We start from the raw sequence: 57671 nt of genomic DNA, 5'->3' as shown, positions 1-57671 counted from the left end.
TTTTGGCGACATGCCTTGGGTCTTCAAACTATCTCCTAGCGTGTTAGGGATATATGTTAGCCATCTGCTTATCATAATTGTCATGATGAATGTCGCTGGATTTATCGGGCTGCAACACCTCGCGAAAGATGTGTTTATTTATCCTGCAACGATTGTTGCAACCATACTGCTTGTGAAAGCAATTGACACTTCACCGTTGAAAAAATGGCTCCTACGCTAAATGCATTCAGCTCTAGATATAGCTAGCTTTAACTCAAAAGGGTTAGAGCTAGCCAGTTAAAAATGAGATTTCTCTCTCACTGACCAATTTTTGACTTTCTAATCCTTCAGAATTTGCTTTCACTCACAAAAAACATTGTTCATTTCCTTTAAATTGGCTCGACTATTACAACATTGCTCATTAAACGGAGGCTGTATGTGGGCAGGTCAAGGACTCGTTCCTTTTTTAGAGATTAGTCACTGGTTAACTTACGGTTTATATGCCGCTGCGGTTTTATTCGGCGCAGCAAGCATTGCGTCACTCAGAAAATAGTGGCGCACACTATCATTTCCTAACTCCTACTGTTAATTCGAGCTCTCTCACAACTAACTCATTCATTTGTGGCTAATATTTCTCCAACCAGACAAAGGAGAAATGTCTATGCCAATCTATCCAATTGTGGCTTTCTGCTGTTTGTTGTTCTCTAGCGCCACCTTTGCTGCATCAACCAATGAACTGAATCTTGTTAATTCTGGTGTCGGTTACGCGGCTCTGATTATCTTTTCGATCGCTTACATACTGGTTATGTTGGAAGAGTATCTGAAAATGAGAAAATCCAAGCCAGTGCTGCTCGCTGCAGGATTAATTTGGATTCTGATTGGCTACACCTTTGCTCAACACAACCAGCCTGAAATCGCCAAATCCGCACTAGAACACAACTTGTTGGAATATGCCGAGTTGCTGCTGTTTTTGCTCGTGGCGATGACTTACATCAACGCAATGGAAGAACGCAAACTCTTCGATGCCTTACAGGCGTGGATGGTTGGTAAAGGTTTTGGATTCAAAAAGTTGTTCTGGCTGACGGGGTTTCTCGCTTTTGTCATTTCACCGATTGCCGATAACTTAACTACGGCCCTTTTGATGTGCGCTGTAGTGATGAAAGTCTCTGGTGATAATCCTAAGTTCGTCAATCTTGCTTGTATCAACATTGTTATCGCAGCCAACGCTGGCGGTGCATTCAGCCCATTTGGTGATATTACAACCCTGATGGTGTGGCAGGCCGGTCATGTCAGCTTTGCTGAGTTCATTCCGTTGTTTGTACCGTCATTGGTGAACTACTTGGTTCCCGCATTTTTGATGTCACTTTTTGTTCCAAACACAAAACCGAATACGATTCACCAACACGTTGAGCTAAAACGCGGGGCAAGGCGTATTGTCGCGTTGTTCATTCTGACGATTGCCACCGCAGTCTCTTTCCATGCTGTGCTGCACTTCCCACCCGTTATGGGCATGATGATGGGCTTGGCGTACTTACAGTTTTTCGGATATTTTTTGCGCCAAACTCTCAAACACTCACTCGCAAAAAAAGCAGCTATGGCAATTGCCAATGGCGATGATCAGGCATTGAAGCGCTTAGGCTCAGTGGTTCCGTTTGATGTGTTTCATCGTGTGTCTCGAGCCGAATGGGACACCTTGTTGTTCTTCTACGGTGTTGTAATGTGTGTTGGCGGTTTAAGTTTACTTGGCTACCTCGAACTGGTTTCAAACGTCATGTACACGCAATGGAACCCAGTCTGGGCAAACGTAATGGTTGGTGTCCTATCTGCAATCGTCGATAACATTCCGGTTATGTTTGCTGTACTGACCATGGAACCAAGCATGTCGATGGGCAACTGGCTACTGGTCACATTAACCGCAGGTGTCGGTGGCAGTTTGCTTTCCATTGGCTCCGCGGCAGGCGTCGCTTTAATGGGAGCCGCGCGTGGACAATACACCTTCTTTGGCCACCTAAAGTGGGCTCCCGTCATCGCCTTGGGTTATGCCGCCAGTATTGCGGTACACTTGTGGATGAATAGCGGTTTATTTACTTAAAAGCACCGACAATCAGGTGCTTAACTTGCAACACAACCTAGCGGTCGGATGGATGGTTAACGCCATCCATCACTTCAATCGCTCCCAACTCATATGGGTTGACGCCCTCTAAGCAGCCGACATTATAGCCATACTCACTCGGGTCAGAACGACGCTGATGGTGCGTATAAATACCGCACTCGCCACAGAAAAAGTGCTTCGCAGTGTGTGTATTAAATTGATACTGCTTCAAGACGTCTTCGCCTTGCATAATACGAATACCGTTCAAAGGTACAGATGCGACAATCGCGCCACGACGTCGACACATAGAACAGTCACACCGTCTCGGTTTCTCAATACCATTGGGTAACGCCAGTTCCAGCTCAACTTTTCCACAGTGGCAACTCAGTCGATGTAATGTGTTGATTTGGGTGTTGCCAACTTTCTTAATCATAACTTTTCCTTGTTGTTTTTCTATCTGTGTACATTATGTTAAACAGGTTAATATCATCATAATCTCGTCCAAAAACTCGACATCCATCACTTTTCGCGACATTTTATTGGCCGATTTGTTAGTTGCTATTTTGGCGACTGTCTATCGCGTCCGTGAGACGTGTTATCTCCGGCGCGGTTTTTAAACCAAGGAAATTAATTTATGGACAAAGATCATAGCCTAAGAGAGAACCTCTTGGCTCTGACGCTCGGCAGTGCGTTAGTGTCACTTGGGGTGATATTTTTTAGCAAAGTAGGATTGCTCACTGGCGGTACGGCTGGCTTGGCGATCTTCCTAACCAAAGTGAGTGACTTCAGTTTTGGTCAGATATTTTTCGCTCTTAACCTCCCTTTTTATATTTTATCTGTGATGCGCATGGGTTGGCGCTTCACTATCAATACCTTTATTGCGGTTTCGATTGTCTCTTTTGCGGTCGATCATCTGCATCATGTGATTGAGATTTCACGAATCGAACCTTTCTATGCGGCACTTTTGGGTGGTGGACTGATTGGAATCGGTATGTTGGTAATTTTCCGTCACAAAATGAGTTTGGGTGGCTTTAACATTCTAGCGTTGTACCTTCAGGAACGTTTTGGAGTTCGAGCGGGTAAAGTTCAAATGGCGTTAGATTGTGCCATCGTGGTGATGTCACTGTTCATTGTAGATGTGCACCTTATCGCTCTATCTGTTCTAGGTGCCATCGCAACGAACTTGATTTTGGCGATGAACCATAAACCAGGACGATACCAAGCAAAAGCGCAAGCAGCATAATCATCGCTGCATAGTCAACAACCCTAAAGCCCCCAGCCAGTCGCTCGGGGCTTTTTTCATTCAACGCTAAGATCACGTCAACGAGCTCGTTTTGCAGTGCTGCTGCATCTCTTCATCCAATTTAGCTTTATATTTCTGACTAAGATGGAAGTGTACTTGCATCAACAAGTCATGTGCGTGGAACAGCTCAAACGCGTCGCTACCATTTTGCTGACAAATAACCTCACAGCGCTCAGCATGCACTTTGGCTTCTTGCGGTTTATCTGCTTTAAGCAAGCTCATCGCTAAGCGATACTCTGCGCGCTCTTCTTGCATCCAACCCCCTGCCACTTTCCAATAGTCTAGCGCGAGTGTCGCTGCTTCTAGCATCTTCGATTTTTCCATGCACGTGCGCTCAGCCAGCGCTTCGTACTGACATGCTAAGTTGTTCGCAGTGATCGCGATAGCGCGCGCTAATGGCCCTTCTGCATCGTTCGGCGTCATTCCTAACGCTGCCTTCACCAACCATTGACTCGCCAGTTCAAGCTGAACAAGTGCAGAAAGTTCATTCGAAATCAAAGCGTAAACTCGGCGTTGTTCTTGCTCTTCCAATAATTCCATATTGTCAGTGCCATCTACGAAATAGCGCGCAACGGCAATACTGCGTTGAAATGCCAAACTCTCGGCAACCTTGCGTTCATCAAAGTGCTCTAAACAAGTAAGAAACTGTTCTGGGCACTGGAGATGCCCAATAGCGGTATGCAGCATCAATACGAATATTCGCTCGATTTGGGTAACGTCTTCCACCTCGCTCAGAGCCGTTTCTAGCTTAGCATAAACTTGTTCGGGATTTTCCTCGTGATGCTGCCAACACTCACTCATGAAGGCATCAAAATCCGTTTTGAAAGGCATGTCCTTATTGTCCTTCTTCTATTCGTATAACGATTATGAAACTCTACACTATCGTTACCCCTGTGTAGCACGCTTAATCCCAATACGAGAATCGCCTCACTTAAAGCGGTGTACCTTGCTCCAGCGCAAGCAAACGTTGCTTGCGCTCCACTCCACCTGCATACCCAGTCAGTTTTCCGCTTTTGCCAATAACGCGATGACAAGGTACCACGATAGAAATCGGATTCTTCCCGTTTGCTAACCCAACAGCACGCACAGCTTTAGGGTTACCTATCGCATTCGCGAGATCTTGATAGCTCCACGTTTCCCCATATGGAATGGTCGTTAGTGCCTGCCAAACTTGATTTTGAAAATCAGTGCCTGTCGCTGCAAGGGGCAAGTCGAATTCGTTGCGCAGACCAGCAAAGTATTCATCCAGTTGGGTGACAGCTTGGCGCAAGACCGGATGCTGCTCGTCTCGCACCCCCAGCTCACTCGGCTTAGTGGTGCATGTTTCAAACCAAATGCCAAGTAAGCCCTCAGCGTTCGATTGGATAGTCACCGTTCCTAGTGGACTCGGCATTTCGGTATAAAATGTTTTCATGATTGATTCCATAAGTGAAACGTCGCGTAGCTTCCCCAAGGGGTCGCAGTGTGCGTATTCAGTGATGGGTAACGCTGCATCGCCTTTTTCACCACTAAGTCTTTATCTAGAAAGCAATCGGGTTGAGATTGCCCTCGCAGTTGAGCATAACTGACGGTCCAAGGTCCAATGCCTTTCAAAGCTAGCCACTGCTGGGGGTCAGCTTCTGAGTTGTCCTGCATAAACTGGGCGAAGCGCACTAGCGTCTCTTTACGGCTTTGCGGCATGCGCAAAAAGCTCACGTCGGCGTTCGCAATATCACAGGGAGTCGGGAAAAAACGTTTTTCTGACTCACCACTAAGTGTGGCCACCAATAAGTTAAGTTGACCAATCGCAGCTTTAACCGACACTTGCTGGCCTAAAATAGCTCTAACCCCTGCTTCCCATGCATTCCATACACCTGGAATACGAATACCTTTACTCGACACGAGCCCAGGCGCGACATACTCCAAATGCTGCTCAACAGTACAAATATCAGCGTCAAGATCGAACATACGACGAATGTCAGACACCAAGTTTTGCAGCTTCGTTACGTCTTCAATTTCAAACGCCAGTTCTAAGTATCCTTCACCTTTTGTCGCTTTAAACCAGGCTTTGCTGTTATCCAAAAAAACGTTGCGCTGATAACTCTCATCCCTCACCAGCTCAACCCCCTCAACCGCTCGCAAACGATAGAAGTCCAACATGTGCGACCAATTCAACTCACCTCGATAAGGTAAGGCAATTCGATTGCAACCCGCACCATCAAACTCTTTACGGCGTACTTGAGAAGGCGTTAGTTTGAGAAACTTTTGAAAAGCATCGTTAAAGCGGCGCGTACTGTTAAAACCTGACGCAAACCCCACGTCGGTGACCGACATAGAGCTGGAGTGAAGCAACTGTTTGGCGAACATTAGTTGCTGATATTGCGCATACTGCTTGGGTGACATTCCTAGATACTGCTCAAATAACATACGTAAGTAACGGTCAGAAATCCCAACACGCTCAGCCAACTCAGACACCGAATGGTGATGCAACTCCCCTCTATCAATTAACGAAATCGCTCGTTGAAAGGTCGTCTCGACACCTTTCCATGCCCAAGATCCAGGAGCGCTATCAGGTCGACAGCGTAAACACGGACGGTACCCTGCTTGAAGGGCTTGCGTCTTATCAGCGAAATACTCAACATTTTCTTCTTTAGGCAAATTTGCCGGGCAAATCGGACGACAAAAGATTCCCGTTGTTTTTACCGCCACATAAAATCGCCCATCAAAACGACTGTCTCGCGCGACTCGCGCCTTGTGACACTGCTCAAAGGTCAGTGAGGTATGGGGGTGAATAAACATAGTGCTTTCCTTGCTCATGCCTTTTGTCATTTATTGTTCATAGGCATCGTTCAATATAGTGTTATTGTAGCTTGCTTAAGCGCCCATAATTAGCCATTTTCGGAACTCAATATTGAGATTTATTGGCATTAGCGCTTTTGTACACTAAAGTTAGATCCAGAACATCACAACAACGTCGGCTAAAGGGAATTGGCATGGACTTACATACTTGCGTAATTGTATTAAGAAACCAAAAGGTTATTACCAGTAAATCCGTAGATCATTCTATTGGAATTATCGAACGAGACTCAGATAACGAGATCTCAGAAATTCAGATTAATGCGACGGATGGACGTAATATTCGAACTTATCACTACAACAATGTAGAGGAGTCATTAGAGAGCTTAATGAACCTCTGACGGTTTTCTTTAACACACCTTTCTCCCTTGTTAAAAGCGAAAGCAATAGAGCACAGTACATGTGCTCTTTTTTTTTGTTTAACAGCAAAAATGTTTATCGAAAATAATGACAGACCTTGATTTAAAACAGACAATAATCGGCAAATAAACACCCGAATGTAAAAACCAAGAAATTGATTTAAATAAATAAAAACCAATCATTCAATTTTTTAGAACGAGTTTATCAAAATCCTCCCGTTATTTTTATGTTCGCCTCTACCTAAACTGTTCTCAACAGCACGGGAGCACACGCTTCCCACTCATTGAAAAGAGTCAGAGGACAGAATCATGAAAGCACTATTACAGAAAATTACCACATCAAACGCAGGTTACAGCGCACTATCACTTCGCGTTCCAATCGGCATTATCTTTATGGCGCACGGCGCACAAAAACTATTTGGCTGGTTTGGTGGCTACGGCCTAGAAGGCACAGGTCAGTGGATGGCATCTATCGGTTTAGGTCCTGGCGTACTCATGGCGTTACTTGCGGGCAGCGCAGAGTTCTTTGGCGGCTTGTTCATTTTACTTGGTCTGCTAACTCGACCAGCAGCGGTTGCTTTGGCGTTCACGATGGTGGTAGCGATATTCTCTGTCCACTTTGAGAATGGCCTGTTCATGGCAAACAACGGTTACGAGTTTGGCTTGGCATTACTGGCAGCGAGCGTTTCTCTGGCGTTCTCTGGCGCAGGTAAAGCAGCGTTAGATAACTTTTTAAACAAAAAGCTCTCTTAAGGAGGCCTTATGATTACGGTAAGACATGCAGCAGACCGAGGTCGAGCAAACTTTGGCTGGCTTGATAGCAAACATACGTTTTCTTTTGGTAGCTACTACGATCCTCAACATATGGGCTTTTCCGAGCTGAGAGTCATTAATGACGATGTAGTCAAGCCTGGCGCGGGTTTTGATACACATGGCCACCGTGATATGGAGATCATCAGCTATGTGTTGGAAGGTGTTATCGCACACAAAGACAGTGAAGGTAACGTCAAAACACTACCTGCAGGTGAATTCCAACTCATGTCGGCAGGGAAAGGGATTTACCACAGTGAGTACAATGCATCGAACCAAGATACGCTGCGGTTTCTACAGATTTGGATTCAACCGAACACATTTGGAACCAAACCAGGTTATCAGCAAAAAGATTTTGGTCGCAATCCTGGGTTAACGACTATAGCAACTCCAACTGGAGAAAACGGCACGCTACTTATTAAGCAAGATGCGACTTTGCATCAGTTAATTCTTGAGCCAAGTAGCGAACTAAACTTTGAGATTGAGTCGGGCCGAAATCTATTCATCCATCAAGTGACTGGGAGCCTTAGTGTCGACAATACCACTTTGACGGCTGGCGACGGCGCGAAGATTGAACACCAGAGTAAGGTTGTTTTGCGCAATACATCAAACGAAAGCACAACAGCCCTGTTGTTTGACTTACCATAACTATCGATTCATCGAGATAAAAACAAAGCCGCCTTGATTTCTCAAGGCGGCTTTTTCGTTTTTCTGACTTTTCATTCAACGCTATTCGTCGGAAGTGCCAGAACCAATTTGCTGAAAACTGTAAGCGGTCAGTGGATCGATCTCTTTGACAATTTCTTCCACTTGCTTAATCGCGTCTACAGACGAGCTAGCTTTACGATAGCTCAAATAGATAGGGCGACACCAATCTTCTACTCCAGACACCTTGTGAAGCTGCCCATTAGCGATAAATGGCTCCACGAGAGAGATTGGTAAGTACGCGGCTCCACCCTTCTCTAAAATAAAGTCCAATGCGATACGCGCTGTTGAAGTGCGTAAATATGGAGCCGGAATCTTAGGGTGACGCTCAGAATGCTCTGAGGAGAAACGCGTCCCCCAGTCAACGTACACATATTTGTTTTCGAAAACGGTGTCTAAAGAATCTTTCTCAGTTGATACCAGAACGAGAACAACATCCGCCACTTTTTTACAGTTAAGCTCATCAGCTTTGATCTGATCGAACGCAAATGCCATATCTAACGTGCGCTCTAGCAAGCTACGACTGAGCATCTCACGTCCCATCACTTCTGCCATGAAGCCATAACCACCAAACGAATCTGTGACGACACTTAAACAATTCTGTAAATAAGCGTCCCAAATGTTTGGCGTGCCACCTAACGTTAGTTGCAGCGCTTTGCCATCTTCAAGCGATAATTCTAGCTTCGCTTGTTGCAATGTAGTGACCATTACCTCGGCATAGCTGATTAAGCGCTCACCTGCAGAGGTCAACTTTATGTTATTTCGATCACGAATAAACAATTGCGTATCGAAGTAACTTTCCAATTGTTTGATACGTGCGCTCACAGCGGCTTGGGTAATATAAAGGTTCTCAGCAGCACGTCCGAAGTGACGAACTCTTGCCAGCTCTAAAAATGTTCGAAAGACTTTTACATCCATAAACCATCTCCTGGTTAATATAAAACCAGATTAACAACTAATTAAAATCATGACGACAAAAAAGTTTTGTTTTTCTTTTGTTAGATTTAAGCCTAATTTTCGCCGTAAGTTCACTACATTCATCAATAACGGTTACAGAGGCTGTTGACATGTCTGACACTGAATTCCGTCATGGCAAAAAACGTTTTTACGATAACGTAAAATTCCCACGCGGCTTTGCAAAGTCTGGCGATTTTACTCTTTCAGAAGAGGAAATCCTAACAATTTATGGGGATACAATGCTTGGCTTAGAGTCAGGCGAATTAACACCTGAAAACAGCGAAGAGAAACACTTCATCAAGGTGTTAGAAAACCCGGGCAAAGCAAAAACAAAACTTGAGCGTACGTGGCTAAAGTACACCCAACTTGCTCGTGGTCGCAAGCGCTTCCATACGCTAAATGGTCGTAACAAGCCTGACGCCACAGAAGAATACATTGAAGAGAGTTTGGTTGAAGACGATTAATAACCAATAACCTAGTTCTCGCCTTTTTCTAGCAGTAGGCGAAAGCTCGTTTGACTTTACTGAGCGAGCAAGACAAGCTCATTTCTTCTCCTAAAGCCCAAGGGGGCATTCTCCCAAGGGCTTTTTTAATATTTGGGTGATGACCGTTTACTTGGCGAGCGTCGCAATCTTTTTCAGAAAGCTCTCTTTCAAATGCTCTTGGTCATATTCCAAGTGATAGGTGTTGTGGAAGCCAATTTTTAGCTCAACACCATTCCCTCTCAAGAAAACGTTGTACCCATCGTAGTCAGAAAACGCTTCTACACCTTCATACATTTTACCAAATTCGGTTGGCGTACCGTTGTTCATCACACATTCGTAAGCCTGTAGTACTTTGCTCGGATCTAACTCATTTTTCATACCGAATTCCTCACTGGTTTACACATTTCAATTATGGTTAAAGAATGAGCGCCATGCCATATCTAACCCATAATATTTGAAGTTCGTGTGCGATTTCGCACTCTGTAGGTTGTTAAAAAACAAGGTTAAGTGCGAAGGCAGAACTTAATTTAGATCATAAATTTTATCTATTGATTCGTCAGTTTCATAATGCAATTTCTTTGTAAAAAATCGTCTTATAAAAGCATTTAGATATAAAAATCGTCGACAAAACCAACATTGGTTAAAGAAAAAGCAAAATTTTGACCTAAAACAATAGCAGTTCGCCATTACTTATTTTATAATGCGAATTAATGTTTCAGTACATCGTCAATTCCAATAACTAGGGGCACAAAATGAGACTTATCCCGTTAACTCGAGCAGCACAAGTAGGTAAGTGGGCAGCTGCGCATATCGCTAAGCGTATCAACGACTTTAAACCTACTGCTGAGCGTCCATTCGTTCTGGGTCTACCAACTGGTGGCACTCCTCTAGCAACCTACAAAGCCCTAATCGAGCTTTACCAAGCCGGCGAAGTCAGCTTCAAAAACGTCGTGACTTTTAACATGGATGAGTACATTGGCATCCCTGCGGATCACCCAGAATCTTACCGCTCGTTCATGTACAACAACTTCTTTAATCACATTGATATTCAAGAAGAAAACATCAACCTACTGAACGGTAACACAGACGATCACGACGCAGAATGTAAGCGTTACGAAGACAAAATTAAGTCTTACGGCAAGATCAACCTGTTCATGGGCGGCGTGGGTAACGACGGTCACATCGCGTTCAACGAGCCAGCGTCATCTCTTTCTTCTCGTACTCGCATCAAGACCCTCACTGAAGACACTCGCATTGCGAACTCTCGCTTCTTTGACGGCGATATCAACCAAGTGCCTAAATACGCGCTGACTATCGGTGTTGGTACGCTTCTAGACTCAGAAGAAGTGATGATCTTGGTCACTGGTCATAACAAAGCTCAGGCACTTGAAGCAGCCGTGGAAGGTTGTGTAAACCATCTATGGACAGTTTCTGCACTTCAGCTTCACCCTAAAGCGGTGATCGTATGCGACGAACCAGCTCAACAAGAACTGAAAGTGAAGACAGTGAAGTACTTCTCTGAGCTAGAAGCAGAAAACATCAAAGGCTTTTAACCCATAGGATGGCAGCCTAGAAACACACTAAAAATACAAAACCCGTGTTGAACACGGGTTTTTTCTTATCTGAACAGCGGGGCTTAAGTCGTTAATAAGCTTTAATACCAAACTGACGAAGACGCTTAGGAAGCACTTCATCCAACTTGTCTAGTTCACTCGGTTCGACTTCGATAAGGTTGAAATGATGCTGCTTATAAACAGTACGAATGGTCTCACGGTCGGCCTGAGCCATCTCCCCATCGTCACTTCCCCAAAATTGCAAATAGACTTTACCGCCTGGTAAGTAAAAATCGCTAGTGACATCTTGGTCAATCGGCAGCTGACGCTCATAAGCGTGCACTACACCAGCCAAGTACAGCCAGTTGTCAATGAGCAACTCACCCTTAGAGCGTACGTAATGCCCATCTAATGTTCGGTGCTTGGCTTCAAATTTTTGGCGAAAGCTTGAGTACGATTTATCCGTAGAATGTGACTCCGCGTCTTGCCCTAAAAACTCAATGACAGACTGCTTAAGACGCTTGTTACGCAGCACTACATCGTGCCATACGACAAAGGTATTTTGTGTTTCTTTATCGGTTCTTTGCTGCCCACCAGCGCGCACACCAGCTTCTGTGACACTCCATCCCTCTTCGGATTTGGTCAACCAACCCAGTTCACTCAAAAGCTGGTTCATGCGCTTCGCATTCAATTTCAGCTTTTCACCCAGTTGTGTCGCGCTCAATGTTTTCCCTGAGCTGGGAGTCAGCTCAATATGTAAGTTGGTCGGCCAGACGATGAACTGGCCAAATTTAGGGTGATCCACATACTCACCGCCAAACTTTGCCCCTTCTTCGGTCAAAATCCACTTTTCATCTTGGCGAACGATGTAGCCTGCACGTTTGAGATCGGCAAACAGCAGCTTAGCTTCTACCTTGCGCATTTTCGCTAATGCCGACGTCGATATTTTTTCAGACATGTGGGTACCTCATGCTGCTGCAAAATTGAACACTATGTCGTCATAGTAACGCATTGATTTCACGGCTTGAAGTCAGGCAAACAAGATTTCGTGTTACAAATAGCAAAGCCAGCGTATAGGTGCTGGCTTTGTTATTTCGGTAAAAAAGCGAATGTTATTTAATAAAAGCGATGCATCCTTGCAAAATCACTAAATTCACAATGTCGATGAAGAATGCACCGACAATTGGAACCACCATAAATGCTTGTGGTGATGGACCATATCGACTCACGATGGAGCCCATATTCATGACTGCAGTCGGTGTAGCACCTAACCCAAAACCGCAGTGTCCGCTAGCGATCACCGCCGCATCGTAGTTGCCTCCCATCATGCGGAATGTTACGTAGTAAGTGAACATCGCCAACACTGCCGACTGAATAGCAAGAATAATAAGGAATGGGATCGCAAGATCGAAAATATTCCACCATTTCAAACTCATCAAGGCCATGGCAAGAAATAGAGATAGTGCAACCGTGCCAAGAATATCAACGGTTTCTAAATCAACCTTGCGCGCCTTCGTCACTTCCATGATGTTAGTGATAACAACACCAATAAACAGCGCATAAACAAAATCGGGAATCATTAACCACTTGATGTCAAAACTGCTTACCCAACTCTCGAGATACTTCGCGCCTGTCACGCAAAGTAGAATGATGGACAAGCTTTCAACGACTCTTTTCGCTGTGACACGATCTTCCTCATGTTCGTTGTACGTCACCAGTTCAGGGAAACTCTGATGACTTTGATTGGTGCATCCGTATTCCGATTCCAAGTTGTGTTTGTTTAGTAGCTTTTGTGCAACAGGGCTGCCAATAATCCCTCCCATCACCAAGCCAAATGTAGCAGAAGCCATTGCCACCTCTAGAACATTATGCAAACCATACATTTCTTGAAAAGTTTGCGACCACGCAGCTCCAGTTCCATGTCCGCCAGAAAGCGTAATGGATCCGGCGATCAACCCCATGAGTGGATCTAACCCCAACGCTGTTGCTAAGGACACGCCGACCGCATTTTGGATAAGAATGTAGACCGATGCCACAACTAGGAAGATGAAAACCTTCGCACCGCCTTTAATCAGTTGGGTGTAATTTGCCGCTAAGCCAACGGTTGCAAAAAACATCAGCATAAAGACGTTTTGCAGTGGTAAATCAAAGGAAACATCCACACCGTTTAAGTGCATCGTCGTGATGACGCAAGCGACCACTAGACCACCAACAATTGGCTCTGGAATATTAAATTTTTTTAAGGTTGGTAACTTGGTATTGATGAACTGCCCTAAAAACAACACGCAAATTGCGACGAGGAACGACTCCTGTGGGCCGATAGATATTACCTGATTCATGAGACCTCTTTACTCTACTCTTTCTCATTCATTGAGCACGCGCTCAACGTGAGATAGGTGCCTAAGCCAGTCAGATTGCCTCTCGAAACTTTTGTTTTCTAGGCCTCTTTGACCATCAGTTCTCATCAAGTAAGAAATAGGCAGACCTAAAATTATGCTAATTATCATTCAGTGAGAATATTCATTTAGAACAGGTGATAAGTGTATTGATGGGAAGAGAAAAACAACACTTCTCAACTTATGAGAAGCAATTAATTTCCATATAAAACAAAACCTCAAAACAACGACCACATAGGTGGATATTTAGAGCGAATGAGACAGGCGGATACACTAGGTTTTAAATTATTACTTTCTCTCTAATGCACTAGGTGTTATACATATATATAACACCATCTCAACCAAGAGATTCACTCATGACTAATTGGCATGATCGCCAACCGATATTTCGACAGTTGGCAGACCAGATCACGCAGCAAATACTGCAAGGTGTCTGGCAAGAAGGCGATGCTCTGCCCTCCGTCCGTAGCATCTCTGCAGATATGAAAATTAACCACCTCACCGTTATGAAAGGCTATCAATTGCTTGTTGATGACGGGCTAGTGGAGAAAAAACGCGGTCAAGGTATGTTTGTCGCTTCAGGAGCAAAGCTCAAATTACTCGCAGACGAGAAGGCACGTTTTCTTCAGCAACAAATTCCGCAGATAGCCGACACAATACAGCGTCTGGATATGTCACTCGACGAATTCATTCAACAACTAAAACCACACTTGAAAGGTGACCAATGAGCGCATTAGTCAGTGTAAACAACGTCTCCAAGCAATATCAGCAACAAGGAGAAGCACTGCATGAAGTGAGTTTCGACCTACATGCAGGACAAGTACTTGGCTTACTCGGCCATAATGGCGCAGGTAAATCAACGCTTATTAATGCCCTACTCGGTGCACATGAATATCAGGGCACTATTCGTATCAACGGATTTGAACCTATTATGCAACGCGACAAGATAATGCAGAGCTTATCCTACATCTCGGATGTCAACGTTCTGCCAGATTGGATGACCGTTGCTCAACTGCTTAACTATACCGAGGGCGTGCATCCAGGGTTCAATCGCGCCCAAGCAGATACGCTACTTCGTCAAACGGACATCAAACCTCGTGCGCGTATCAAATCTTTATCCAAAGGGATGAAGGTGCAATTACACCTCGCGATTGTGATCGCGACCAACACCCAAATCCTCATATTGGATGAACCGACACTCGGGTTAGATCTCGTGTATCGCGAGACGTTTTATCGTCACTTATTGGAATGGTTTCACGACGGCGAGCGCGTGTTGATCATCGCCAGTCATGAAGTATCAGAGATTGAGCACTTGCTGACAGATGTTCTGATTCTTAAGCATGGTCGCCCCGTTCTGCAAACCTCGATGGACAGTATCAGTGAAGACTATTTCATTCTTGAAGCCAACGACGAGCACCGCACACAAATTGAAGCGATGAACCCACTCTCGTCACAAAAAGGCCTCGGTTCAACGAAATGGTTACTCAAAGCCCAGTATGCCCAACAAGCAGAAACAATGGGCTCCATCCATGGGGTGAAGTTAGCGGATTTATTTTTAGCATTGCAGAAGGAGGCAGCGTAATGCGTTCAGTTGTCGCGATGTTGCAAAAAGAGTGGTTAGAAAACCCTCTTGTTTTACGTATTCCACTGTTTGTGTTGGCGTGTGGAGTTATTCTCTTTGTGAGTTTAATGAGTAACGACACTCTACAACACAATATGTTTTTCCAAATGAGCTTTGGTGGCGATGTCAGTGACATTCACAAAGAGCTTGGTGATGATGTCAATACGTTGATAACCGGAGGAGCAGGGCTGCTGTCTATCTTGTTAGCCGTTCAGTACTTCCCAAGAACGCTACGCAAAGAACGGGCGGAAGGCAGCATTATGTTTTGGCGCAGTATGCCTGTCAGTGACATAAAAACCCATTTAGTGAAGCTAGGATTTGGCTTATTGGTGATTCCGCTCGTCTGCTCGGTGCTCGTACTCGCTGCAAATTTAATGTTGTGGTTGCTGAACATCTCTACTGATCACCAATTGGCTTTATTGTACCGCCAAGTCTCGTTAGGTTACGTGCTGCTGCATTGGGGAGAGTTTTTAATCAGAATGTTTTTCGCCGGTATTCTGCTGTTACCGCTGGCATTAACTGCGATGGCTATTTCACAAAAAGTGAACTCACCACTGGTCATTTTGTTTATCGCCATTTATGCGCTGCGTTGGATGCCTATCGCACTTTTTGGTTTCTACGGGCTAGATCAGTTTTTCTCCGAAGTGCTTTACCTTCCGCTGCACGCCATTATTACACCAAACCCATTCAATGCCATTCCTCAAGCGGGTTGGTTAAACGTTGGCATTTACGCCTTCATTGGTATTCTTGGTTGGACAGCTAGCCTCAAGTTCAGCCGAACTATCCAATAATGCTTCGTTCAATAAACGACCAAACCAAGTCATAAAAAAACGGTCACAACCAGTGTTGTGACCGTTTTTATTTCGCCTCTAGGAGCTCATCCACTTAACTTTAACCAAGGAATGAAATGTAGCCTTGCAAGATAATTAAGTTGACGATGTCGATAAAGAAAGCGCCCACAATTGGCACCACCATAAATGCTTGTGGCGACGGGCCAAATCGGTTAACGATTGAACCCATGTTCATTACGGCTGTTGGGGTTGCACCCAAGCCAAAACCGCAGTGCCCCCCTGCAATAACCGCAGCATCGTAGTTGCTTCCCATCACTTTGAACGTAACATAGTACGTAAAGATAGCTAAGACGACAGACTGCACAGCTAAAATAACCAAGAATGGAATCGCTAGATCAAAGATATTCCATAACTTCAAGCTCATCAGAGCCATCGCTAGGAACAGAGATAGCGATACCGTACCTAACATATCGACCGTTTCGGCATCTAACTTACGAATCTTGGTCACTTCCAAGAAATTCGTAATGATCACACCAATGAATAGCGCATATACGAAGTCTGGAATCATCAGCCATGAGATTTCATACGTGCTTACCCATTGCTCGACATACTTGGCCCCAGTAACACAGATCAGTAGGAAGAAGAGTTTCTCCACAACTTTTTTCGCCGTTACTTTATCTTCTTCGTATTCATTGTAAGTCACCAACTCCGGGAATTTCTCGTGAGTTTTGGCATCTCGACCACCACGACCATACTCAGACTCTATGCTGTTCTTTTCCACCAGACGCTGCGCTACAGGGCTACCAATGATACCGCCGATGATCAAACCAAAAGTCGCTGATGCCATTGCAATTTCTAAGACGTTATCCAATCCATACACGTCTTGAAAGGTTTGTGACCACGCAGCACCTGTACCATGACCACCTGACAGAGTAATCGAGCCAGCAATTAACCCCATCAAAGGATCTAAACCGAGCGCCGCCGCAAGTGAAACGCCAACGCCGTTTTGTATGATGATGTAAAACGATGCGACAGCTAAGAAGATAAAAACCTTCGCACCTCCTTTCATCAACTGAGTGTAATTTGCGGCCAAACCAACTGTCGCAAAAAACATTAACATAAACGTATTTTGTAATGGCAAGTCGAACTCTAAATCGATGCCGTTGAAATGAAGAGCAGTAATCATGCAGGCTACAATAAGACCACCTACAATCGGCTCAGGTATGTTGAATTTCTTTAAAATCGGTAGCTTAGCATTAATAAAATGCCCCAGGAAAAGCACACTGATTGCGACCAAGAAGGACTCCAGTGCACCTACAGATATTAAATGATTCATATCGCCTCTTATTATTGTTCTCTTCATTCTCCGTAATGAATGAGTGTTAGTTTAACCTTCGTTCAATAGCAAATTTTCTCGCTTTATTGTTTCGAAAATACTCAAAAAGTTGGTGTAGATGCGCCTTAGGCTAGTTTAAGGGGCGCTCCTTAAGCGATGTGTCAGTTTTTACGCTGTTAGCAAGCCCTTAAATGTGAAAGGAGCTGATACAGCTCCTTCAAATGGCCCCTCGCAATACCTGTGCGTTATCGCTTGGGGTGTTGTGTTGTGAGTAAATTCTGGGTGACACTTTCTGAACCACTTCGGGCTCCCTTACTTAAACAGAATGTGTCAATTACTATCAAACAAAGTTCCTTCCCGTTGTAACCGCTAAACGCCGAGAGCGCGTTCAAAACAATTGGGTTTGCCTGTTCCTGTCGTAGCTTTTCAACTCTGGCTCATGGTGTATAAACGAGCCGAATCCAAGGAAACTCTCAGGCTGCAACAAACGTTTTCGTCACAACGGAGCAGGATTATAACATATCGCTGATAATTTTCTTCAATTCAGTGACATTCACCAACCCCATGGTTAAACATTGCAATGATTAACTGCCTATTATCATTTTCACAGATAAAGATCGAAGCACAGTTACTCAGTAAGCTTCTTAGAAAACGATGCATAGCTAATAACTTCACCGCCGTTCTTATCCAAGAGGTCTTGATAAACGCCCTAGAGAACCAAGCAGCCGAAATATGCGATGTTATCATGATTGCTTTTCGAGACCGACGTCCCGACTTTGGCTATGAGTACAACCCCAACTATGCATCAGACAAAAACATGTATAATTTTTTATACAAGTTATTCAATAACAAGAGTCCCACATGAACATTCATTCGCTTTGCCCTGCGCTATTACTCAGCGTCGTCTCATCAGCTACAGCATCTGAAAACATTCGTATTCAATATTCTCCCATAGAAACAACTCATGAAAAAATCGCCCAACAATCGATTCAAAGCAGCGATGTAAACACCATCTTTGTTGAGCTGTCTCAGGCCTACTTTCCATTTGATAAAGCTCTCACGCTGGTTTACGGCGGAGAAGATGGTCCAATGTATGATCCTGATACACACACAATATACGTTCCTTACACTTTTTATTTGGAGTCGCTCAATTACTTCTCCAATAATCAGTATGAAGAACGCTTCGGAAAATCCCCAAAAACAGGGGCGCTAGATACGTTATTGCACACTTTACTTCATGAAGCTGGACATGCTTACATCGAAGATCAAAGCATCCCTGTTCTCGGAAAAGAAGAAGATGCGGTCGATAATTTTGCCACTATTTTAATGATTGACTTCCTAGAAGATGGCGCAGATATGGCCATTAGCGCCGCCGACATGTTCGCATTCGAATCCGACGACAGACCGGACTACTACGATTTTGGCGAGTACATTGACGAACACAGCTTTGATTTGCAGCGTTACTTTTCAACGTTATGTCTGGTGTACGGTAGTGATCCTGAGCAATACAAATCCTTACTCGATGAAGTAGAAAAAGACTACCTGCGTGATCGCAAAGAGTTCTGCCAATTCAATTACGGCAACATTCGCGACAATTGGCTGCATTACTTGCAAAACAATGAACCAAAAGAAAATTCGCCACGTAAAAGCGATTAGAAAATCTCAAATAAGAAAACCGCAATGACAAAACTCACCATATTTTATGACGGAACCTGCCCGCTTTGTGCCAAAGAGATGAAGGCGCTAAAACAACGCGATTCCAAGCAGCACATCAAAACCGTCGATATCTATAGTGATGCATTCGCAGATTATCCGCAGATCGATCCTGAACAAGCCAACACCATTTTGCACGCCCTCAACGAAAAGGGGGAGCTTCTGCTTGGGTTGGACGTGACTCATCGTGCGTGGCAATTAGTTGGTCGCGGTTGGCTCTACGCTCCACTGCGTTGGCGCCTCGTTAAACCTGTTGCTGACTGGCTTTACCTCAAATTCGCAAAGAATAGGTATCGCGTCTCATATTGGTTAACAGGGACTTCTCGTTGCAATAGTGGGTCGTGTTCACGTTAATTGTGATCCCGCTTAAAAATGCTACGACCTTCGTCTAGATTTACAAATTTCCAGTACTTCTGATTGAGTAACTCGGTTAATCTCTAAGCATTACAACAATAAGTATTAACACTTTTATCAGGCAAGCTTATTCAGCTTGTCACTTGTAACGCTGCGCCGAGAGAAGGACGTCTCTATGAATCTGACGATCAGAAAACGACTATATATCCTTTCAATAATTCCAATTCTAACTATGGCAATAGGCATGATGTGGTTCACCTACGTACAAACCACGGCCTACAACGAGCACGAGATTGAGCAAACTCGAAGTCGAATGATGGAGATGAAAAAAGCCGAACTCAAAAGCTACGTACAAATGGCGCGTTCCGCTGTCGAGCCGCTACTCGCACAAAATGCCCCACTGGAAGAGGCTCTGCCTATCTTGAAACAACTAGAGTTTGGTCAATCCGGCTACATCTTTGGTTATGATTCAAAAGGCGTTCGTGTCGTGGTGGGTAAAAACACCAAAGGCATCGGGGAAAACTTCTATAACTTGCAGGACAAGAAAGGCAATTACCTGATTCAGGATTTGATCAAAAATTCCAAAACTGGTGAGTTCACGACTTATTACTTCCCGAAACTCGGTCAGAACGAAGCACTACCGAAATTGAGCTACTCGGTCTTTATTCCTGAATGGGATTTAATGTTGGGTACAGGCTTCTACACTGATGATATCGACGCCATTGTGGCAAACATGGAAGAAGCCGCGCATCAGGCCCTCAACACCACACTGACGGCTATTGCTCTGTTCTGTGTTTCGATTGCAGCCATCGTAGCGGTCTTCGCGGTGTTTGTTAACCGCAGCATCATGAAGCCTATCGAGCAGTTTGATGCTTCAATTCACTCTTTCGCGCAAGGCGATGCAGACTTAACCGCGCGCATGGAAGAATCAAGCGTGCCGGAATTCACTCAGTTGAGCCGTAACTTCAATATCTTTGTTGAAAGCCTGCAAGGCATCATCAAGAGCGTGAGCCACGTAGGGCAAGAAGTGGTTTCAGAAACCAACGACATGTCACAGCGAGCATCGCAAGTGGACGAATTGGCTTCTGGTCAGCGTGAAGAGACCGAACAAGTCGCAGCGGCAATGACCGAGATGACAGCAACGGCGCACGAGATTTCCAGCAACGCTAACCAAGCGGCGCAATCCGCCAAAGACGCCGATGAAAATTCACAGCAAGCGAAACACATTGTTGATTCCGCAGCAAACTCTGTCGAAGCGCTCGCTCTAGAAGTATCGGAAGCCAGCACAGTGATTTCTCGTTTAGAGAGCGATGTACAAAACATCTCTTCTTCGCTAGAAGTGATTCAAGACATCGCCGAGCAAACCAACCTATTGGCACTAAACGCAGCCATTGAAGCAGCCCGTGCAGGCGAACAAGGTCGCGGCTTCGCAGTCGTTGCCGATGAGGTCCGTAAACTGGCGAGTCGCACTCAAGACAGCACAGGCGAAATTCACCAAATGATTGAGCAGTTGAAGTCTGGCTCGGATGCAGCAGTGAAAGCCATGGGTTCAAGCCAAGCGCGTGGTGAAGCAACCGTTGAGGAAGCACGAGCAGCCTCTGCCGCACTGCAAGAAATCCAAGCCGCGATTGCTAACATCATGGACATGAACACCCTGATCGCAACGGCAACTGAAGAGCAAAGCCAAGTTGGGCAAGAGATTTCACAACGCATCGAAGTCATCTCTCAACAAAGCAGCCAATCGGCGCACCTTGCCAACCAAAACCGAGCAGGCAGTGGCAACCTTAACCACAAAGCTAACGAGCTGTACGACTTGGTCGGCCGCTTTACGGTTTAAAGCTTTCCTCACCCATTCACCATGCAAACAGCGACGCCAAAACGTCGCTGTTTTTATTTCTGCTATCCTCATACGACTTAGCTATAATGCCGCCAACTTAGCACCTACAAGGGCAAAACCAGATGATTATTATGACCACCAATTTCGGTGACATCGAGATTGAACTGAACCTAGAACGAGCGCCAGTTAGCTCAAAGAACTTCAAAAAATACTGTGAAGATGGCTTCTACAACGGCACCATTTTCCACCGCGTTATCGATGGCTTTATGATTCAAGGTGGCGGTCACACCGAAGACATGGCAGAAAAGCCAACGCGCGCACCAATCGCGAACGAAGCAAACCGTGGTCTTAAGAACCTTGTTGGCACTATCGCAATGGCACGAACCGATGCACCGCACTCTGCAACAGCACAATTCTTCATTAACTTGGAAGACAATGATTTCCTAGACCACACCGCTACTACCAACCTAGGCTGGGGCTACGCCGTGTTTGGTAAAGTGACCGCGGGTATGGATGTCGTAAACCGCATCGCGAAAGTGAAAACGACCTCTAAACTTGGTCACGATGATGTGCCATGCGATCCAATCATTATTGAGAAAGTGACAGTCAGCGAATAAGCCCATTCGCCTCTTCGGAGAAACCGTCGCTATAAAACGAAGAAAGCGCCTAACGTCTGATGACTTAGGCGCTTTTTGTTTTTATGACTCAGCCGATTAGTTTGGCTTGTGCCAGAGTTATTGATAGAAAAGCTCGGCTTTTGCTCCGACTAAATCAAGCTCGGAGCCTTGAAAATCAGCCAGATATTCAACAACAAGGTTGTACCCAACCCAATACCCCATGTATTTCGGCCAGCGGCTTTCATCGCTGCCAAGAAAGTAAGCATCGAAGTTGTAATCTAGGCTGGTCAGCTTGTCTTTCATTTCAGCGTAGAAAGGGCGCCAATCTTGATCTTTGATTTGCTCAAACAAACTCGGAGTGACGCCGCCATTCACCTTACGTTCGAAGTGACAAGCTAACCCTTCCATAATTAGTACATCACCAAGTGCAACGCCACTTTCTCCCGCTCGCATACGGAACAGGTGATGCAACTCATGCGCTAACACCGCAGCTAGTTCTTTCTCAATAACGTTTTTAATATCAGTACGTTGAGTATCAAGCAGAATCTCTACACGATAGGCACTTAAGCAATAGCCACCAATCCCCGTCTGCGGTACGTCATTGCGATCAAACGGGCTAATGGTGAGGTCAATGTTACTCAAATCAAAGTAACTAGAAAGTTGTGAGCTCAGATCATCAAGTTTCTGATGCAAATACTCAGAGATTGGAGACAGTTCTCCCGTCGCATTTAACAGGGTTACGCGATAACTCATTTATCTTCCTTGATAATGTGGGTTAAGAGCAGCGAGTTTACAGTGTAAAGAGTGAGCAGTTCTAGCGATTACATCCCTTTGAACAAACTTTGAGATGCACGACTCACCGGAAGCTTAGTTTCTCCAACGTGAACAAACATTCTTCCAGCAAAGTCTTTGTTTACTTTGCTAATTTTGCACACTTGCACAACGCTTGAACGGTGTACTTGCCAGAACTGTTCTGGGTTAAGCTGCCCTATCAACTCTTTCAACGATGTGCGAATCAAATACTCCTGCACTTTGCCTTGTCCTTGTTGGGCATACACAGAAACGTATTTTTCTTCCGCTTTGAAATACAACACATCAGACGTGGCGATCAGATGAATGTCTTCCCCTTGCGTCGCTTTGATCCACTGAAGATATTGCGGCGTTTGTGGCGCGGATAATTGCTGCAACTGCTCTAACAGGCTGCTCATCTGCACATTACTGCTTTCTTGCTCTCGCTTAGCAAGGCGTGCTTTCACTCTTTCACACGTCGTCAGGAGGCGCTCATCCGAGATAGGCTTGAGCAAATAATCGGCGGCATTTTGCTCAAAAGCTTTGATGGCGTAATCATCGTACGCTGTGACAAACACAATCAAAGGTGGATTGGCGAGTTGATTGAGTTTTTGCGCTAATGTCATACCATCCAAAACTGGCATACGAATATCGAGAAACGCAATATCAGGTTGACTTTGCTCAATGGCTTGCAACGCTTGTTCACCATCGGCGACTTTGGCTATCACCTCTAGCTCTGGCCACACTTCAGCTAGGCTTTTATCAAGATGACGCCTCAATAACGGTTCATCATCAGCAATAATGGCAGTAAACCCTGTATTCATTCCTTTCTTCCTTGATTACGATTCCATTGGCCAGCGCAAGCGAACACAAACGCCACCCTGAGCAGACTCACTGATAGAAACCTCTCCTTGACCTGCGAACAAAGCTTCAACTCGCTGCTTGAGATTACTTAGACCCACGCCAGACCCCATGTGCCCACTCACGTGATTCAAGCCAACACCTGTGTCTCTGACTTCAATCTTCAAGTTCTGTTGTTCGCGCTTAATGAGTAAGCTGACTTCGCCACCTTCTCGCTTCGGTTCAATACCATGGATGATGGCGTTTTCGATTAAAGGTTGGAGCATCATCGGCGGTAACTCGGTTCTGCCTAGTCCCTCTTCAACCTCAATCTTGTAGCTGAGTCGGTCACCCAAACGGGTTTGTTGGATGCTTAAGTAAGCCTCAAGTAACGCCGTTTCATTGTCTATGGTGGTGTGTTCTTCGCGTGAGCTTTTTAGCGTTGCTCGCAGCAGCGCGGTCAACTGTTCTAGCATCAGCTTGGCTTTATCGACATCTTGCGACATGAGCGCGCTGATATTCGCCAAGGTATTGAATAGAAAATGCGGTTCAATCTGGCTTTGCATCTGCTTAAGCTGACTCAGCAAGAGCGCACGATCTTGCTCTGCTTTCTCGCGCTTGATGGCTTCCAACTCTCGTTGAGCAACCGCCTCTTTCTCACGCGAGTAAAAATAGAAATAACACATACCGCTAAACAGTAATCCCATTAAGCCAACAGGGATCATATCGGAGATACCAAAATACTCTCCGAGCCAAAATTGCGCATTAATCACCCCAAACAATAAACAGGCAACAAGCGAACACACCACTTCTATTATACGTGGGATGGTTGGAAATAAACGGTCAATCAACCATGAGAAGAAGATAGCCGAATAGCCAAATCCAAAGCTAACCGCCACATGAATGTAAAATGGACCGCCCCAAACCGAGAGCGTCATTGCTGCGATAAAGAGACAAAATGCCGTGGTCACTAATAAGCTACGCGGCCATCCACTTTTCACCACTGATTTTGCTGAACACATTTAGAATTTCCCTTTGATGTTAAATACAATCATATGCTTATCATTGATTTGTGCGTAAGCAGATTGGTCGTCTCCGGTTAAAAAGCGTGCGGCAACTTCCACTTCTACACTTTGATCACCATTATCAATCCATTGGTAGTTAAGCCACTGCGTGATAATCACACCACCATCTTGTGGCGACAACATCACATCCAACGTAGGGGTTACATCACTTAGCCAGCCCATATCCGCTTTACCGTTCCATGCAGCCCACGCTTCCACATCCCAACTCCAGTGCAGCATTACGTTATGCTGAACGATATTGGCATGCTGAAACCCTTGGGCATAGCTTGTCGCAAGTAGAGCGCTGCTAGCCAACAGAGAGTTGTTAGGTTCAGGGATCTGAGAGAGTAATTCGCCACGCTCTATTGCTTGTTGCCATTCGCTTTTCGACCATGCTCGGCTGTCGTACCAATATTCAGCAATCACGTTGTGTCCGGCTTGGTTTGCCCAGTTCACCCCAACTAAGGCTTGGAATGCGCAGCCCTGCTCCTCAACCGAAACAGGTTGGTAGAGATCATCCTGCTGAAACTGATAGCCGACACTTTGCTTTTGCCACAGCATTGCTCCGTGCATGGCGATGGATTCATCCCACACCGCAATGGCACTGGCGCCAAGCAAACCTCGGCGCACATCATCGTAATAACCAATCAGCTGATATTCTGTGTCACCCACCAGCGCATAACGACGAATACCAATACCTTGTTGCTCTGCGGCTTGATCAAGTGCACTTTGGTTTTGTTGCCCCCAGCTTGAATCGGTCGCAATGACGGTCCACTCGCCGGCCATATCATAGTGTGAAAGTGAAAACACACCCGCCCCCTCTTCTGCGACTAAGCCAACAGGGTTTTGTCGATAAGGCTTAAACAGACCCAAAGGTCGGTAGCCATAACCGACGCCCCAATCCACACGCAACTTACCTAAACTCACATCCAGAGTGGTATCACCGACTTGCCATTCCCCTAGCCAAGCCAGCTCTCTAATCAGCAACTGGTTATCAGCTTCACTCCACCAGTCACTCTCACCTTGTTGATTGAGGTACAAACCTTGGCTATACAGAGCGAACAAACCACTGAAGTTCTGATAATTCACCTGCACATCCAACAGTGCATTAAGTGAATCACGAGAACTGCTCTGCGCCTGCATAAATGCGCTATCACGCTGCTTGACCGTTTCGTAACTGACAGCCCAATCCCACTCAAAACTCAGTTCATCATTGGCAAAAGCAGGGGCTGACGCGCCCACACACAATGAGGCAGCAATCAACAAACTGGTGCTTTTGTTAAGGTTAGGCTGGTGCGATTTCATGTAACTTCCTTGCTCGTTTTCATGGTTCTATTTACGGAGTTCAGGCTAAAGCTGAGTCGTATTGGCTTTAGGCAGATAGCTTGGGTTGTAGAACTTGTTATCCAGTTGCCAAGGCACGATTTCTTGATACTCGATAACGGTCTTTTTGCTCGGCTGAATGCTATCGAGCAAGGTCATCTCACTGACGTAGTCTTCACCGTTGTCAGTTGCACGTCCGTATTGCGCTTGCTTGGCGAGTTTGCCAGAGCGCAAGTAAAGATCAGCTTTAATTGGAAACGCATCTTGCTCAGACAACCACAAGTCGATCTTCTGATAGCTCGCCCCTTTGGTTTTCGCGGTTAAAGCAAGGTGATAAGCCGCGACACTTTCCCCGTTTACCGAAACGGTTTCTGTCGCTTTCCATTCACCTTGATAATCTTGGCTCCACGTCAGCGTTGAGATGTCGCCGATAGACGCTTCACCAAGCAGCTTTTGCATTGGCGTAATGCGAATCGGACGGCGGCTCTTCGGCATTTGTAGCCAATAGTTGTCGCCCATCATCAACATCTTTTGCCCTGCTTCAACCGCCGATTTGAATACCACCAGCGATTCACGATTTGGACGCGTGTACACGTGGTAAAGGCGAGTTTTATCTAATTCTTGGTCTTGATATAAGCGCACCAGTGACACCACTTTGGAGGAATCATCTTGCAAGCGGTAGCTGTCGGCTTTTTCAATCAATTGCGCGACTTGCTGTGCATCTAACGCTGTTTCATTCGCACTGGCATTCATGCTTACAACGCCGCTTGCCGTCAGCAATGCAATTGGTAATAGTGATTTGAAATTAAACATAAATCAGTGCCTCCGTAATTGGCTTGTTCACCCCTTTGCGCGCCGAGAAAAACGCCGCAACCAAACAAATCATCAATACTGCGAATCCTGCGACAGCCACCAGCTCCCAAGAGAAGTAAATCGTTAATGGGTAACCTTCTGTGCGTCCTGGCGGTGGCGGCATTTGCACATCCACGACCATCAGTAAGACGGTAACTAACCCAGTAAACAAAGCGCCAATTAAGCTGCCAATAACCGCAAGCAACCCTGCTTCGCGCAAGAACCCAGCAATGATTTCGCGAGGGTAGCTACCAAGTGCTGACAAGGTGCCGATTTCACGGGTGCGTTCCGTGACCGACATGGTCATGGTGTTAAACAGCGCGACAAATACCACCAGTGCCATTACTGCGCCCATGATGCCGAAGATACGGTCGTACAAATCTTTCACTTTGAGATAGAAGAACGCACGTTCTTGCCAAGGCGTGATCTCAATATCTTGCTCGCCAAAGTTCTGCTTTTGCTTACTCAGAACCGAAGCCACTTGTTGCTCGACTTGGCTCGTTAAACTGGTGTCGAACAGGAAGACCGATAACGCGCTGACTTTGTCTGAGCCCAACAACGATTGTGCGCTGTTGATGTGCACGTAAAGCTGGCGTTTATCAAGCTCAGGCACGCCTGTTGAATAGATGCCACGAACTTTGAAGTCATACGCGTTCAATGCGCCGTCGGTAGTGGTCGCCAGCAAGGTAATCCAGTCGCCAACGTGCACGCTTAGGTTGTTCGCCAAATCAACACCGAGCATCACTTCTGGCTCCGCTGGGTCATAACGCGATGCATGAATGTTGGACAGCGTCTGCCCTTCGCGCACATCCAAAAACGGTCCTTTCATATCGAATTCACGTTCGTTCACGCCAATGCCAATAAAGATAGATGATTTGTTACCGTTGGAAATCAAACCACTGAACTCAACTCGTGGTTGCACACCTCGCACTTCATTCAACCCAATCAATTGCTTGGTAATGTCGTCTGCATGAGTTAAACCGTTACTCAGTGGCATCTCTTCTTCTTTGGCGAAGTAACCCGGTGTGGTTAACGTCAGATGCCCCGTGTCACGCGCTGTCGACTCTTTCAAACTGTCGTAGGTGTACAGACCAAAACCGCCCGCACTGGTTAACGCAAACACGGCAATGGCAATGATCAACATCGACAACAAACTGCGACGGCGATTGCGTTGCAGGTTCAACCAAGCAAGGCGAACCGAAACGGGAATTAGCTTGCCCATGAAACCTCCTCCACACTTGCGTGCGTTTGGGTGATTTTGCCATCCACCAACTCAATGGTTCGATCGCAGCGAGATGCCATACGAGGGTCGTGTGTGGCGACGATAAAAGTGGTGCCAAGCTCGTGTCCGAGCCCTTTCATGATATCGATGACCTTATTGGCAGTTTGGCTATCAAGGCTTGCAGTGGGTTCATCGGCAATCACCAACGCCGGTTTGTGTACTAACGCACGAGCAATTGCCACACGCTGCTGCTGACCTCCCGACAAGTTATCGGGCATGTGATGAATAAACTCGCCCAAGCCAACGTGTTCTAGCATTTGTGTGGCGAGCTCGGTTTGTTCTGCTTTTGAAAAGCCGTTGAGATGCAGCGGATACGCCACGTTCTCTAGCGCCGTCATCACGGGCACAAGATTGAATTTTTGGAACACAAAGCCAAGCTTTTCGCGGCGCATTTTCGCCGCTTGCATTTGTCCGGTTGGGTATGGGCTGCCTGCAAATGTCACCTGACCTTGGTATTGAGTATCCAGCATGCCAAGCACGTTAAGTAAGGTGCTTTTGCCTGAGCCAGACGGTCCGCATAATGCCACCATTTCGCCGGAAAACACTTCACCAGACACGTCTCGCAATGCACGTACCGTTTGGCTACCAAGGGCGTAATCACGGCTAAGTTGATTAAATACGATCATGGCGCCTCCCTAATATTTCGCTAACAACGCTTTTGCGGTTTGCGTTTCTAGATTGCTATCACCTAACTGCTCCATTTGCGCCAACCATGTTTTGGCTTGTTGAACATCTTCAGCTCTTAGTGCTGCTTCAATGGCGTAGCGATAAATCCAAGACGTTGCGGCGAAAGGTTGCTGACTAAAACTCGGTTCATCGAGCAGAGAAAGGTACAGCTCGTAGCCACGCTCAAAGTGATTGAACATGTCTGGCAGAGAGGTAAACGTAGTAGCTGCCATGGCGGTGGCTAATTGGTATTCCGGCAAGCCTTGTAAGCGCTGTTGCTCTTGCAGTGGAACTGGCTGATTCGCCATTAAATCCAAACCTTTTTGGATAGTGGCAAGACCGCGCTCGGTGAACTTCATCTTGTTCCAAGGCATAAACGCCTCACGACCTTGCAACGTCTCCGCACTGCCCAAGTAAACCAAGGTCACCGGCGTTGCGCCTTGCTCTTCGAGTTGTTTGGATAATTCGCCGTAAACGGTATCAACTAAGCCAGAGTCACCTTGCGCTGCTTGGTTGAATTGACTGAGTGTGCGCTCACTTGGATTAGCCAGAGCCAGATTGCTGCTAAGTGCAAATGCGGCGATAAACGTACTTGCCAGTTTAAGAGCTTTGATTGAGCGAGATTGAGAAACCATCATGTACTGTCCTTAGTTGAACGTGATTTGATGGTTTCAGATTAAGGGAGAAGGTCGCACGCTGCTTTTGCATGCGACCAATGGCAGTTATGCAGAGTGAATGGTATTGAGAGAGGATGAATGACATTCACTTAAACAGAAAATACAATTCCGCTCATTCGTAACGCTACATTTTTACGGCAGTCACAATAAAAACACTAGCTTAAAATCTGAGGCTAGTGTATTTATCCATCTCACAACTACCCATAACAGACAGTGTCGCACTCTCCTTTCTTACACACCTTTGCATGGTGTCTGTTGTTTCCGAATCGAGATTCTTAGCATCGGAATAGTTTGAACTCTTCGAGTTTTAGTTGTTTTCGCACTCAAAATAGGTGCGTTATTAGGTCGTTGAAAATGAATAAGCGTTATTTCCCAAGAGTTGATTTGCCACTGCTAATGGCGATCATTCCGATCATGCTGTTAAGTTCGCTCACTCTCTGGAGTGCCAGTAGCTTTAATGAGGCGATGCTCTTCAAACATTTGGCGCGCTGCGGACTGACATTAGTTTGTATCTTGGTCATGTCCTCGATTCCAGCGTCCAGCTATCAGCGCTCAGCTCCATATCTCTACATTATTGCGGTTGCTCTGCTACTTGCTGTCGCTTTATTTGGTGATAGCACCAATGGCTCTCAACGTTGGCTCGATATCGGCTTCTTCCGCTTTCAACCGTCTGAGCTAATCAAACTTTCCATTCCAATCATGATCGCCTGGATGCTGCATATTGAAGGAGGTCGACCAGACAGTCGGAAAATTGCGTTTTGCTTACTTATTACAATGATTCCTGCTGGGTTAATCGCGCTACAACCGGATTTAGACGGTGCAGTTTTTACCATCATTTATGCATTGTTCGTTTTGTTTTTGGCTGGCATGAGCTGGAAAATAATCTGCGGGTTTATTGCGAGCATTTTAACGTTAACACCTATTTTATGGTTCTTCGTTATGGAAACCTATCAAAAGAGCCGTGTAACACAGTTCTTGCACCCTGAGTCCGATCCACTGGGTTCGGGCTACCAAATCATCCAATCTTTGATTGCGATTGGCTCAGGCGGTATGAAAGGCAAAGGTTGGATGAATGCAACGCAGGGAACACTTGGCTTTATTCCAGAAAGTCATACGGACTTTATTTTTTCGACCTATGCGGAAGAATGGGGCTTTGTTGGCAGTTTAGTCTTACTCGCATTGTACTTGTTTATTACTGCACGCGTTATGTTGCTTGCATGTCAGTCTGACCACTTTTTTAGTCGGCTGGTAAGTGGCGCATTAGCGATGAGCTTTTTTCTGTATGCTTTTATCAATACGGGCATGGTGAGTGGCTTGTTGCCAGTAATGGGTAGCCCACTTCCCTTCTTTAGCTATGGCGGCACGGCGATGCTAACTCAAGGTATCTGTTTTGGTGTAATCATGTCGCTGTGTTATTCCAAATATCGTAACGCATAGCTCTGCTTGAGAAAAAGCGATCAAAAAAAGGCTTCCCTGAGGAAGCCTTTTTACAACGATATGAGCGAATTAATTACAGCTCTGCGTTGTGGTAAACCTGCTGAACATCATCACAGTCATCTAGAAGATCTAGGAATTTCTGGAACTTCTCAGCATCTTCACCCGATACAGGCGTATGAGTTTGCGGAACGAATGTGATTTCTTCAACATCGATCGTTAGATCTGGGAATGCACCGTTAAGCGCAGTTTTTGTTTTGAAGAATTCAGTGTGAGGTGCGAATACAGTGATAACACCGTCTTCTAGCTCAACGTCAGTAACGTCTACGTCTTCCATCATTAGCGTTTCTAGGATGATTTCATCATCGTCGCCTTTGAACTGGAATACCGCTTGGTGGTCGAACATGTGAGAAACCGAGCCCTCAACACCAATTTTCGCACCGACTTTCACAAAGCATTGGCGTACATCTTGGAAAGTACGGTTGCCGTTGTCTGTTAGACAGTCAACGATAACGCTAGTACCGCCAGGGCCGAAGCCTTCGTAACGTGCAGGAGTGTAGTCTTCACCACCGCCACCGTTCGCTTTGTCGATCGCTTTATCGATAACGTGCGCAGGAACTTGGTCTTTTTTCGCTTTTGCGATCAGGTGTTTCAAAGACAAGTTCATGTCTGGATCACCACCACCGTTTTTCGCGCACATGTAAATTTCTTTACCGTATTTGGAATAAACTTTAATTTTCGCGCCTGCAGTTTTCGCCATAGAGGCTTTGCGCACTTCAAAACTTCTTCCCATCGGGATGTCTCTCTAAATTCAAATTTAATGCGAAGGATTTTAGCAAAAAGCGAAACCTTTTCAATTTCGCTTAGCAAAGGAATAGGGAGGTTACCTCATTCGTCACATTGGATTGAACCATTGCCACGGTTCGCGTTAAGCGACACCCATTACTCGTTTGTACTTTTCGACCGATTGCTGAAAAAACGCCTTTTCATCAGCATCGTTAATCTTGGACAACTGTTCTTCTATTGCTTCAGGACCAGATTTGGCCTCTCTGAGCTTCCAAACCAAAAACGACGCCTGCTTATCCAGTTCGATTTTGTTTTTTTCGTCAGGCGGCAATAGGGATAGATTAAACGACATTCACAGCCTCAAGGTACTTTAAATACTAGCCGGGCACTATATCACACAGAGTTACAATTACAGAATAGAAACGCACTTAACTTGATCGATTTCAAGTTAACTATTTAGGCACAGCGCTGATTTTCAGTGCTTTTGGCAAATGCTGTTCGAATATTTGTTGTAATCGAGTCTTGGTAACGGGTTTAGCCACGAACTCGTTCATCCCAACATCGAAGCAATGTTGCTGATCCTCTTTAATGACATTGGCACTTAGCGCAATAATTGGAACGTGTTTCCCCCACTCTCCCATTTTTCGAATTCGCTCCGTAGCAATAAACCCATCCATCACAGGCATTTGGCAGTCCATAAAAATCAAATCGAAAGGCTGCTGATCACACAGCTGCAATGCTTCTTCGCCATGGTTGGCAACACTCACTCGCACACCCAGTTTTTCTAACATGATGCGAACTACCTTCTGATTGACGATGGTATCTTCAACAACCAATACCCAAGGTTTATCATTATCTTGAGGGCTGATTTCGTTGTCTTCCGCTTTCGGGAAATCTAATACATTAAGTTGGTCGGTATAGGTCGATTGCGCATTTATTACAGCAACAGGAATCGAAAATTCAAAACAGCTTCCCAGCCCAAGCTCACTTGTTAGTTGTATTTCCCCTCCCATCAAGTTAACCAACTGTGCAGCTATCGCCAAACCAAGCCCTGTCCCACCATACTTTCTGGTGGTACTACCATCAGCTTGTTGGAAGCGTTCGAAGATTGCTTGTTGGTGCTCTTTCGCAATACCAATACCAGAATCCACAACTCGAAACCGGATATGAGCGGTCTCTCCATCAAGTCGAGATAACGCTACAAGAAGCTTCACATGGCCGCGCTCGGTAAATTTAATCGCGTTGCTCAACAAATTGTTCAGAACTTGTTTCAATCGTGTGGCATCACCTTGCACTTCCATTGGCAAGTGAGGATCAATATCGCTGAGCAGCTGTAAGTTTTTCTGCTTGGCTTTGACACTATGTAAACTGATGACATCGTCAAGTAGCTCGCGAAGATCATAGCTCGTGTATTCCAGCTCTACTTTGCCAGCTTCAACTTTAGAGAAGTCCAAAATGTCGTCGATGATCGTCATTAGTGAGTGAGAAGAACTGTCAATGATCTCTACAAACTCTTTTTGCTGGGGATCGAGGTCGGTGTCATTGAGCAACGACGACACACCAATAATGCCATTCATCGGTGTGCGGATCTCATGACTCATAGTGGCGAGAAACTCACTTTTTTTACGATTAGCGACTTCTGCCCTATCGCGTTCAGCCTCTAACTCAGTCTGGTGCTCTTTCACTTTCTCAACACTTCGGTTGTATTTCTCTGCCAAAACACTCACTTCATCAAAGCACCATCGTTTAGGGAGAGTCACTTTACTCGGCACTGTACCGCCACGAAAATCGCTCACCGCACCAGACAGCAATTGTAACGGATTGACCAACAAGCGAAACGCCACCCAAAGAACACCAATGATGAGGACAAGAATTTTGATCGCTTCTGTCGTAAGTAGAAAAAAGAACTGCTGCCAAAGATCTTCATATATCGCGCTAAGATCCGATTGAACCGTTAATATCGCGAGATCATACGTTTTATCGCCGACCCGATACTGCATCGGCCAGCTTCTCTCGACAACATCCTCAGAAAGCGCCGAACCTAATTCAATGATAACTTCGTCTTCACTAGCAATACGCAAGTAGTCCACCGAGGGCATACGCATTGCACCTTGAGCTTGTGTCAGCAACAGCTCCCTATCCTCTACCCACAAACTCGCAGAAAAGCTCGATAAATAGCTAGACTCAACCTGCTTTAATTCAACATCTAAATGGGCTAAATCTTCGTGAAAAACTCGATATAAGCTCACTGTAGAAATGATGACCGTAAAGATTAAACTCAACGTTAATACCGCCAACATAAGTTGGTTGCCGATACTAAAACGACGTTGAGATCGCTCTTTTTCATCCATATGAAACCGCTCCGATAAACTTGCGCTACTCTAAATATAGCTACGCACAAATAATAATCGAGGATACGATGAAAAGACTTCTACTTAGATTGGCTTTTAGCTTAATTGTTGTAAGTTCTCATGTGACCGCAAATCAAGTGAACTATTACGTCATTGCTGAACAAGCTCGACCATTTCAAATTGAACAACAGGGACAAATGCACTCCGGAATTGTGACCGATATCGTCAGCGCTATCTTCGCGGAGTCGGATTACCAAGTGAATTATCATACTTATCCATTTAAACGTATGATTTCCATATTGGAAGAAGGCGCTGAGCCAAACTGGTTAACTTATGGCAGCCCGAACTGGGGCAAGGTGCAATCGGAAAATTTATCTGAGGAGCCCATTTACACTGTAAAACATGTACTGGTGTCGAGTAGCGAGAAGCCTTTAGAATTCAAAAATATGGATACCATGCATGGTCGTTCTATTGTATTACTGCTGGGGTTTGATTATCCAAATTTAACACCGTTCTTTGAAAATGGCAGTGTCAATGAAATGCGCGTGAAAGACTACAACGCCGCATACCGAGTGATAAGCCGAACCCCTGGAGATACAGCTTTTGTCGAGATGGAATCCCGAGTCCTTTACAACTTAAAGCGACTCAATTTGCAGTTAGAGAATTTTCAGATACAGCCTTTCAGCTCGGTTATTCCTGACTACTCAATCTACCTAGCTTTTTCACCTCAAATGCAACCAGAAACTCAAAATTACATCAATACACGACTCGTTGAATTAAAAGCCTCAGGGGAAATTGATGAAATCATTCAAAAGTATCAATGAATCAACTCATTAACAAAAACGCCAACGATGATACGTTGGCGTTTTTGTTTCTGGGAAATCTGTAGCACTTACTTAATGTGGTTAACAAACTTAGGATCAAACATGTGCCCCAATTTACTCGCCTTGGTTTTCAGGTAATGTTGATTACTTGGGTTATTCCCTTCTTGTAATGGCACTCGTTCAATGACGTTAATATCAACCGCTTTTAAGGCGGCGAGCTTGCGTGGGTTATTCGTCATTAGACGCACAGCGTCAATCCCCAAATGCTCTAGCATTCCTTTACAGAACGCGTAATCACGCATATCAGCGGCAAAACCTAAACGCTCATTTGCTTCCACGGTATCTGCGCCATCATCTTGTAAGTGATAGGCACGAATTTTATTAATCAAGCCGATTCCACGCCCTTCTTGACGTAAATAAAGCAGCACGCCACATCCCTCTTTGACGATGTTTTGTAGCGCTCTATTAAGCTGAAAACCACAGTCACAACGCGTGCTAAATAGAGCATCTCCGGTAAGACACTCCGAATGCAACCGAATAAGTGGTGCTGCACTTTTTGTTGGCTCGCCATAGACCAGAGCAAGATGCTCTTTATTTGTCGCGGCTTCAATAAAGCCGTACATCATAAATGTGCCCCACTGGGTGGGCAATTTGGCTTTATCGATAAACTTCACGAGATTGTAAGGCTCAACATGTCTCAGCTCTGCTCGAACATTCATCAGAATCTCTCCTAGATGATTTTCTCCTTTACCATCTCCCCCGTCTCCCCAAAAGGCATCTTTATGAGAATGCTCTGTTAGGCAAGCGTTACCCGTTCTCATTAATTGCTGCGCTAATGGTGGATTTTGTAGAAACTTTTCCCTAACGATGAAAGCCATAACAGCCAACTTTATATCGTCCCAATCGCTTCTGACAAAGTGTTCGTATTTGCGGCTTAAAGCAAACGCTTCGTCAGGAGTGCTTGCGTGCTGAATTTTACTTTGCAACTGAGCATCGAGAAACTTTTGTGCTTGGTAATAATGTTCGCTGGTGGGCCAAGTTTGGGAGGAGATATTGACTGGGGCATGGCAAAAATTTGAGAGAAAACCGTGGGGCTCATCGGGCTCATAAAAAAGGATTTGATCAACCATACTTGCGCTCCTTGCTTTGTGGTTGCGATAATCAACAAAAAGCATATCGCTACTGATATATCTAGTAACACAAGGTCAGATTGTCAAACTTCTTCGGGACGGGACGTGAGTGTGAAACTCGTGCTTTTGAGGCGCAAGACAGATAAATGGAGAGTTTGAATAAGAGAGTAATAGAGTGAAAAAATAAAAAGGGCAGTCCGTCGACTACCCTATGGGTTGCTAAACCAACCTGAGGCGATCAGTGTATCAAGCCAAGCTCCCTTGCTTCTTCAATGGTCAACCCACTTTCACGGATCTCACGTAACGCTTCAATGCGTCTTCTGGCTTCTGCTGATTTCACTGTTTTCTCTGGCTTCACAACGGTTTCCTCATCAGGTAATTCCCATTTGTGAGCGATGTTGGTCATCTCGTCATGGTCGATAGAATTAATGGACATATTTCCTCCGAACACACCATGTTTTCGATGCGTAATCTATAGCAAAACCGGAACAAGGTGGTAAGAAAAACTGTAGGGAAATGTGACCCCTCCCGCCCTTTCGTTAACTCCTTAATAGATTCATCATTTAAGTTTTGCCAAGGGACAAATTTACGATTAAATTTGAGTAGTTCCCCCTACGAAAAGTGTGCTGATCTAGCTCTCAATTCTGCTCTTCTTTAGTTTTATCAACGACGCATTACACCACTTCCTGTTTAACCTAACTTTCGAGTCACTTCACTGATTCATAGCTTGATACTTTCTAAAAACCGCCACACCTGATAATGATAATAATTATCTTTTAGATTAGTAAGGTGTTTATATGGATGGTATTAACTTAAGTCATGCATACCACAATGACCCGATCATCCAGATCCGAGATTTGTGCGTCGATTACATCACTGATAATGGTGATTTTAATGCGGTAAAGTCCGTCAGCTTTGATATCGGCAAAGGCGAAGTATTTGGTCTTGCCGGTGAATCTGGATGTGGTAAAAGCACAATCGCATTCTCAATAAATCGTCTTCATAAGCCGCCAGCGTTCATTTCTGGCGGTAAAATATGGTTTGATGGCAAAGATATCCTTAGTATCTCAGACTCTGAACTGACCGCTCTAAGGTGGAGTGAAATCGCCATGGTGTTCCAGAGCGCGATGAACTCACTCAACCCTGTCTTAACGATACAAGAGCAATTTGCAGATGTGTTACGACACCATCAAGGCCTCACTAACGCTCAAGCAAAAGATAGAGCAGAAAAGTTGTTGGACTTGGTCAATATTCCTCGAGAACGCTTAGCAGAATATCCTCATCAATTTTCAGGAGGAATGCGTCAGCGGTTGGTGATAGCCATTGCTTTGTCTCTAAATCCAAAACTGATCATTATGGATGAACCCACAACAGCATTAGATGTAGTGGTACAGAGAGAAATTTTACAGCAAATTTATCAGCTTAGAGATGAGTTCGGTTTTTCAGTCCTCTTTATCACTCATGACCTGGCACTCATGAGCCAACTATGTGATCGAATTGCAATCATGCGTCACGGAGAAATCGTCGAAGTCAATCGAGCATACTATATACGCAATCATCCTCAACACCCCTACACGCAAAAGCTTTGGGCTTCTTTCCCAAACATCCATGACGTCCACAAACAACCAGAGTTACAAGGAGCGTAACCATGAGCCAGCCTATCATCCAAATGAAAAATGTGATTAAAGAATTCAAAGTAGGCGGTGGTTTAGCGAAAGAGGAAACCTTTCGTGCGCTTAAAGGAGTGACTTTTGATCTGTACGCAGGAAAAACCTTGGCTTTGGTTGGAGAGTCAGGCTGCGGTAAGAGTACTTGCGCTCGTTTAATAACCAAAGTCTATCCTGCAACGGAAGGCGAGATCCTTTTCAATGGCACTGACATAAATGAGATCACGTCACGATCGGCTCTACAAGAATATCGCAGTAAAGTACAAATGGTGTTTCAAGATCCGTTTGGCTCTCTCAATCCAACTCATACCATTCGCCATCACCTAACACGTCCTTTAAAAATTCATAAACAAGTCAAAAACGAGCGCGACATCCCAGCCCGCTTGGAAGAGCTTCTAAAGCTGGTGGAACTACCTGAAGAGACATTGAATAAGTTCCCTCACGAACTCAGTGGTGGGCAACGTCAGCGAGTAAACTTAGCAAGGGCTTTAGCGGTAGGTTCGCAAATCATTCTTGCGGATGAGCCAACGTCTATGCTGGATGTTTCTATTCGCTTGGGAGTGTTGAATTTAATGCAACGAATGAAGCAAGAACTGGGAATTGGTTTTTTATACATCACACATGATCTGGCGACTGCGCACTACATCGCGGAAGAAACCGCAGTAATGTACAAAGGGCAAATCGTTGAATGGGGCGACACTCATTCAATACTTAAGAATCCGCAGCATCCTTATACTAAGCTGTTGATTTCTGCCGTTCCTGATCCTGACTTACCTTTTGGTAACTTAGTGAAAAATGAGCCAAACTATTCGATAGATGCCGATGAAATTCGTCAACGTAGCAGCATAATTGTCGACGAATTTGATCAAATAGGGCCAAATCACTATGTAAAACAATGGACTGAGGCAGCGTAATGGATTTGAGTACTTGGCAAGATCAAATCGCCATGTGGTACGAACAGCGGAAACATGATCAAGTAGAAAAATTGGAAACGATCTTATATCAGGTGCCTGATGACGTGTTTGGACCCGAATTGAGTGATCTTCAAAGTAAAGCGATTGCTTGCTGGTTGGATGGATGTTTACGCGTGTTTCAACATGCAAGCTACCAAGACCCTCAGAAAGCATATCAAACCTTGCTTTATACGAGTGCAAAGCTTGAACAAGCAGCATGCCAAGTCTCGACTGATATTCTGATCAAAGATTGGTGTTTGAGACGACTTCAGCATCTCACCGTTGTGGCGTTAGAGTTTTGTAATCAGCAGTGTGATCAAAACAAGTGGCAGGAACAAGCCCATAGCTTAATCGAATCACATGTTGCGTTGATGCGTTCATTACATTGGAATGAACCCAAGAAGCATGATCAAGGTTTACCTCATTAGTCCGGAAAAATGATCAAGGCTTAATTAGCGGAATTTTAGGCAAAAAAAAGCGAGTTTCCTGAGGAGAAACTCGCGAAGTCTATTCAGAATGAATGTAACAATATGAGCCAATCTATTAATCATCAGAAAGGACAAAAGGTTGTCTATTCGGGATAAATAGTAGTATTAGGCTTGGCTTCTAATGTCAGTGGTTTGTAAGAGTTAAGTCTGTTTTTTATCATCGAAAGACATTGTTACATTTCAAACCGATACATCACACCTATAGCTTGATACACATCAAGCGACACTTTTAAATCGCCATTTCATCCAAGGCACGAAATACCATTTCATCCATGTGACCATCGAAGATTTGACGACAAACTTTCCGACGCACCGCTAACCCCGCAATCAAGCGCTCGATGGTAAGATGCTTAACATCGTTCTGGGTGTTAAACAGCTCGACGGTTTTACTTAATGTCTCATAAGGAATCGGCTCATCCCCTACCCTTAGCCAATCGAGCTTCTCTATGTAATCTGAGCACTCTTCTTTGATTGAGGCGTACGAGTGCCCTGTCATCGCAGACAAAGCCGTTATACTGCGTTCTAGAGCCTCTGGTGAGGTATATTTAGATAGAGTAATGGTGATCTCATCAGCATTGATCTCTACCAAATGTTTTCTTTGCTTCACGCGTCGCCCTAAATTTCCTCTTGGAGACGGTGCTTTGCGTTGAATGGGCTCAAATTCGCCGTCTATGATGCCTGAGAGCTCCTCAAGCTGTTGTCGGGTTACCATCTCATTACGAAGTGGGTTTGGCAGCGTAGGCGCCATGTTACGCTTTCCTGCGTTGGTCGTTCGCGCTCGTGAATAACGTAAGACCTCTTCGACATCACATTTGATGTCGATCTGGTAGTCCATCACTTTGTCATTTTCGATCATGGTTTCGATCGTCAGGTGATAACCCCACAAATTAACGACGAATAGATCATCATTCCCTTTTCCATCAGACAAACGCTTTAGTTCTCGGATCAGATCCATGGAGAAACGTCGCCATTCAATGTTACGTGCAAGTTTCTGGTTTAACTCACTCAGTAGCATGCAATCCGTGTGACGACGAACCATGCGACTACGGAAGAAAGAGTACAGTTGAAACACCAAAGTATGTTGTTTCAAGATCTCTGGCGGAAACAAGAAGAAATAATCGCGCGTTAACAGCTCTTCATAAAACGAAGGTTCCCAAACTAAAATATATAAGTTTGGCTTGATACGAATTTCACCATCGCTTCCCTCCACAGGTGCCTCTTCAGAGGCCGTGATGGTTCGAGCAAGAAAACGAAAACGATCACTTTTGAAGCCCTCTGGCATGTTTTCACTTAGCCAACGTCCCGTAAGTTCATGGAGCTGAAAATCAGTGAATTCAATGCGATCAATGCTATCGCGAATGGAATCACGAGCTGGGCCACTGTCTTTTTTGCCTCTGAGCGACAAAATATCAGTGATGTATAGCGGCGTTTTGTTTGGTACGTGAGCCGCATCAAGCTGATACTGATCTTTGTGATGATCATGATACTGAACCGTTAACGTGAAGAGAGCGAACAGGGTCATGAGATCATCCACAGTCATGATATTTTTGGATGATCGCGTCTCAATAACGGCTTTAGTGCCAGAGATCGACACCATGGATTTCTGATAACTTTTTCGAGTTCTTGGTGGCGCAAGTGCTTGGTCAATGATCCCAGCCCAATTTGTTGGAGATACAACAAATTGATCGGCTTCATCTTTCATCGTGGGAGGTGTGTTTAACCCGTGCTCATTCAACAAACGTTTGTTTACTTGAGTCTGAGCCAATGCTTTCGAACGTTTTTGTTTTTCGTTCTGACGAACTTTGTCGGTAACGAGACTTGTTGCTCCCAACACAGATATAAGCTGATTGGGATTCACAAATTTATGTAGCATCGTTTTACCAGCAAGTCCCTCTTCAAAACGCACTGGAGTTTGAGTAAATAAACCAATATTTACTGCCGCGCGCAAACGTTGTTGCAGGGCTGCACGTGTGAGTTGCCCATCTGTTGCTTCCACAATCTCTGTGGTTGAAACCAAACCATCCTTGCTGCTGAAGCCTCGTAATGAGATCAGATTAAGCAACTCTAAGATGCTTTTGGTCACCCCTTTGAAATGTTGGTACTGCTCTACCCAATCCGCAGAGGATTCATGTACCTCAAAAAGATGGCCATCTTTGTGGCTTCTCGGTGCTTTAATCAGAATTTTTTCATCAGCCGTCATTTTAGATCCAGATCACACTAGCCGTAGTTGTGCTATGGTTCCGAAGAATAAAGAAAAACAGATCATAAATAAAGAAAAAAGATTGTTTTTAAATAACTGATCTTTTTGATTAATCTGATCTTAATTGATTATATGATCTAATGATCTGGCTTGAAATTTCTCGCTAAGCTTTTGTTCTATAAGACTATTATTTCCATGTGTTTCGGAACTATGATCATAAGAAGTCTGAAAGTATGATCAACAATAACCTGAAAGCATGATCATATTTATTCGTAAGCATGATCATTAAGGTTATGAAAAGATGATCAAAAGAGTCTTGAAACGATGATCATGATGTTTTTACAGGTTATCCACAGATGCAGTATTTAATAATGATCTTCACGATGATTATATTGTGCATTGGTGATGTTATTTATACTCGGATCGATGATCAAGAGCCAATATATCTATCGTTCTGGCGCCCATATTGATGAGATATCACTCATCTGATTAAAATACATTCAAGTCGCTCATATTTAGAAGTAAATCCTAGTCTCTGCTTATTTACAGGAAGCATGATCATGAGAGCGTGATTTATCATAGCAACTTGAGCAATTTCATTGTTCCGGCTTCTATAACGTCAATTTCTGCTCAATCCCCCGTTCTGTCTGCACTCAACCGTAAATCAGAGAAGAAAACTCATGCTTCCGAGAGATTCTAAGGCTTGATCATATTTCCGATTAATGGATCTTATTTTATTTGCGTGTTTACACCGTACTCTGCTCTATTTTTCCATGATCATGCTTTCGGATTTGCTTATTAACACGGAAGCATGATCATAAGCATGCCTTGATCATACTTCCATAGATGTTTCGCTGGAACTGCCCTATTTTGCTCGGAGACATGATCAAGGTGTTCAGGTCTTTATTGTTCCGATATTACTTACTATTTATCGTTTAAATTAGGTTGGTCTAACATAACCCGTAATTTAGCTTAAGATTATAATCGTTCCGGTAGAAAATTGATTTACATTGTAAATGAGTGACGCTGTAACACTTTTTATTTTTAAGTTTAGGTGTCCACTTATGAGAAGATTATTTGATTAAAAATAGTTATCTTTTTGACCATAAATCATAAAAGCGTCGATTTGGGTGTTTTTTTATGTGATGGTAATTCAAAATGTTCGTGCACCTTTTTGTTGTTTTTGGTCTTTACTGCTGTACAATTGCAATTATAAATCCTTCCAACGGAATTTGGCATGAAAAGAGAAAAAACGATTGAAAACCTTCTTGAGTTAGCGGAGCTGACTCAGCAGGTTCAAGCTGACCGTATTGAAATTGTTTTAGAAGAGCGAAGCGATAACTACTTCCCACCAATGTCGAAAGCGATGATGGAAACCCGTTCTGGTCTAACTCGCCGTAAGCTCGACGACGCGATTGGTAAAATGGAAGCCGCTGGGCATCAATTTACTAAAAACAACGCGAATCATTATTCAATTACGTTAGAAGAAGCACACATGCTCATGGATGCGGCTGAAGTGCCTAAATTTCATGAGCGTAAAAAGAATTCAGGTAACAAACCTTGGATTATTAATGTGCAGAACCAAAAGGGCGGTACAGGTAAATCAATGACCGCGGTTCATTTAGCGGCATGTTTAGCGCTAAATTTGGATAAACGATACCGTATTTGTTTAATCGACTTAGACCCACAAGGCTCGCTACGTTTATTCCTCAACCCGCAAATCAGCATGGCAGAGCATGATAATATCTATTCTGCGGTAGACATTATGTTGGGTAACGTGCCTGATGGTGTGGAAATTGACAGTGAATTTTTACGTAAAAACGTATTGCTGCCAACGCAATATCCGAACTTAAAGTCGATTTCAGCGTTTCCAGAAGACGCGATGTTTAATGCGGAAGCATGGCAAACGCTATCTGAAGACCCATCACTCGATATCGTCCGTCTGCTGAAAGAGCAACTGATTGATAAAATTGCTGATGACTTCGATATCATTATGATTGATACCGGTCCACACGTTGACCCATTAGTATGGAATGCTATGTATGCATCAAATGCCTTGCTAATTCCTTGTGCGGCTAAGCGTCTGGATTGGGCTTCAACAGTAAACTTCTTCCAGCATTTGCCTACGGTATATGAAATGTTCCCGGAGGACTGGAATGGTCTTGAGTTTGTTCGCTTGATGCCAACCATGTTTGAGGACGACAATAAGAAGCAAGTTTCTGTTTTAACTGAAATGAACTATCTTCTAGGTGACCAAGTTATGATGGCTACTATTCCTCGTAGCCGTGCGTTTGAAACCTGTGCCGATACCTACAGCACAGTATTTGATCTGACAGTAAGCGATTTTGAAGGCGGTAAGAAGACACTAGCTACCGCGCAAGACGCTGTTCATAAAAGCGCACTGGAATTAGAGCGTGTGCTGCACTCTAATTGGCCGTCATTGAATCAGGGGTAATAAGTAAATGGCTTTGAAAACGTCTGAATTAAACGCGAAATTATTTGGCAAAACGAATAAGCGTCGTGTTGTGACTCCGCAAGAGGCGCAAACTGCGGCAAAAGAGAAAGCTCAAACGATTGAACTAGCAGTTGCAGGTGAAAATATTGTTCAGTTTGAACTTGTGCGTATTCCTGCAAATAAAGTTGCGACAGAAACAACAGTATTTGTTGATAACGCTCGTGAGCAATCGTTCTTAAACGAACATGCTTTATCTGATGTTTTAGTCACACTCAAAGAGCGTGGCCAACAATATCCAGCTGTGGGTCGTAGAACTGAAGATGGCAAGATCGAAGTTTTAGATGGTAGCCGTCGTCGCATGTCTTGTATCCTCGCTGAACAAGACTTTTTGGTTTATGTTGCTGACAACATTAATACTGACCATGCTAAGTTTTTGTCTGATGTGGCAAATGCTCACAAGCCGCTCTCTTTATATGAAAAAGGGAAAGAGATGCAGGCTAAGCTTGATAGTGGTGAAGCTGAAGATCAGAAAGCATTGGCAAAAATGTTCCAGTGCAGTGAAGCGTTGGTAAGTGGCGCTTTAAAAGCCGCAGCATTACCGTTAGAACTGCTTCAAGCGTATCCGAATGTTGGCGATCTCGGTCGTCCAACTATCGTGAAACTGCACAAACAGTTTTCAACGCTGACGCCAGAGCAGCAGCAAGAGCTGTTAGATAAATGTCGCTCTAGCGAAGGGTTTTTATGGCAGCGAAGCACAGCTCAAGGCGTTGCTCGTCTGACAAAAGAAGTCACGGAAAGCATCGAAAATTGGATTACTGAACTTGCACCAGCAAAACCTGGTAAGAAGACGGAAAAAGTCGACTTAGTTAAAGGTCGAGCAAGCTATAGCCGAAAAGGTAGCAGCCTGGCGTTGAACTTGAAGAAAGTTGACGACAGCTTAATGGAAGAGATTCTTGCGTTTGTACAAACCAAACTGCAATAACAAATGATGATTGAATCAACCGCCTCTGGGCGGTTTTTTTATATCTGAGAAGCGTCAAATTAAAGATGTGATACCATTGCGTCAGTTCAACGTTGGATAGACAAAATGCAGACACAATCTGATTTCCTTTCATCACTTCAACATCAAGCTCACCAATCTTTCCAAAGGATTGGTATTGTCATTCAAGGCGAGGCTTCTTGGCAAAATGCGTTGATGTCAGAGTTCCATAAAACGCAGCGCCATCAACGTTGGTTTTCTGTTGGTGATTTTGGTTTGAAAAACGTATCCAGTGTTTCGTCTAAACAAGGGCACATGTTGCTAGGCAGAGAGTGTGACGTTCTATTGTTTGATGCTCGAAATGGCTTTGACGCCAATAGTTTTACCGCCGCGCTTGGCTCATTGGTTGGCGGCGGTTTTCTTATTGTCATTACTGAGCTGCGACAAAATGCGAATTTTGCTCAGCAATGGATGCACAAACAATGGGAGAAGCTCGTTGTTATTGAGCAAGACAAACCATTGCCAACGGCTCCAGACATCAAGCAAGCAGAAAAAGAAAGCCACTACACGGAACAAGAACATGCCATTTCTCTAATTGAAAAGGTGGTGACAGGACATCGAAAGCGACCGTTAGTTTTGACCGCAGATCGTGGGCGCGGAAAAACAAGTGCCCTCGGCATTGCGTGTGCGAGCTTATTACAGCAGAAGCCACTTAGAATCTTAATTACGGCACCATCTATAAAAGCCGTTGAGCCTGTTTACCAACATGCTTTGCGGCTACTTCCTAATGCGCAGCGTATTAGGAAGGACAGATTAGAATCAGGGCAGGGAGGCATTCAATTCATTGCTCCTGACGAACTTCTATCGAGCAGACCTGAATGTGATTTGTTACTTGTCGATGAAGCGGCTGCAATTCCAGTTCCTATGCTCAAAAGCATTACCGAACATTATCATCGACTCGTTTTTTCTACGACTGTTCATGGTTATGAAGGTTGTGGTCGGGGCTTTACGATTAAATTTGTTGATTGGCTTCAGAAACAGCGTTCGGGAATGAAAACATGGCACATGACACAGCCCATCCGCTGGAGCATGAATGATGCGCTCGAATCATGGCTCTATGACGCGTTTTTGTTGGATGCGGAGTTAACGCACCATCAACTTAACCAGGTCGACTCAATTTCCCTTTCTAAAGCCGATAAGAACAATTTGATATCGCAGCCTAGTTTGCTGCGTGAGTGCTTCGCTCTTTTGGTGAATGCTCATTATCAGACCTCGCCGAATGATTTGATTCACCTTTTGCAAGACGACAACAGTCAGCTCTATTTTGCTAAGCAAGATAATGCGGTTGTGGGGGTGATATTAGCGGTCGAAGAGGGGGGCCTTGACGATGAATTGATTGAAGAAATCCAGCTTGGTAAGCGTCGTCCTAAAGGACACTTAGCCCCAATTACGATTGCAAACCACCTAGGATTCCCGAATGTCGCGAATCTATCGACGCTGCGAGTCATGAGAATTGCGGTTCATCCAGCATTGCAAGGCAAAGGCATTGGTCAAAAAATTCTGCAGCAACTTGAGCAAATGGCTGCTAAACACATTGCCTACTTATCCACGAGTTTTGGTGCGACGGAAGAGTTGCTCTATTTCTGGCGACAATCGAACTTCCGTACAATTCGCTTAGGGTCAATGCGCGATGCTGCTAGCGGTTGTTATTCAGTCTTGATGGTCAAACCTTGTGATTCCCAACAGACGGCTTGGGTCGACCAATCTCAGGCGCTATTTGAAGAAATGTTGTCTAACAATGTGGCTGACGTCTATCCAAAATTAGAAGCCCCTATTTTTCGAGCTCTATTGCCGCAACCTTTGGGAATGAGTCCACTTCATCCCGCTAAGTTATTACTAATTGAATGTTATGCTGATGGTGGTAACAGTTATGAGTCTGTGTCTGTGTGGCTTCAACAGTGGTTACTTAATTTAGGTTTGAACTCTGTTTCCGACTTGATGATTAGTAAGCTTTTTCTTAACCGTAGTTGGACTGAATGTGCTCAGCAATTTGGTTTACCTGGAAGAAGGCAAGTTGAGCAGCAGTTAAGGGACGAAGTAAGACACATTTGGAGCGATTTACACTGTAAACAATAAAGGGAAATTTACACTGTAAATGAAATTATTGGGAGCTGATTTTACACTGTAAATCCAGCTCCTTTTTGTTTCAGCGTGTATTTTGATTGAGCTTTAGGTTAAATCGAGTTTTCTCTTAATATGCTGTTTAACCGTTATTGATGGATTACTTTCTTTAGTGACGTGAGCCCTATAATAAGAAATGCGAGGTTTGTTCAGAAAACGGATTTGGTTAGACTGAAAGTGTTGATGGGAAGCAAAGTGGTAAGGGTATGTGGAAGCTGTGTCTTGAGTTATCTGAAGATAAGACCAAGGTGATAGCCCGTCTTCCGGGAGAAGTGGACCTCGGTGGTGAGCTAAATCAAAATGAATTAAACGAGCAGCTCGTCGCAATGAACGCTGAAAGGATGTTTGTTGTTGAGGGGGAAGTCGTGAGATTCATTAACTGCGCCAAAGAACGTAAAGCCGAGGCCTACGAAGGCATCGTCATTGCGGAAAAACGCAACGCGCAAGTTGAGGTCGAATTATCGAATAATGACATGCTCGCCAGTATGAACGTTGTCGGTGCGTACGGAGGCCGAGGTTTACGTGGCCCCGAGATTGTTCAAGCCCTTGCTCAAGCGCGAGTTTCGAAAGGCATCAACAAACTGGCTTTGAAGAAAGTGTTGGTTGTCAGCACTCAGCTCAAACCCGGCGAAACTTTTTCTCAACCTGTAGCGGTTGGTAAGCAACCTATCAAAGGCAAAGACGCTCTTTTTACTCCTCTCGTTAAAGACATCACCAAACGCATCCTCAAACCCAAAGACGGCCAATCTGCTAGCGACAAAATTGATTTACGTAACCTCGGTGAAACTATCGCGGTTGACGTAGGCGATGAGGTGATGCGCCGCACGCCTGCGACCAAAGGTACGCCTGGTTTTACTGTTCAAGGGCGAGTGATTCCTCCACAAGTCGGAAAAGACAGCCCAATGAAGCCAGGCAAGGGCACCGAGATAAGCAAGCAAGACCCAAACCTATTGATTGCATCGGTATCCGGTACGCCTCTGATTAAAGACAAAACCATCGAAGTTGATAACGCACTCTGCCTTAATAGCGTTGGCGTGAATACAGGCCACGTGAAATTCAAAGGGAATGTGATTATCGGTGGCAACATTGAATCTGGCATGATTGTTAAAGCGACGGGTTCTATTACTGTAGGCGGCTTCATTGAATCGGCTGAAGTACAAGCGCAAGACGACATTCAAGTTGGTAAAGGGATCATTGGCCACACCGTGAGTGATGGCCAGCCAAAGAGTTGTCACGTCAAAGCCAAAGGTTCGATTCGTGCCAGCTACGCCCAATATTGTGATTTGCAAGCCGGCGAAGATATTGAGTTGGCGGTGCACAGTATGAATAACGATATTGTTTGTCGGCGCAATCTGACGGTGCTGGATGCGAACGGTAGGAACGGTACGCTCAGCGGCGGAGATGCAAAAGTCGGTGGCAAAGTGGTGTGCTTACAATTGGGCGTAGAAGGCGACACCGCCACAAAGGTAGAAGCGTTCGCGCGCTATTCTGCATTTAAGGAGCGATTAGCAGAGCTTAAAGATCAATACAAACGCGCTCAAGAAGGAACGATGGATGTGATTCGTAAAGAGCTCGAATTTAAGAAACGTCCTAAAGCCGCACGTACCGACGAAGAACAAGCTCAGATTGATGTGATGAAAACACAAAACAACGAGCAGCTTGAAGCGATAAAGCAAAAGCTAGAACAAACGGAACATGACTTTGAAGTCGCGTTAGAAGAAAATATTGTCGAAGCCAAAGAGCGTGTCTTCACTCGCGTGACGGTGCAGTTTGGCGACGAACAAGTAACGACAAAGCGTACTCATGGCGGTTGTTCGTTCCGTTTCAATCAATACGAAATTAAAGTCTCGGCGAACTTGGAAGAAGAGGACGTCGCTGCGGTTTAAGCTTTCTTACTCACTGAGCCCACACGTCGCAACAAGATGTGTGGGCTTTTGTTTATCTACAAATCGACAATGTGCTCTTGATAGTAGTCCGCAAGCGCACCGACTTGGCTGCTACACATTACTTTCATTGCTTGTTTAATGTGTTCTATTGGCCAGTTCCACCATTGGATATTGAGTAGAGTTTCAATCTCTTTATCGCTGAATCGTTGACGTACGACTTGGTTGTTTCCAACCACTACCGAATAAGGTTGCACGTCTTTCGTCACTACGGTGCGTGTTCCGATGACGGCTCCATCGCCGATGTTTACTCCGGGCATGATCATCGCCTCGCTGCCAATCCAAACATCGTTCCCCACCACCGTGTCTCCGGCACGCTCGAAACCGTCTTGTACGCCTTCTCCAAATTCTTCAGGAGAGAAGGGGAAGGTCGAAATCCAGTCAATGCGATGACCTTGGTTTCCTGCCATCATGAAGGTGGCTCCAGAAGCGATGGAACAAAACTTGCCAATGATTAATTTGTCGATGCTATTGGGTTCTCTACTTTGCCATTCTTGAAGTGTGACGGGGTCACCCAACAAGTAGCGTACTGCTTGCTCTTCGAAGCTTTTTTGATGATAGAAGCCCGAGTAATAGCTGTAATCGCCAACGATGATATTGGGATTAGTGATGTGATTTTTAATGACTTGACCTTTTAACCACGTGTCGAAAACACTCATAACTCATCCTTTCAAATTTAGGTTGTACAGAGTTTAGAGGCTTTCTATTATTTCCAGTAGTTTGATTTTAGAGATTCAGAATTACTGTATGGAAATAAAATGGCTCAGCTACGTACCACTTTACGTCGCTTTGTGCGAGGAGCGAAGTATTGCTGGCGCAGCAAAGCGCCTGAATTGTTCGAATGCGCATGTAAGTCGGCAACTTAAACAGCTTGAAGACATATTGTCGGTGCAGCTTATTCAGCGAACTACGCGCCAGTTTAATTTGACCTACGATGGTTTGCGGTTTTATCAGCAGGTAAAGCTACTGCTCGAAGGCGCTGAGCAGATCAATGAGCAAGTCATGGCAAACGAGATCGTATCGGGAAAATTGAGAATAGCGGCGTCCGCTTCTTTCGGAGCTGCGTTACTCAGCCAAACATTGATCGAGTTTCGATTGCAACATCCACAAGTGAGCGTCGAAGTGATCTTCACAGAGACACCTCTCGACTTGATTGAGGCTGGGTTTGATATCGCATTCTACTTTACCGATACTCCCCCAGAGGGATACGTCGGCCATCAGCTACGCACTTTACACTGTAAACCGATCGCTCATCGCTCGTATTTAGCTGATAAACCAAATGTAAGTACGCCAGAGGAGCTTGGTGACTTAGAGCACATCCTTTATAAAAGTCGCGACTTGGTGTTAGATAAGTGGACGTTTAGGCATAAGCAAACTCAACAGCAGTGCAGCATTGAGTTAGAAAGTATGCTGAGTTTTAATCTTGTCCAGTCCATGTTGGATGCTACTTTGGCTGGCTGTGGTGTAGCCATGTTAGATGAATTTGCATTGGCTAAACTCGAACCTGCACAAAAAGAACAACTCGTGAGTTTGCTTCCAGAATGGCAAACGGATGGGATTTTGCCGCTTTATCTGCTTTACCCAAAACGTGAGCACTTACCAAGAAGAACGCGAGCGTTCATTGATCACTTTAGGAACATATATTCTGTCGGCGAATAGCGACAACAAACTTAGCAACAATTGAGGAAGCAAAGGAATGCGAAAACACTGTATTGCGATTGGTGGTGGTGGCTGGATGATGGGAGAGAATCCGAGTCCGCTCGATCAATACATTTTGTCTTTGTCTGGTAAGGAGAATCCAAACATTTGTTTTCTACCTACAGCCACGGGAGATGCCGATGAAGTGATTGAACGTTTTTACGATGCGAAGCTTAGTGAAAACGTGACCCATTTTCCGCTGTTTAAGTTTGAAGCTGGTTGGAAAGAAACGCTATTTGAACAAGACATCATTTACGTCGGTGGCGGTAATACGCGTTCGATGTTGGCCATTTGGCGCGAATGGGGAATCGATAGAATACTCAAGCAGTGTTATGAACAAGGCATCATCATTTGTGGCATGAGCGCCGGTGCAATTTGTTGGTTTGAGTTTGCGGTGACAGACAGTGATCCCGAAGCATACCAAGTTATGCGTTGTCTTGGATTAATTGACGGTTTGGCTGCGGCGCATTTTTCCCATATTGGTGAGAAGTTTGAGGTTTTCCAAGCCTTTGCTCGTTCTCAACCGAGCATCACTTGTTATGGTATTCACGATTATGCGGCATTGCACTTTGTCGATGGAAAATTGTTAGCTACTGTCACCAGCTTCCCTGATGCAGGCGTGTTTGTTAAAACAGGTAACGAAGAAAACATATGGCGAGGGTGAGCTTCTTCAAATCAGCATTAAAGGCAATAACTACTGACCGGACACAGAAGAAGCTCATGGATTCAGCTAACTTACATTAAGTATCGTGCTTACAGCTCGTAACGTAGACCTAAGTGGTAGTAGCTTTCGTCTGCGTGCGCACCGCCAAACGAGACTTCTTGTCCATTGCTGTAGCCACGCGAGCCGTTACGATCAACGTAGTTTGTGTAGATAGAAGAACGAGGCGTCAGTTTGTATTGCACTTCTAGCGTTGTATCTTTCAGCTCTAGCTCATCGCCCTCACTGTTTTCTAAAGAACGATAACCAGCACGCAGTGCCCATTTGTCATTTACACTGTAAACCGCCGTCAATTCCATCACTTTGTCGGTGCTGGTTTGTGAGTAATAGCCCTCTAGTTCATCTTCCGAGTACAACGCACCCAACATCAAATCTCCTAGGTAGTAACGTGTACCTGCGCCCCAGAATGTGTAATCGGTGTTGTTGCTTTCACGTGCATCACCTTTATTTTTCTGCATCGCCACCACTGGTGCCAAGGTACCCAAATTCCCCATGTCTAGCGTATAACGCAGTGCAGCGTTGTAACCGTAGTCAAGCTCAGAAGTGTTGTTTCCTAAAATGTACGCGACAGAAAAGTCGAAATTACCTAGGCTGTTTTGGTATTGCAGCGTGCCATCTTGACGGAAAACTTGTGTCGCGGTTTTGTCTACTTTATTCGCTTGGCGCGCCATAGAAACATCGGAAGAGGCGAACACATCACCAATGTCGGTAAACATAATCAATCCAGATGCCACGCGACCACCAGTAATGCGACCATAATCTTTCGCATCAATCCCCGCCCATACATAACGTGCGGTCAGAGACGGTTTGTCGTTTACTTGGTTTGCGTATTCAGCTGCACCCACTTGGTATTGCGCTTGGCCGATGATCGACGCGTACTCGTTGATGGTTTGTGAACCGTTTAAACCAATACGGCCATCAAACTCGCCATTTGCATCGCCGTGCTCGTCATTTTTACTGGTGACATTGAAACCAAGACGAGAGTAAATATTTAAAACTGACCCATCTTCCGCTTGATACAGCTGCGCTGCCATTGCGTTTGATGCCATCAATGTAGGGAGAAGTAGAGTCAAAATGTGCTTTTTCATGATTAACGACCTTTCATTTCTATTGTTTTAGGTACGACAAAGCCCCTTCCGAGTAACGGAATAAGAAAAATTGTCGTGAAGTAGAGAGAGGGTGCGCCCTTGTTTGCCAAGGGCGCGAGCTAGTCCATTCCTATAGGGGAAGAATGATTTAGCTTAAATCGACGTCTTTGCAGCCAAAGAAGTAAGTCGCGAGGAAGCCGACGATGTAAGAGATAAGCAGGCCGGCAACAAACACCATCATGCCCGGGAAGATGCCATTTTCAGATGTCATGAGAGGAATAGCCACGATACCGGACGGGCCAAACACCGTATTAAGACCAACTGGTAAGCCAAGGTAAGAAACTAAACCGATAAAGAAGCCGCCCGCAGCACCACCAATACAAGCGGTAACGAATGGTTTTACGCGTGGTAATGTCACGCCGTAAATCAATGGTTCGCCAATGCCTAGAAGACCCGGAATAATAGCGCCTTTAACTTGCGTGCGCAGTAGAGCGTCTTTTTTGGCTTTGAAATACAGCGCCATTGACGCGCCAACCTGACCGCCACCAGCCATCGCCAGGATAGGGAATAGCGAGTTAAAGCCCTGTGTTTCCATCAATGCGAAGTACACGGGAACAAAACCCTGGTGGATGCCAAATACCACAGAAATTAAGAACAAACCTGCCAAGATTGCAGCGCCTAATGGGTTATCGTTCAAGTTGAGGAACAACCAAGACATCCCTTTAAACAACTCGCCGCCGATTGGCATGATGATCAAGAAGGTTACCGCACCCATGATCAACAGAGTGATAACGGACGTTAAGATCATGTCCAGATCATCTGGCATGTATTGACGAACCTTACGCTCGACTTGCGCACCGATGATCGCCGCCAAAAGTACGCCGATAATGTTGCCGCGCGGATCAATCGCAAAGCCGAAAAACTCGTTCATGCCAGAGTAAATACCGGATGTCGCCTCTGGGTTGTAACCCAGCACAAACAAAGAGGCGAGAATGGCACCATTAACACCAGAGCCGCCAAACGCTTGCTGCGCGTTGTAACCAATCAGAATACTTAGGAAAGCAAACAGACCCTTACCAAAGACTTTCATGTAGGCGATCAAATCCAACATAAACTGGCTTGGTGTCTGGTCGAGAACAAACATCTGTTCCAATAACGTCGCAAAACCTAGCAACAAACCAGCTGCAATAAAGCCAGGGATCAACGGCGTAAAGATGGTGGCAAACTTGCTTAAAAAACGCTGAACCGCACTGGTTTGTTTGCTCTTCATCTGTTTTTTCTGCTCGGCCGCGACGGCAGAAAGATCTTGTTGCGGCATATCTGGTTCTTCACTGTCACTAGAAGTTAAGCTGTCGATCAATTGATTCATCATCTCAGCCGCTTGTTGAGCTTTTCCGGGACCGAGAATGATCTGAAACTGCTCATCGCTTTCCACCACACCCATTACGCCGGGAATTTGCTTGATAACTGACTGATCAGCCAAGCCATTGTTGGCGAGCGATAAACGCAAACGCGTCATACAGTTACCACATTTGCTTACGTTGCTACTGCCACCCACTGCGGACAGCAACTGCGATACTGTGTTTGAAGTTATTTTTGCCATAGGGTCTATCCTTCAGAACTCGGATTATTTAGTTATTATTTAGTGCTGCGCGAATAAAGCCGTTGTGCGCGGCGAGGCGTGATTTGGCTTGTTCGGCATCCAAATCGGCCAAAATCATTAAGATGGCGGTTTTGCAGTGGCGACCGCAGGCATTTAATGCTCGCTCTGCTTCTTCTTTTGATGCGCCGGTTGCTTCCACAACAATGTTGGTTTGGCGTAGGATGAGCTTGGCGTTAGTGGCTTCTACATCCACCATTAAGTTGCCAAATACCTTACCGCTACGAATCATTGCGCCTGTCGTGAGCATGTTTAGCACCAGTTTTTGTGCGGTGCCGGCTTTCATGCGAGAAGATCCAGTGACAACCTCTGCGCCAACTATCGGCAGAATCGCGATGTCGGCCGCTTCTGCCATGGTACATTCTGGATTACAAGCGATAGATGCGGTCGTGGCTCCGATGGATTTAGCGTACTCCAAACCACCTAGCACATAAGGTGTACGGCCACTTGCAGCGATGCCTACAACCACATCATTCTTGGTGAGGTGAAGTGCTTTTAAGTCGTCTTGACCCATTTTCGCGTTGTCTTCTGCGTTTTCTACCGCTTTTAAAATCGCTTGATGCCCACCAGCAATTAAGCCAATCACCATATCTGGATGCGTGCCGTAGGTAGGAGGACACTCGCTTGCATCAAGAATGCCTAAGCGACCTGACGTACCAGCTCCCATGTAAATTAAACGGCCACCATTTGCAAAAGCTTGGGTAATTGCGTCAACTGTCTCTGCAATTTGTGGTAGCACCGCTTTTACCGCGAGCGGGACTTTTTGATCCTCTTCATTAATGACTTGCAGCATCTCGATTGTCGAAAGCGTATCGATCTCGGCACTGGCTGGGTTACGGCTTTCTGTCACCAATCTGCTTAAATCAATTTTCATGTTTTGCACTCTTTGTAATGTTCAATCTGAGGGCGATTTTATGGAATAAAATATTCAGGTTTGGTGACAAAAATCACACTTGAGGTTATTCTTTATGCAGGAGAAATTTGGAATAATGAGAGAAAATATACGTCTATTACATCCGGGATTAACTATCTTGGTTAGAATAATCAGTGGGTTAAATCAAACGCCTATTATTTCTGTTTTGGAATAATTTATTTAATATTTTTGAGGTTTTTGTTGTGTCAGTTATCAATAGGATAGTCGCGAGGCGTACTCAGCTTTCGCAAAGCGGTCGTTTGGTTGGCGATTGGATTGTTGAAAACGCAGAAAAGGCGGCGCTGCTCACCAGCCAAGAACTTGCGGCGCAAGTAAAAGTGAGTCAATCGAGCATTGTGAAATTTACTCAGCGTATCGGCTTTAAAGGTTACAGCGAGTTTAAGTTAGCTCTGAATGAAGAGATTGGCCGTAAGCATGCGACGCAGTCGACACCGCTGCACAGTGATATTTTGGCTGACGACCCCATTGCGGTTATTTCACAGAAACTGGTGAAAGCGAAAACCGACGCTATGTTTCAAACTACCAATACGCTGTCTTACGAAGCGTGTCACCAAGCGGTGAAATGGTTGAGTGAAGCGCGTCGAGTGCAAGTGGTCGGGATTGGGGGCTCTGCACTGACCGCGAAGGATTTAAGCTTTAAACTGCTTAAACTTGGTATTACGGCGCTTTCTGAACAAGACAGCCACGTGCAGATTGCTGTTGCCCGCACGCTCTCTCCAGAAGATGTTCAGATCGCAATCTCGTTTTCGGGTGAGCGCAAAGAAATTCTCGTCGCGGCAGAAGCGGCAAAAGAGCAGGGCGCGAAGGTGATTGCGTTATCTGCGCCTGGAAGAAGTCGCTTGCGCGGTATTGCCGATATTACGTTTGATACGATTGCCAATGAAACGGAACATCGCAGCTCATCCATTGCTTCGCGTACCGCGCAAAACGTGATCACCGATTTGCTGTTTATCATCTTGGTTCAACAAAGAGACGACAGTGCCCGTCAGTTGATCAGCGATATCAGTACCGACATCAAACAGATCCTCACATGATCGCTTGTTCAACAGTGGACTAAAGATCCGGATCGTGCCTCAGTAAAGCAATAAAAGCGGATAGATGCTTTTCAATGGTGAGATCGGCAGAAATTGCCGGTAACTCCAACGTGATGCAAGGTAAATCACGTTCACTACACCAAGTGCCGAATGAGCCGGGTGTTTCGTAGTCGACATCGTCCACGATTGGCAGTTGAAACTGCTCGCCGAGCCATTTGGCGAGGTTGGAATGTTTGGGATCATCCACAAACGCAAGCGGTTCATGAAACGACACCACAAACTTTGGCCTGCGCAGTTCAATCAAGTTAATTAATGCGCCAACTTCTGGCTCTAGCTGGTTTTTAGAGCCTGTTTTCACCTTTACGTCTCGAATGGGTATGTGAGAGCTCCATCGATACACGGTGCCATGCTCAGTCCAATTTTGGGTTGGAAACGCGCGATTGAGATCCACTTGGTTTGCATTTGCGCGTGTGCCTAGCTGGTTGCCGTCCGGATTCATTGACAGAATCACATCATGTCGTAAGTTTTCTGCAGGCAAGCTTCTTAGCGCGCAGGACAAACCTGCAATCGAGGCCGTCTCGTCCCCGTGAGTGCCTGCCAAAATCAAACCTCGCGAAGCACTTTCGACTTGAGCCGGAAAATACAATAATGGCGCACCAAGCACGGATTGACCGTATGATGTTGGCCGAATTAAAAATGCCGCTCTTTCCGTTCTTGGAATTAGACTCACCGTAATCTCCTGATTGATGAAGTAGTATCAATATCTAAGCTAATTACACCTAGCTAAACTGAACCGTTTAAACTCGTCAACGGTTGAAATGTTAATTGTGGCACTTGCTTCACAAGACGCGTTAGGAGAACGAAAAACGATATGGATTTTAAAAAACATTCAACGGCGTTGCTGATTTCCTCTTTATTCACCCCTTTTCTTGCTACATCAGTTGCTGCGGAGACCTTACCTAAAGGCATTCAACTTGCCGCAGAACAGCATTTAGTACGTGCGAATGACGCAGAGGCGGCGACGCTTGACCCAGCGAAAGCCGAAGGTCTGCCAGAAATGCATGTGATTCGTGACTTATTTGAAGGGCTTGTGATTCAAGATCGTGACGGAAACATTATTCCCGGTGTGGCAGAATCATGGGAAACCAACGACAACCAAACCTTTACTTTTCACTTGCGCAAAGACGCGAAATGGTCGAATGGCGAGCCTGTGACGGCGGATGATTTTGTCTATTCACTGCGCCGAGCGGTGGACCCGAAGACCGCTTCTCCAAATGTTTGGTATCTCAAACTCACCAAGATCAAAAACATCGCCGATGTAGCAGAGGGCAAAAAGCCTTTGGACGATCTCGGTATCAAGGCAGTGGATAAATACACCCTACGTTTTGAGTTGGACAGTCAAGTGCCGTACTTTGTTGCTATGACTGGGCACACGTCCATGATGCCAGTGCATCAAGCGACAGTGGAAAACCGCGACAAGCCGTGGAGCGATCCAGACCAATTTGTTAGCAACGGTGCATTCACATTGGATAAGTGGGTCGTGAATGAACGCATTGAACTGGTTAAGAGTCCAAGTTACTGGGACAGCGCAGATACGCATCTAAACAGAGTGACTTACATTCCGTTTGAAAACCAAAACGCGTCTATCAATCGCTTTGCGGCAGGAGAGCTGGATATCACGTCAGATGTGCCGACTCATATGGCGCAGAAGCTTAAACAAGATTACAAGCAGGCTTACACGGTGGTGCCATTATTGTGTACGTATTACTACGCGTTCAATACCACTCGTCCGCCATTTGATGATGTGCGAGTGCGTCAAGCGGTGTCGTACTCCATCATGCGCGATGTGATTACGAATGGTGTCACGCAAGTGGGCAACCTTCCTGCTTATACTTTTGCGCATCAGTAC

General features: G+C 45.1%; 56 protein-coding genes (2 of these 56 running past the window's edge). 28 read left to right on the top strand and 28 right to left on the bottom strand.

What is annotated here, in order from left to right; translation table 11 throughout:
• On the top strand, nt 1–220 hold the end of the coding sequence (locus R7035_RS04260) for an acyltransferase (protein ID WP_171344996.1). 806 nt of this gene lie to the left of the window's left edge; the window shows 220 of its 1026 coding nt (coding positions 807–1026); its start codon lies off the left edge, out of view; it ends in the stop codon at nt 218–220.
• A gap of 420 nt (nt 221–640) precedes the next feature.
• A complete protein-coding gene (gene nhaD, locus R7035_RS04255; protein ID WP_005374422.1) occupies nt 641–2071 on the top strand; it encodes a sodium:proton antiporter NhaD in 1431 nt (476 codons plus the stop codon).
• A gap of 37 nt (nt 2072–2108) precedes the next feature.
• Here nhaD and R7035_RS04250 read toward each other — a convergent pair whose 3' ends face one another.
• Entirely contained in the window at nt 2109–2504 is a 396-nt protein-coding gene (locus tag R7035_RS04250) for a GFA family protein (protein ID WP_053308033.1), read from the bottom strand.
• Nucleotides 2505–2705: 201 nt separating this feature from the next.
• Between R7035_RS04250 and R7035_RS04245 the strand changes: the two genes are divergently transcribed.
• Nucleotides 2706–3314 carry a YitT family protein gene (locus tag R7035_RS04245; RefSeq protein WP_005374427.1) on the top strand — a complete coding sequence of 203 codons (609 nt, stop codon included), beginning with the start codon at nt 2706–2708 and terminating at the stop codon, nt 3312–3314.
• Between the two features lie 72 nt (nt 3315–3386).
• Here the strand turns inward: R7035_RS04245 and R7035_RS04240 are convergent, their stop codons facing one another.
• The 3 genes from R7035_RS04240 to R7035_RS04230 form a co-directional block, all read right to left on the bottom strand.
• Nucleotides 3387–4205 (bottom strand): hypothetical protein, encoded by an 819-nt coding sequence (locus R7035_RS04240; protein WP_213869889.1) that lies wholly within the window; start codon nt 4203–4205, stop codon nt 3387–3389.
• Nucleotides 4206–4305: 100 nt separating this feature from the next.
• Complete coding sequence (locus tag R7035_RS04235; protein ID WP_005374431.1) at nt 4306–4788, bottom strand: methylated-DNA--[protein]-cysteine S-methyltransferase; 483 nt, start codon at nt 4786–4788, stop codon at nt 4306–4308.
• Entirely contained in the window at nt 4785–6152 is a 1368-nt protein-coding gene (locus R7035_RS04230) for an AlkA N-terminal domain-containing protein (protein ID WP_033907222.1), read from the bottom strand. Before R7035_RS04230 ends, R7035_RS04235 begins: the two co-directional genes overlap by 4 nt.
• A 194-nt stretch (nt 6153–6346) precedes the next feature.
• Here R7035_RS04230 and R7035_RS04225 point away from each other — a divergent pair, with 194 nt between their 5' ends.
• The 3 genes from R7035_RS04225 (at nt 6347) to R7035_RS04215 (ending at nt 8026) form a co-directional block, all read left to right on the top strand.
• Complete coding sequence (locus R7035_RS04225; RefSeq protein WP_017633816.1) at nt 6347–6550, top strand: hypothetical protein; 204 nt, start codon at nt 6347–6349, stop codon at nt 6548–6550.
• 327 nt (nt 6551–6877) lie between these two features.
• Nucleotides 6878–7321 (top strand): DoxX family protein, encoded by a 444-nt coding sequence (locus R7035_RS04220; protein WP_005374434.1) that lies wholly within the window; start codon nt 6878–6880, stop codon nt 7319–7321.
• 9 nt (nt 7322–7330) lie between these two features.
• Entirely contained in the window at nt 7331–8026 is a 696-nt protein-coding gene (locus R7035_RS04215) for a pirin family protein (RefSeq protein WP_005383228.1), read from the top strand.
• Nucleotides 8027–8107: 81 nt separating this feature from the next.
• On the opposite strand, the gene R7035_RS04210 is transcribed toward R7035_RS04215, so the two are convergent.
• Nucleotides 8108–9001 carry a LysR family transcriptional regulator gene (locus tag R7035_RS04210; RefSeq protein WP_005374436.1) on the bottom strand — a complete coding sequence of 298 codons (894 nt, stop codon included), beginning with the start codon at nt 8999–9001 and terminating at the stop codon, nt 8108–8110.
• Between the two features lie 149 nt (nt 9002–9150).
• Between R7035_RS04210 and R7035_RS04205 the strand changes: the two genes are divergently transcribed.
• Nucleotides 9151–9504 carry a DUF413 domain-containing protein gene (locus R7035_RS04205; RefSeq protein ID WP_005374439.1) on the top strand — a complete coding sequence of 118 codons (354 nt, stop codon included), beginning with the start codon at nt 9151–9153 and terminating at the stop codon, nt 9502–9504.
• A 147-nt stretch (nt 9505–9651) separates the two neighbouring features.
• Here the strand turns inward: R7035_RS04205 and R7035_RS04200 are convergent, their stop codons facing one another.
• A complete protein-coding gene (locus R7035_RS04200; RefSeq protein WP_005374440.1) occupies nt 9652–9903 on the bottom strand; it encodes a DUF3081 domain-containing protein in 252 nt (83 codons plus the stop codon).
• A gap of 374 nt (nt 9904–10277) precedes the next feature.
• Between R7035_RS04200 and nagB the strand changes: the two genes are divergently transcribed.
• The gene (nagB, locus tag R7035_RS04195) at nt 10278–11078 is read left to right on the top strand and encodes a glucosamine-6-phosphate deaminase (protein ID WP_005374441.1); all 801 of its coding nucleotides are present in this window, start codon (nt 10278–10280) and stop codon (nt 11076–11078) included.
• Between the two features lie 91 nt (nt 11079–11169).
• On the opposite strand, the gene R7035_RS04190 is transcribed toward nagB, so the two are convergent.
• Nucleotides 11170–12036 (bottom strand): hypothetical protein, encoded by an 867-nt coding sequence (locus tag R7035_RS04190; protein WP_025768733.1) that lies wholly within the window; start codon nt 12034–12036, stop codon nt 11170–11172.
• Nucleotides 12037–12190: 154 nt separating this feature from the next.
• Complete coding sequence (gltS, locus tag R7035_RS04185; RefSeq protein ID WP_318145980.1) at nt 12191–13417, bottom strand: sodium/glutamate symporter; 1227 nt, start codon at nt 13415–13417, stop codon at nt 12191–12193.
• A 413-nt stretch (nt 13418–13830) separates the two neighbouring features.
• Here gltS (R7035_RS04185) and R7035_RS04180 point away from each other — a divergent pair, with 413 nt between their 5' ends.
• Genes R7035_RS04180 through R7035_RS04170 form a run of 3 tightly spaced genes read left to right on the top strand, consistent with a single transcriptional unit; the run spans nt 13831 to nt 15886 of the window.
• Nucleotides 13831–14202: a GntR family transcriptional regulator gene (locus R7035_RS04180; RefSeq protein ID WP_005374444.1), complete on the top strand. Its 372-nt coding sequence runs from the start codon at nt 13831–13833 to the stop codon at nt 14200–14202.
• Nucleotides 14199–15056 (top strand): ABC transporter ATP-binding protein, encoded by an 858-nt coding sequence (locus R7035_RS04175; protein WP_005383221.1) that lies wholly within the window; start codon nt 14199–14201, stop codon nt 15054–15056. The genes R7035_RS04180 and R7035_RS04175 overlap by 4 nt, the downstream gene beginning before the upstream one ends.
• Nucleotides 15056–15886, top strand: coding sequence for a membrane protein (locus tag R7035_RS04170; RefSeq protein WP_047102488.1), 831 nt, complete (start codon nt 15056–15058; stop codon nt 15884–15886). The genes R7035_RS04175 and R7035_RS04170 overlap by 1 nt, the downstream gene beginning before the upstream one ends.
• Nucleotides 15887–15986: 100 nt before the next feature.
• Here the strand turns inward: R7035_RS04170 and gltS (R7035_RS04165) are convergent, their stop codons facing one another.
• A complete protein-coding gene (gene gltS / locus R7035_RS04165) occupies nt 15987–17222 on the bottom strand; it encodes a sodium/glutamate symporter (RefSeq protein ID WP_005374448.1) in 1236 nt (411 codons plus the stop codon).
• A gap of 861 nt (nt 17223–18083) precedes the next feature.
• Between gltS (R7035_RS04165) and R7035_RS04160 the strand changes: the two genes are divergently transcribed.
• From R7035_RS04160 to R7035_RS04145, 4 genes are all read left to right on the top strand, one after another.
• Nucleotides 18084–18878, top strand: coding sequence for a DUF4344 domain-containing metallopeptidase (locus tag R7035_RS04160; RefSeq protein ID WP_318145979.1), 795 nt, complete (start codon nt 18084–18086; stop codon nt 18876–18878).
• A gap of 24 nt (nt 18879–18902) precedes the next feature.
• Complete coding sequence (locus R7035_RS04155; protein ID WP_054576513.1) at nt 18903–19289, top strand: thiol-disulfide oxidoreductase DCC family protein; 387 nt, start codon at nt 18903–18905, stop codon at nt 19287–19289.
• Nucleotides 19290–19464: 175 nt separating this feature from the next.
• On the top strand, nt 19465–21126 hold the full coding sequence (locus tag R7035_RS04150; RefSeq protein ID WP_258490008.1) for a methyl-accepting chemotaxis protein: 1662 nt from the start codon (nt 19465–19467) through the stop codon (nt 21124–21126).
• Nucleotides 21127–21248: 122 nt separating this feature from the next.
• Nucleotides 21249–21743 (top strand): peptidylprolyl isomerase, encoded by a 495-nt coding sequence (locus R7035_RS04145; RefSeq protein ID WP_005448882.1) that lies wholly within the window; start codon nt 21249–21251, stop codon nt 21741–21743.
• Between the two features lie 117 nt (nt 21744–21860).
• Here the strand turns inward: R7035_RS04145 and R7035_RS04140 are convergent, their stop codons facing one another.
• The 8 genes from R7035_RS04140 to R7035_RS04105 form a co-directional block, all read right to left on the bottom strand.
• Nucleotides 21861–22496 (bottom strand): DUF2268 domain-containing putative Zn-dependent protease, encoded by a 636-nt coding sequence (locus tag R7035_RS04140; RefSeq protein WP_115386890.1) that lies wholly within the window; start codon nt 22494–22496, stop codon nt 21861–21863.
• 68 nt (nt 22497–22564) lie between these two features.
• Nucleotides 22565–23356 (bottom strand): LytR/AlgR family response regulator transcription factor, encoded by a 792-nt coding sequence (locus R7035_RS04135; protein WP_053303980.1) that lies wholly within the window; start codon nt 23354–23356, stop codon nt 22565–22567.
• 15 nt (nt 23357–23371) lie between these two features.
• The gene (locus R7035_RS04130; protein ID WP_258490009.1) at nt 23372–24394 is read right to left on the bottom strand and encodes a sensor histidine kinase; all 1023 of its coding nucleotides are present in this window, start codon (nt 24392–24394) and stop codon (nt 23372–23374) included.
• On the bottom strand, nt 24395–25741 hold the full coding sequence (locus R7035_RS04125; protein ID WP_318145978.1) for a hypothetical protein: 1347 nt from the start codon (nt 25739–25741) through the stop codon (nt 24395–24397). It abuts the gene before it with no gap.
• A gap of 45 nt (nt 25742–25786) precedes the next feature.
• Nucleotides 25787–26572, bottom strand: coding sequence for an outer membrane lipoprotein-sorting protein (locus R7035_RS04120; RefSeq protein ID WP_191116174.1), 786 nt, complete (start codon nt 26570–26572; stop codon nt 25787–25789).
• Nucleotides 26565–27833: an ABC transporter permease gene (locus R7035_RS04115; protein WP_258490011.1), complete on the bottom strand. Its 1269-nt coding sequence runs from the start codon at nt 27831–27833 to the stop codon at nt 26565–26567. The genes R7035_RS04120 and R7035_RS04115 overlap by 8 nt, the downstream gene beginning before the upstream one ends.
• The gene (locus R7035_RS04110) at nt 27821–28519 is read right to left on the bottom strand and encodes an ABC transporter ATP-binding protein (RefSeq protein ID WP_005383201.1); all 699 of its coding nucleotides are present in this window, start codon (nt 28517–28519) and stop codon (nt 27821–27823) included. Before R7035_RS04110 ends, R7035_RS04115 begins: the two co-directional genes overlap by 13 nt.
• A 9-nt stretch (nt 28520–28528) precedes the next feature.
• The gene (locus tag R7035_RS04105; protein WP_017189795.1) at nt 28529–29197 is read right to left on the bottom strand and encodes a hypothetical protein; all 669 of its coding nucleotides are present in this window, start codon (nt 29195–29197) and stop codon (nt 28529–28531) included.
• Nucleotides 29198–29590: 393 nt separating this feature from the next.
• Between R7035_RS04105 and rodA the strand changes: the two genes are divergently transcribed.
• Complete coding sequence (gene rodA, locus R7035_RS04100; RefSeq protein WP_186585557.1) at nt 29591–30673, top strand: rod shape-determining protein RodA; 1083 nt, start codon at nt 29591–29593, stop codon at nt 30671–30673.
• A 73-nt stretch (nt 30674–30746) separates the two neighbouring features.
• Here rodA and R7035_RS04095 read toward each other — a convergent pair whose 3' ends face one another.
• The 3 genes from R7035_RS04095 to R7035_RS04085 all read right to left on the bottom strand — a co-directional run bounded on the left by R7035_RS04095 (nt 30747) and on the right by R7035_RS04085 (nt 33807).
• Nucleotides 30747–31463 (bottom strand): YebC/PmpR family DNA-binding transcriptional regulator, encoded by a 717-nt coding sequence (locus R7035_RS04095; RefSeq protein WP_005374482.1) that lies wholly within the window; start codon nt 31461–31463, stop codon nt 30747–30749.
• Between the two features lie 135 nt (nt 31464–31598).
• Nucleotides 31599–31808: a DUF3283 family protein gene (locus R7035_RS04090; RefSeq protein WP_005374484.1), complete on the bottom strand. Its 210-nt coding sequence runs from the start codon at nt 31806–31808 to the stop codon at nt 31599–31601.
• 100 nt (nt 31809–31908) lie between these two features.
• Nucleotides 31909–33807, bottom strand: a complete 1899-nt coding sequence (locus tag R7035_RS04085) for an ATP-binding protein (RefSeq protein ID WP_017633805.1) — start codon at nt 33805–33807, stop codon at nt 31909–31911.
• A gap of 68 nt (nt 33808–33875) precedes the next feature.
• Between R7035_RS04085 and R7035_RS04080 the strand changes: the two genes are divergently transcribed.
• Nucleotides 33876–34631, top strand: coding sequence for a substrate-binding periplasmic protein (locus tag R7035_RS04080; protein ID WP_033907241.1), 756 nt, complete (start codon nt 33876–33878; stop codon nt 34629–34631).
• 68 nt (nt 34632–34699) lie between these two features.
• Here the strand turns inward: R7035_RS04080 and ribA are convergent, their stop codons facing one another.
• Both ribA and R7035_RS04070 read right to left on the bottom strand, forming a co-directional pair.
• On the bottom strand, nt 34700–35761 hold the full coding sequence (ribA, locus tag R7035_RS04075) for a GTP cyclohydrolase II (RefSeq protein WP_081107475.1): 1062 nt from the start codon (nt 35759–35761) through the stop codon (nt 34700–34702).
• A 238-nt stretch (nt 35762–35999) separates the two neighbouring features.
• Nucleotides 36000–36197, bottom strand: coding sequence for a PA3496 family putative envelope integrity protein (locus R7035_RS04070; RefSeq protein ID WP_005374493.1), 198 nt, complete (start codon nt 36195–36197; stop codon nt 36000–36002).
• 361 nt (nt 36198–36558) lie between these two features.
• Between R7035_RS04070 and R7035_RS04065 the strand changes: the two genes are divergently transcribed.
• The 3 genes from R7035_RS04065 to R7035_RS04055 are packed head-to-tail and all read left to right on the top strand — an operon-like array spanning nt 36559 to nt 38809.
• Nucleotides 36559–37407 (top strand): ABC transporter ATP-binding protein, encoded by an 849-nt coding sequence (locus tag R7035_RS04065; protein ID WP_318145977.1) that lies wholly within the window; start codon nt 36559–36561, stop codon nt 37405–37407.
• A gap of 2 nt (nt 37408–37409) precedes the next feature.
• A complete protein-coding gene (locus R7035_RS04060) occupies nt 37410–38342 on the top strand; it encodes an ATP-binding cassette domain-containing protein (RefSeq protein ID WP_065275568.1) in 933 nt (310 codons plus the stop codon).
• Nucleotides 38342–38809, top strand: a complete 468-nt coding sequence (locus R7035_RS04055; RefSeq protein ID WP_047102478.1) for a hypothetical protein — start codon at nt 38342–38344, stop codon at nt 38807–38809. The genes R7035_RS04060 and R7035_RS04055 overlap by 1 nt, the downstream gene beginning before the upstream one ends.
• 289 nt (nt 38810–39098) lie before the next feature.
• Here R7035_RS04055 and R7035_RS04050 read toward each other — a convergent pair whose 3' ends face one another.
• Complete coding sequence (locus tag R7035_RS04050; protein ID WP_017635223.1) at nt 39099–41069, bottom strand: replication initiator protein RctB domain-containing protein; 1971 nt, start codon at nt 41067–41069, stop codon at nt 39099–39101.
• A 1237-nt stretch (nt 41070–42306) separates the two neighbouring features.
• Here R7035_RS04050 and R7035_RS04045 point away from each other — a divergent pair.
• The 4 genes from R7035_RS04045 to R7035_RS04030 all read left to right on the top strand — a co-directional run bounded on the left by R7035_RS04045 (nt 42307) and on the right by R7035_RS04030 (nt 48570).
• Nucleotides 42307–43524, top strand: a complete 1218-nt coding sequence (locus tag R7035_RS04045; RefSeq protein WP_005374503.1) for an AAA family ATPase — start codon at nt 42307–42309, stop codon at nt 43522–43524.
• Nucleotides 43525–43531: 7 nt separating this feature from the next.
• Nucleotides 43532–44506: a ParB/RepB/Spo0J family partition protein gene (locus R7035_RS04040; RefSeq protein WP_005374504.1), complete on the top strand. Its 975-nt coding sequence runs from the start codon at nt 43532–43534 to the stop codon at nt 44504–44506.
• 105 nt (nt 44507–44611) lie between these two features.
• Nucleotides 44612–46639: a tRNA(Met) cytidine acetyltransferase TmcA gene (locus R7035_RS04035; protein WP_132936205.1), complete on the top strand. Its 2028-nt coding sequence runs from the start codon at nt 44612–44614 to the stop codon at nt 46637–46639.
• A gap of 251 nt (nt 46640–46890) precedes the next feature.
• On the top strand, nt 46891–48570 hold the full coding sequence (locus R7035_RS04030; protein WP_318145976.1) for a FapA family protein: 1680 nt from the start codon (nt 46891–46893) through the stop codon (nt 48568–48570).
• A 56-nt stretch (nt 48571–48626) separates the two neighbouring features.
• On the opposite strand, the gene catC is transcribed toward R7035_RS04030, so the two are convergent.
• Nucleotides 48627–49286, bottom strand: a complete 660-nt coding sequence (gene catC / locus R7035_RS04025; protein ID WP_213917285.1) for a type C chloramphenicol O-acetyltransferase — start codon at nt 49284–49286, stop codon at nt 48627–48629.
• 88 nt (nt 49287–49374) lie between these two features.
• On the opposite strand from catC, the gene R7035_RS04020 reads away from it, so the two are divergent.
• Both R7035_RS04020 and R7035_RS04015 read left to right on the top strand, forming a co-directional pair.
• Nucleotides 49375–50286 (top strand): LysR family transcriptional regulator, encoded by a 912-nt coding sequence (locus R7035_RS04020; protein ID WP_318145975.1) that lies wholly within the window; start codon nt 49375–49377, stop codon nt 50284–50286.
• Nucleotides 50287–50323: 37 nt separating this feature from the next.
• Nucleotides 50324–50989, top strand: a complete 666-nt coding sequence (locus R7035_RS04015; RefSeq protein WP_132936209.1) for a peptidase E — start codon at nt 50324–50326, stop codon at nt 50987–50989.
• Nucleotides 50990–51078: 89 nt separating this feature from the next.
• Here R7035_RS04015 and R7035_RS04010 read toward each other — a convergent pair whose 3' ends face one another.
• The 3 genes from R7035_RS04010 to murQ all read right to left on the bottom strand — a co-directional run bounded on the left by R7035_RS04010 (nt 51079) and on the right by murQ (nt 54668).
• Nucleotides 51079–52134: a porin gene (locus tag R7035_RS04010; protein WP_132936210.1), complete on the bottom strand. Its 1056-nt coding sequence runs from the start codon at nt 52132–52134 to the stop codon at nt 51079–51081.
• 148 nt (nt 52135–52282) lie between these two features.
• Nucleotides 52283–53737, bottom strand: a complete 1455-nt coding sequence (gene murP / locus R7035_RS04005) for a PTS N-acetylmuramic acid transporter subunit IIBC (RefSeq protein ID WP_132936211.1) — start codon at nt 53735–53737, stop codon at nt 52283–52285.
• Between the two features lie 28 nt (nt 53738–53765).
• Nucleotides 53766–54668: an N-acetylmuramic acid 6-phosphate etherase gene (murQ, locus tag R7035_RS04000; protein WP_046875644.1), complete on the bottom strand. Its 903-nt coding sequence runs from the start codon at nt 54666–54668 to the stop codon at nt 53766–53768.
• 242 nt (nt 54669–54910) lie between these two features.
• Here murQ and R7035_RS03995 point away from each other — a divergent pair, with 242 nt between their 5' ends.
• The gene (locus tag R7035_RS03995; protein WP_046875645.1) at nt 54911–55762 is read left to right on the top strand and encodes an SIS domain-containing protein; all 852 of its coding nucleotides are present in this window, start codon (nt 54911–54913) and stop codon (nt 55760–55762) included.
• A 19-nt stretch (nt 55763–55781) separates the two neighbouring features.
• Here R7035_RS03995 and mpaA read toward each other — a convergent pair whose 3' ends face one another.
• Nucleotides 55782–56492: a murein tripeptide amidase MpaA gene (gene mpaA / locus R7035_RS03990; protein ID WP_318145974.1), complete on the bottom strand. Its 711-nt coding sequence runs from the start codon at nt 56490–56492 to the stop codon at nt 55782–55784.
• Between the two features lie 141 nt (nt 56493–56633).
• Between mpaA and R7035_RS03985 the strand changes: the two genes are divergently transcribed.
• Nucleotides 56634–57671 carry the 5' portion of an ABC transporter substrate-binding protein gene (locus tag R7035_RS03985; RefSeq protein WP_046875647.1) on the top strand. 588 nt of this gene lie beyond the right edge of the window, so the window shows 1038 of its 1626 coding nt (coding positions 1–1038); the start codon lies at nt 56634–56636; its stop codon lies off the right edge, out of view.

It is taken from the genome of Vibrio sp. 1731 (genome assembly GCF_033339955.1).
GTDB classification, from domain to species: Bacteria; Pseudomonadota; Gammaproteobacteria; order Enterobacterales; family Vibrionaceae; genus Vibrio; species Vibrio alginolyticus.
The sequence above is the reverse complement of the archived record's forward strand: the minus strand, read 5'-3'. Positions and strand labels throughout refer to the sequence as shown.

Excerpts from the sequence above, each read along its gene's own strand:
- nhaD (WP_005374422.1), top strand. The coding sequence starts at position 641 with ATGCCAATCTATCCAATTGTGGCTTTCTGCTGTTTGTTGTTCTCTAGC.
- R7035_RS04250 (WP_053308033.1), bottom strand. The coding sequence starts at position 2,504 with ATGATTAAGAAAGTTGGCAACACCCAAATCAACACATTACATCGACTG.
- R7035_RS04245 (WP_005374427.1), top strand. The coding sequence starts at position 2,706 with ATGGACAAAGATCATAGCCTAAGAGAGAACCTCTTGGCTCTGACGCTC.
- R7035_RS04240 (WP_213869889.1), bottom strand. The coding sequence starts at position 4,205 with ATGCCTTTCAAAACGGATTTTGATGCCTTCATGAGTGAGTGTTGGCAG.
- R7035_RS04235 (WP_005374431.1), bottom strand. The coding sequence starts at position 4,788 with ATGAAAACATTTTATACCGAAATGCCGAGTCCACTAGGAACGGTGACT.
- R7035_RS04230 (WP_033907222.1), bottom strand. The coding sequence starts at position 6,152 with ATGTTTATTCACCCCCATACCTCACTGACCTTTGAGCAGTGTCACAAG.
- R7035_RS04225 (WP_017633816.1), top strand. The coding sequence starts at position 6,347 with ATGGACTTACATACTTGCGTAATTGTATTAAGAAACCAAAAGGTTATT.
- R7035_RS04220 (WP_005374434.1), top strand. The coding sequence starts at position 6,878 with ATGAAAGCACTATTACAGAAAATTACCACATCAAACGCAGGTTACAGC.
- R7035_RS04215 (WP_005383228.1), top strand. The coding sequence starts at position 7,331 with ATGATTACGGTAAGACATGCAGCAGACCGAGGTCGAGCAAACTTTGGC.
- R7035_RS04210 (WP_005374436.1), bottom strand. The coding sequence starts at position 9,001 with ATGGATGTAAAAGTCTTTCGAACATTTTTAGAGCTGGCAAGAGTTCGT.
- R7035_RS04205 (WP_005374439.1), top strand. The coding sequence starts at position 9,151 with ATGTCTGACACTGAATTCCGTCATGGCAAAAAACGTTTTTACGATAAC.
- R7035_RS04200 (WP_005374440.1), bottom strand. The coding sequence starts at position 9,903 with ATGAAAAATGAGTTAGATCCGAGCAAAGTACTACAGGCTTACGAATGT.
- nagB (WP_005374441.1), top strand. The coding sequence starts at position 10,278 with ATGAGACTTATCCCGTTAACTCGAGCAGCACAAGTAGGTAAGTGGGCA.
- R7035_RS04190 (WP_025768733.1), bottom strand. The coding sequence starts at position 12,036 with ATGTCTGAAAAAATATCGACGTCGGCATTAGCGAAAATGCGCAAGGTA.
- gltS (WP_318145980.1), bottom strand. The coding sequence starts at position 13,417 with ATGAATCAGGTAATATCTATCGGCCCACAGGAGTCGTTCCTCGTCGCA.
- R7035_RS04180 (WP_005374444.1), top strand. The coding sequence starts at position 13,831 with ATGACTAATTGGCATGATCGCCAACCGATATTTCGACAGTTGGCAGAC.
- R7035_RS04175 (WP_005383221.1), top strand. The coding sequence starts at position 14,199 with ATGAGCGCATTAGTCAGTGTAAACAACGTCTCCAAGCAATATCAGCAA.
- R7035_RS04170 (WP_047102488.1), top strand. The coding sequence starts at position 15,056 with ATGCGTTCAGTTGTCGCGATGTTGCAAAAAGAGTGGTTAGAAAACCCT.
- gltS (WP_005374448.1), bottom strand. The coding sequence starts at position 17,222 with ATGAATCATTTAATATCTGTAGGTGCACTGGAGTCCTTCTTGGTCGCA.
- R7035_RS04160 (WP_318145979.1), top strand. The coding sequence starts at position 18,084 with ATGAACATTCATTCGCTTTGCCCTGCGCTATTACTCAGCGTCGTCTCA.
- R7035_RS04155 (WP_054576513.1), top strand. The coding sequence starts at position 18,903 with ATGACAAAACTCACCATATTTTATGACGGAACCTGCCCGCTTTGTGCC.
- R7035_RS04150 (WP_258490008.1), top strand. The coding sequence starts at position 19,465 with ATGAATCTGACGATCAGAAAACGACTATATATCCTTTCAATAATTCCA.
- R7035_RS04145 (WP_005448882.1), top strand. The coding sequence starts at position 21,249 with ATGATTATTATGACCACCAATTTCGGTGACATCGAGATTGAACTGAAC.
- R7035_RS04140 (WP_115386890.1), bottom strand. The coding sequence starts at position 22,496 with ATGAGTTATCGCGTAACCCTGTTAAATGCGACGGGAGAACTGTCTCCA.
- R7035_RS04135 (WP_053303980.1), bottom strand. The coding sequence starts at position 23,356 with ATGAATACAGGGTTTACTGCCATTATTGCTGATGATGAACCGTTATTG.
- R7035_RS04130 (WP_258490009.1), bottom strand. The coding sequence starts at position 24,394 with ATGTGTTCAGCAAAATCAGTGGTGAAAAGTGGATGGCCGCGTAGCTTA.
- R7035_RS04125 (WP_318145978.1), bottom strand. The coding sequence starts at position 25,741 with ATGAAATCGCACCAGCCTAACCTTAACAAAAGCACCAGTTTGTTGATT.
- R7035_RS04120 (WP_191116174.1), bottom strand. The coding sequence starts at position 26,572 with ATGTTTAATTTCAAATCACTATTACCAATTGCATTGCTGACGGCAAGC.
- R7035_RS04115 (WP_258490011.1), bottom strand. The coding sequence starts at position 27,833 with ATGGGCAAGCTAATTCCCGTTTCGGTTCGCCTTGCTTGGTTGAACCTG.
- R7035_RS04110 (WP_005383201.1), bottom strand. The coding sequence starts at position 28,519 with ATGATCGTATTTAATCAACTTAGCCGTGATTACGCCCTTGGTAGCCAA.
- R7035_RS04105 (WP_017189795.1), bottom strand. The coding sequence starts at position 29,197 with ATGATGGTTTCTCAATCTCGCTCAATCAAAGCTCTTAAACTGGCAAGT.
- rodA (WP_186585557.1), top strand. The coding sequence starts at position 29,591 with ATGAATAAGCGTTATTTCCCAAGAGTTGATTTGCCACTGCTAATGGCG.
- R7035_RS04095 (WP_005374482.1), bottom strand. The coding sequence starts at position 31,463 with ATGGGAAGAAGTTTTGAAGTGCGCAAAGCCTCTATGGCGAAAACTGCA.
- R7035_RS04090 (WP_005374484.1), bottom strand. The coding sequence starts at position 31,808 with ATGTCGTTTAATCTATCCCTATTGCCGCCTGACGAAAAAAACAAAATC.
- R7035_RS04085 (WP_017633805.1), bottom strand. The coding sequence starts at position 33,807 with ATGGATGAAAAAGAGCGATCTCAACGTCGTTTTAGTATCGGCAACCAA.
- R7035_RS04080 (WP_033907241.1), top strand. The coding sequence starts at position 33,876 with ATGAAAAGACTTCTACTTAGATTGGCTTTTAGCTTAATTGTTGTAAGT.
- ribA (WP_081107475.1), bottom strand. The coding sequence starts at position 35,761 with ATGGTTGATCAAATCCTTTTTTATGAGCCCGATGAGCCCCACGGTTTT.
- R7035_RS04070 (WP_005374493.1), bottom strand. The coding sequence starts at position 36,197 with ATGTCCATTAATTCTATCGACCATGACGAGATGACCAACATCGCTCAC.
- R7035_RS04065 (WP_318145977.1), top strand. The coding sequence starts at position 36,559 with ATGGATGGTATTAACTTAAGTCATGCATACCACAATGACCCGATCATC.
- R7035_RS04060 (WP_065275568.1), top strand. The coding sequence starts at position 37,410 with ATGAGCCAGCCTATCATCCAAATGAAAAATGTGATTAAAGAATTCAAA.
- R7035_RS04055 (WP_047102478.1), top strand. The coding sequence starts at position 38,342 with ATGGATTTGAGTACTTGGCAAGATCAAATCGCCATGTGGTACGAACAG.
- R7035_RS04050 (WP_017635223.1), bottom strand. The coding sequence starts at position 41,069 with ATGACGGCTGATGAAAAAATTCTGATTAAAGCACCGAGAAGCCACAAA.
- R7035_RS04045 (WP_005374503.1), top strand. The coding sequence starts at position 42,307 with ATGAAAAGAGAAAAAACGATTGAAAACCTTCTTGAGTTAGCGGAGCTG.
- R7035_RS04040 (WP_005374504.1), top strand. The coding sequence starts at position 43,532 with ATGGCTTTGAAAACGTCTGAATTAAACGCGAAATTATTTGGCAAAACG.
- R7035_RS04035 (WP_132936205.1), top strand. The coding sequence starts at position 44,612 with ATGCAGACACAATCTGATTTCCTTTCATCACTTCAACATCAAGCTCAC.
- R7035_RS04030 (WP_318145976.1), top strand. The coding sequence starts at position 46,891 with ATGTGGAAGCTGTGTCTTGAGTTATCTGAAGATAAGACCAAGGTGATA.
- catC (WP_213917285.1), bottom strand. The coding sequence starts at position 49,286 with ATGAGTGTTTTCGACACGTGGTTAAAAGGTCAAGTCATTAAAAATCAC.
- R7035_RS04020 (WP_318145975.1), top strand. The coding sequence starts at position 49,375 with ATGGAAATAAAATGGCTCAGCTACGTACCACTTTACGTCGCTTTGTGC.
- R7035_RS04015 (WP_132936209.1), top strand. The coding sequence starts at position 50,324 with ATGCGAAAACACTGTATTGCGATTGGTGGTGGTGGCTGGATGATGGGA.
- R7035_RS04010 (WP_132936210.1), bottom strand. The coding sequence starts at position 52,134 with ATGAAAAAGCACATTTTGACTCTACTTCTCCCTACATTGATGGCATCA.
- murP (WP_132936211.1), bottom strand. The coding sequence starts at position 53,737 with ATGGCAAAAATAACTTCAAACACAGTATCGCAGTTGCTGTCCGCAGTG.
- murQ (WP_046875644.1), bottom strand. The coding sequence starts at position 54,668 with ATGAAAATTGATTTAAGCAGATTGGTGACAGAAAGCCGTAACCCAGCC.